Origin of the sequence: Candidatus Halocynthiibacter alkanivorans, assembly GCF_003333265.1 — a bacterium.
In the GTDB taxonomy this organism is placed as follows: domain Bacteria; phylum Pseudomonadota; class Alphaproteobacteria; order Rhodobacterales; family Rhodobacteraceae; genus Halocyntiibacter_A; species Halocyntiibacter_A alkanivorans.
Genome location: NZ_QOLB01000056.1, coordinates 1 through 44,828, shown reverse-complemented (window position 1 = coordinate 44,828; position 44,828 = coordinate 1). Strand labels below are relative to the sequence as shown.

Annotated in this window: 36 protein-coding genes; 27 read left to right on the top strand and 9 right to left on the bottom strand. The window is 57.0% G+C overall.

The features are described 5' to 3' along the window. Positions 1-544: 544 nt before the first annotated feature. The 4 genes from DWA01_RS05040 (at position 545) to thrC (ending at position 4,854) form a co-directional block, all read left to right on the top strand. Entirely contained in the window at positions 545-1,111 is a 567-nt protein-coding gene (locus DWA01_RS05040) for a helix-turn-helix domain-containing protein (RefSeq protein ID WP_114284697.1), read from the top strand. 85 nt (positions 1,112-1,196) lie between these two features. Next, positions 1,197-2,405 carry a glycine C-acetyltransferase gene (locus DWA01_RS05035; protein WP_114284696.1) on the top strand — a complete coding sequence of 403 codons (1,209 nt, stop codon included), beginning with the start codon at positions 1,197-1,199 and terminating at the stop codon, positions 2,403-2,405. Next, positions 2,402-3,469, top strand: coding sequence for an L-threonine 3-dehydrogenase (tdh, locus tag DWA01_RS05030; RefSeq protein ID WP_235008425.1), 1,068 nt, complete (start codon positions 2,402-2,404; stop codon positions 3,467-3,469). Before DWA01_RS05035 ends, tdh begins: the two co-directional genes overlap by 4 nt. Beyond that, positions 3,466-4,854 carry a threonine synthase gene (thrC, locus tag DWA01_RS05025; RefSeq protein ID WP_114284695.1) on the top strand — a complete coding sequence of 463 codons (1,389 nt, stop codon included), beginning with the start codon at positions 3,466-3,468 and terminating at the stop codon, positions 4,852-4,854. Before tdh ends, thrC begins: the two co-directional genes overlap by 4 nt. A gap of 1,061 nt (positions 4,855-5,915) precedes the next feature. Here thrC and DWA01_RS05015 read toward each other — a convergent pair. Next, positions 5,916-6,614, bottom strand: coding sequence for a cyclic nucleotide-binding domain-containing protein (locus DWA01_RS05015; RefSeq protein WP_114284693.1), 699 nt, complete (start codon positions 6,612-6,614; stop codon positions 5,916-5,918). 255 nt (positions 6,615-6,869) lie between these two features. On the opposite strand from DWA01_RS05015, the gene DWA01_RS05010 reads away from it, so the two are divergent. The 10 genes from DWA01_RS05010 to DWA01_RS04965 all read left to right on the top strand — a co-directional run bounded on the left by DWA01_RS05010 (position 6,870) and on the right by DWA01_RS04965 (position 19,871). Beyond that, entirely contained in the window at positions 6,870-8,231 is a 1,362-nt protein-coding gene (locus DWA01_RS05010; RefSeq protein WP_114284692.1) for an MFS transporter, read from the top strand. A gap of 81 nt (positions 8,232-8,312) precedes the next feature. Further along, a complete protein-coding gene (locus tag DWA01_RS05005; protein ID WP_200832505.1) occupies positions 8,313-9,707 on the top strand; it encodes a NarK family nitrate/nitrite MFS transporter in 1,395 nt (464 codons plus the stop codon). 61 nt (positions 9,708-9,768) lie between these two features. Further along, positions 9,769-13,506 carry a nitrate reductase subunit alpha gene (locus DWA01_RS05000; protein ID WP_114284691.1) on the top strand — a complete coding sequence of 1,246 codons (3,738 nt, stop codon included), beginning with the start codon at positions 9,769-9,771 and terminating at the stop codon, positions 13,504-13,506. Continuing rightward, positions 13,503-15,032: a nitrate reductase subunit beta gene (narH, locus tag DWA01_RS04995; protein ID WP_114284690.1), complete on the top strand. Its 1,530-nt coding sequence runs from the start codon at positions 13,503-13,505 to the stop codon at positions 15,030-15,032. Before DWA01_RS05000 ends, narH begins: the two co-directional genes overlap by 4 nt. After that, positions 15,032-15,742: a nitrate reductase molybdenum cofactor assembly chaperone gene (narJ, locus tag DWA01_RS04990; protein WP_114284689.1), complete on the top strand. Its 711-nt coding sequence runs from the start codon at positions 15,032-15,034 to the stop codon at positions 15,740-15,742. Before narH ends, narJ begins: the two co-directional genes overlap by 1 nt. Positions 15,743-15,753: 11 nt before the next feature. After that, complete coding sequence (gene narI, locus DWA01_RS04985) at positions 15,754-16,524, top strand: respiratory nitrate reductase subunit gamma (protein ID WP_114284688.1); 771 nt, start codon at positions 15,754-15,756, stop codon at positions 16,522-16,524. Between the two features lie 5 nt (positions 16,525-16,529). Continuing rightward, a complete protein-coding gene (locus DWA01_RS04980) occupies positions 16,530-17,336 on the top strand; it encodes a peptidylprolyl isomerase (RefSeq protein ID WP_114284687.1) in 807 nt (268 codons plus the stop codon). Between the two features lie 14 nt (positions 17,337-17,350). Continuing rightward, positions 17,351-18,049: a carbonic anhydrase gene (locus DWA01_RS04975; RefSeq protein WP_235008423.1), complete on the top strand. Its 699-nt coding sequence runs from the start codon at positions 17,351-17,353 to the stop codon at positions 18,047-18,049. Continuing rightward, on the top strand, positions 18,046-19,326 hold the full coding sequence (locus DWA01_RS04970; RefSeq protein ID WP_160115961.1) for a molybdopterin molybdotransferase MoeA: 1,281 nt from the start codon (positions 18,046-18,048) through the stop codon (positions 19,324-19,326). The genes DWA01_RS04975 and DWA01_RS04970 overlap by 4 nt, the downstream gene beginning before the upstream one ends. Before the next feature lie 23 nt (positions 19,327-19,349). Continuing rightward, positions 19,350-19,871, top strand: coding sequence for a DUF2478 domain-containing protein (locus DWA01_RS04965; protein WP_114284684.1), 522 nt, complete (start codon positions 19,350-19,352; stop codon positions 19,869-19,871). Between the two features lie 316 nt (positions 19,872-20,187). Here DWA01_RS04965 and proC read toward each other — a convergent pair whose 3' ends face one another. From proC to DWA01_RS04950, 3 genes are read right to left on the bottom strand one after another with little or no spacing between them, the layout of a single operon-like run. Continuing rightward, positions 20,188-21,006 (bottom strand): pyrroline-5-carboxylate reductase, encoded by an 819-nt coding sequence (gene proC, locus DWA01_RS04960; RefSeq protein ID WP_114284683.1) that lies wholly within the window; start codon positions 21,004-21,006, stop codon positions 20,188-20,190. A gap of 18 nt (positions 21,007-21,024) precedes the next feature. Beyond that, complete coding sequence (locus DWA01_RS04955) at positions 21,025-21,777, bottom strand: aspartate/glutamate racemase family protein (protein ID WP_114284682.1); 753 nt, start codon at positions 21,775-21,777, stop codon at positions 21,025-21,027. 29 nt (positions 21,778-21,806) lie between these two features. Continuing rightward, positions 21,807-22,505, bottom strand: coding sequence for a GntR family transcriptional regulator (locus tag DWA01_RS04950; RefSeq protein WP_114284681.1), 699 nt, complete (start codon positions 22,503-22,505; stop codon positions 21,807-21,809). 177 nt (positions 22,506-22,682) lie between these two features. Here DWA01_RS04950 and DWA01_RS04945 point away from each other — a divergent pair, with 177 nt between their 5' ends. The 6 genes from DWA01_RS04945 to DWA01_RS04915 all read left to right on the top strand — a co-directional run bounded on the left by DWA01_RS04945 (position 22,683) and on the right by DWA01_RS04915 (position 29,744). Next, positions 22,683-24,374, top strand: a complete 1,692-nt coding sequence (locus DWA01_RS04945) for a thiamine pyrophosphate-binding protein (RefSeq protein WP_114284680.1) — start codon at positions 22,683-22,685, stop codon at positions 24,372-24,374. A gap of 222 nt (positions 24,375-24,596) precedes the next feature. Next, entirely contained in the window at positions 24,597-25,847 is a 1,251-nt protein-coding gene (locus tag DWA01_RS04935; RefSeq protein WP_114284678.1) for an NAD(P)/FAD-dependent oxidoreductase, read from the top strand. A 42-nt stretch (positions 25,848-25,889) separates the two neighbouring features. Then, positions 25,890-26,885, top strand: coding sequence for a TRAP transporter substrate-binding protein (locus DWA01_RS04930; protein WP_114284677.1), 996 nt, complete (start codon positions 25,890-25,892; stop codon positions 26,883-26,885). A gap of 74 nt (positions 26,886-26,959) precedes the next feature. Then, entirely contained in the window at positions 26,960-27,493 is a 534-nt protein-coding gene (locus DWA01_RS04925) for a TRAP transporter small permease (protein ID WP_200832504.1), read from the top strand. A 3-nt stretch (positions 27,494-27,496) separates the two neighbouring features. Continuing rightward, on the top strand, positions 27,497-28,810 hold the full coding sequence (locus tag DWA01_RS04920) for a TRAP transporter large permease (RefSeq protein ID WP_114284676.1): 1,314 nt from the start codon (positions 27,497-27,499) through the stop codon (positions 28,808-28,810). A gap of 67 nt (positions 28,811-28,877) precedes the next feature. Continuing rightward, positions 28,878-29,744 (top strand): hypothetical protein, encoded by an 867-nt coding sequence (locus tag DWA01_RS04915; protein WP_235008422.1) that lies wholly within the window; start codon positions 28,878-28,880, stop codon positions 29,742-29,744. Between the two features lie 513 nt (positions 29,745-30,257). On the opposite strand, the gene DWA01_RS04910 is transcribed toward DWA01_RS04915, so the two are convergent. Continuing rightward, on the bottom strand, positions 30,258-30,464 hold the full coding sequence (locus DWA01_RS04910; RefSeq protein WP_114284674.1) for a hypothetical protein: 207 nt from the start codon (positions 30,462-30,464) through the stop codon (positions 30,258-30,260). A 109-nt stretch (positions 30,465-30,573) separates the two neighbouring features. On the opposite strand from DWA01_RS04910, the gene DWA01_RS04905 reads away from it, so the two are divergent. The 4 genes from DWA01_RS04905 (at position 30,574) to DWA01_RS04890 (ending at position 34,047) form a co-directional block, all read left to right on the top strand. Continuing rightward, positions 30,574-31,818: an alpha/beta hydrolase gene (locus DWA01_RS04905; protein WP_136057671.1), complete on the top strand. Its 1,245-nt coding sequence runs from the start codon at positions 30,574-30,576 to the stop codon at positions 31,816-31,818. A gap of 192 nt (positions 31,819-32,010) precedes the next feature. Continuing rightward, positions 32,011-32,769, top strand: coding sequence for an ABC transporter ATP-binding protein (locus DWA01_RS04900; RefSeq protein WP_114284671.1), 759 nt, complete (start codon positions 32,011-32,013; stop codon positions 32,767-32,769). A gap of 118 nt (positions 32,770-32,887) precedes the next feature. After that, positions 32,888-33,592, top strand: a complete 705-nt coding sequence (locus tag DWA01_RS04895) for a hypothetical protein (RefSeq protein WP_136057670.1) — start codon at positions 32,888-32,890, stop codon at positions 33,590-33,592. A gap of 167 nt (positions 33,593-33,759) precedes the next feature. Next, positions 33,760-34,047: a hypothetical protein gene (locus tag DWA01_RS04890; RefSeq protein WP_114284668.1), complete on the top strand. Its 288-nt coding sequence runs from the start codon at positions 33,760-33,762 to the stop codon at positions 34,045-34,047. Positions 34,048-34,080: 33 nt separating this feature from the next. Here DWA01_RS04890 and DWA01_RS04885 read toward each other — a convergent pair whose 3' ends face one another. Beyond that, positions 34,081-35,088: a glutathione S-transferase family protein gene (locus tag DWA01_RS04885; RefSeq protein ID WP_114284667.1), complete on the bottom strand. Its 1,008-nt coding sequence runs from the start codon at positions 35,086-35,088 to the stop codon at positions 34,081-34,083. A gap of 320 nt (positions 35,089-35,408) precedes the next feature. Here DWA01_RS04885 and DWA01_RS04880 point away from each other — a divergent pair, with 320 nt between their 5' ends. After that, positions 35,409-36,926, top strand: coding sequence for a BUD32 family EKC/KEOPS complex subunit (locus tag DWA01_RS04880; RefSeq protein WP_114284666.1), 1,518 nt, complete (start codon positions 35,409-35,411; stop codon positions 36,924-36,926). After that, positions 36,919-37,992 (top strand): Hint domain-containing protein, encoded by a 1,074-nt coding sequence (locus DWA01_RS04875; RefSeq protein WP_114284665.1) that lies wholly within the window; start codon positions 36,919-36,921, stop codon positions 37,990-37,992. The genes DWA01_RS04880 and DWA01_RS04875 overlap by 8 nt, the downstream gene beginning before the upstream one ends. Before the next feature lie 510 nt (positions 37,993-38,502). Here DWA01_RS04875 and DWA01_RS04870 read toward each other — a convergent pair. From DWA01_RS04870 to DWA01_RS04860, 3 genes are all read right to left on the bottom strand, one after another. After that, a complete protein-coding gene (locus DWA01_RS04870; protein ID WP_114284664.1) occupies positions 38,503-39,858 on the bottom strand; it encodes an MmgE/PrpD family protein in 1,356 nt (451 codons plus the stop codon). 352 nt (positions 39,859-40,210) lie between these two features. Continuing rightward, complete coding sequence (locus DWA01_RS04865; protein ID WP_114284663.1) at positions 40,211-42,442, bottom strand: TRAP transporter permease; 2,232 nt, start codon at positions 42,440-42,442, stop codon at positions 40,211-40,213. Between the two features lie 180 nt (positions 42,443-42,622). Continuing rightward, entirely contained in the window at positions 42,623-43,636 is a 1,014-nt protein-coding gene (locus DWA01_RS04860) for a TAXI family TRAP transporter solute-binding subunit (protein ID WP_114284662.1), read from the bottom strand. A gap of 98 nt (positions 43,637-43,734) precedes the next feature. On the opposite strand from DWA01_RS04860, the gene DWA01_RS04855 reads away from it, so the two are divergent. After that, positions 43,735-44,748 carry a LysR family transcriptional regulator gene (locus DWA01_RS04855; protein ID WP_336469996.1) on the top strand — a complete coding sequence of 338 codons (1,014 nt, stop codon included), beginning with the start codon at positions 43,735-43,737 and terminating at the stop codon, positions 44,746-44,748. Positions 44,749-44,828: the final 80 nt, after the last annotated feature.

Below are 44,828 nucleotides of genomic sequence, written 5' to 3'. Positions count from 1 at the left end.
TTCCGGTACATCAATGGGTTCTATAACCCTCGACGGCGGCATTCATCGCTTGGTGGAAAAAGCCCCTTGGCCTTCGAACGAAAGGCCGCCTAACATGAGATGAGAGACCGGAACTTTTGCGCGGCAAGTCCATTGCCCACCAATACCAAATTGGTGCCGCTCCTGCCATTGCCGGCGACGGCAGCGCTTCGAAACCGGTGAACGGCTGGTTCGAGCCAAGACCGGCGTTCAACACTCCCGTACAAAATAGCCGGGAGGCCCCGGACAACCGCTTGGGGTATCCGCAGCCCTGCGTAAATTGCCTCCGACACACTTTCCTGGCACGGGATGTAGACGAAAAATGGTTTTGCGATAATCGAAACGAGCAAGGGCTCAGCCCACGAGCTTTGCGGCTTGCATCGAAGCGGGCGCTCATCTGATCAACCCTAAGCGAAAACTCCGAGGCGGAGAGACTGCTGACTGGTTTGAATTTGTGGCAATTCCGGTGAGGCATGTGTGGACCGGGGACCATTGACATAACTCTGTTCATTCCGCAATTTATGGTATGGAAGCAGATTACAGTATCACCGACCGCCTGGCCACGCGCCTGAAGGAAACCCGTAAAAGCAAAGGGTTGAGCCTGGAAGCGATGGCGAAACTGTCAGGGGTTTCGCGCTCAATGCTCTCACAAATCGAACGCGGACAATCCAGCCCGACGGTGGCGACGCTCTGGAGCCTGACCCAGGCGCTGCAGGTCGATTTTGCCGGGCTTCTGGACGATGACAGTGGCGCTGGCACGATCCGGGAAATCATGCGCGCGAACCGGACACCGACCATCGACAGCCAGGGCGAGGGCTGCCGGATACGTATCCTCAGTCCGCCCGGTCAGGCCGGACAGCTGGAAGTGTATGACATCCGGTTTACCAGCGGCGCTTCGCTGATCAGCGAGCCGCACCGGCAAGGCTGCCATGAAGATCTGACGGTGCTGGAGGGCGCGCTTGAAGTCACATCCGGCGATGAGTCCGCGCAGCTCGCGGAGGGCGATACCCTGCGCTATGCGGCGGATTGCACCCATGCGATTCGGGCCGTCGGGGCGCCTGCCAGAGCGCTTCTGATCGTACATAATTCATAAAAATCCATTATATTGGAGGGATAACGCAATATATTGACAAATTTTGCAAAACTGGAATGCTGGTGGGGAAACAAGGAGCGGTTCAATGGAAAACGCCTTTCTCGACCATATCAGCGCGACCCTGTCGGAGATCAAATCGGCGGGTCTGTATAAGACAGAACGCCAGATTGTCTCGGCGCAGGGCGGCCGGATTGATGTGCAGCACCAGGGCAAACGCCACACACGTGTAGTGAACCTTTGCGCCAATAACTACCTTGGCCTGGCCGATCATCCGCGTCTGATTGGTGCGGCTAAAGAGTCCTTTGACACCCATGGCTTTGGGATGGCCAGTGTACGCTTCATTTGCGGTACCCAGGATCAGCACCGTGTGCTGGAACAGCGTCTGGCCGGATTTCTGGCAAAAGACGACGCCATCCTGTTTGCCGCGTGTTTTGACGCCAATGGCGGTCTGTTTGAACCGCTGTTGACGGCAGAGGACGCGATCATCTCCGATGCGCTGAACCATGCTTCGATCATCGACGGCATCCGGCTGTGCAAGGCCCGGCGCTATCGTTACGCAAATTCCAATATGACGGATCTTGAAGCGCAGCTGGTCGACGCCCGTAACGGCGGCGCGCGCTTTATCATGATCGCCACGGATGGTGTGTTTTCGATGGACGGGCATCTGGCAAAACTGCCGGAAATCACCGCATTGGCGCAAAAATACCAGGCCATGGTGATGGTCGATGATTGCCATGCGACGGGGTTCATGGGGCCAGGCGGGCGTGGCACGCCAGCGCATTTTGACGTGGCGGACGGGGTGGATATTCTCACCGGAACACTTGGCAAGGCGCTTGGCGGTTCCATCGGCGGTTATATTGCTGGTCCCCAGACCGTGATTGATCTGTTGCGGCAGCGGGCGCGCCCCTACCTGTTCTCGAACTCTCTGCCGCCGGCGATCGTGGCGGCCGGTCTTGAGGCCATTGATCTTGTTGAAAACAGTGACGATCTGCGCGCCAGACTGTTTGAAAACACGGTGTTCTGGCGCGCCGGGCTGGAAAGGCTGGGGTTTGACCTTCTTCCCGGCGAACATCCGATTGTGCCGGTCATGCTGGGCGAGGCCACGCTGGCGCAGGACATGGCGTCGCAGCTGTTTGAGGAAGGCGTGTTCGTGGCCGGGTTTTTCTTTCCGGTGGTGCCAAAGGGGGCGGCGCGTATCCGCACTCAGATGAACGCTGCCCTGACCCGCGACGATCTTGAATTTTCGCTGGCGGCGTTTGAAAAAGCGGGCAAATCCGTGGGGGCAATCAAATGAGTGACAAGCCGAACGGAATGAAAGCGCTGGTTAAGGCGAAAGCCGAAGAAGGCCTGTGGATGCAACGCGAGCCGGTGCCAGAAATTGGCGCTGATGATGTTCTGATCAAGATCAACAAAACCGGTATTTGTGGCACCGATATCCACATCTGGAACTGGGATGAATGGTCGCGCAAAACCGTGCCTGTGCCATTGATCACCGGTCATGAATTTGCCGGCGAGATTGTTGAGATGGGTAAAAATGTCACCGACCTGTTCATTGGGCAGCGGGTGTCAGGTGAGGGGCATCTGATCGGCATGAAAAGCCGTGCCAGCCGTGCCGGGCGGTTTCACCTGGATCCCGAGACCCGTGGCATAGGGGTCAATGAACCGGGTGCCTTTGCCGAATTTCTGCGCCTGCCTGCCTTCAATGTGGTGCCGTTGCCCGATGACATCAGCGACGATATTGGCGCCATTCTGGACCCGCTGGGCAACGCGGTTCATACTGCGCTTTCCTTCGATCTGATTGGCGAGGATGTGCTGATCACCGGCGCCGGGCCGATCGGAATTATGGCGGCCGCCGTCGCCAAGCATATCGGCGCGCGCCATGTGGTGATCACCGACATCAATCAGGAGCGGCTGGATCTGGCGAAACGCGTCGCCGATGTCACGGCCGTCAACGTTGCCACCACCGACCTGAAACAGGTCTCGACCAGTCTGGGGCTGGTTGAAGGGTTTGATATCGGTCTGGAAATGAGCGGATCGCAGTTGGCGCTGGACCAGATGATTGACGCTATGGTGATGGGCGGGCAAATCGCAATGCTGGGCATACCGCCGGGAAAATCAGCGGTGGACTGGTCGAAAATTGTGCTTAAATCGATCACCATCAAAGGGGTCTATGGCCGCGAGATATTCGAGACCTGGTATAAAATGCTGGCCATGCTGCAAAACGGTCTGGACGTCAGCGCCGTCATTACGCACCGCTTCAGCGTTGATGAGTTTGAAACCGGGTTCGCAGCAATGAAATCCGGGTCCAGCGGCAAAGTCGTGCTGGACTGGACCGGCAATACAGGGGCGGCACAATGAAATATATAAGCACGCGCGGCGCGGCACCGGAGCTGACATTCAAACAGGCGCTTCTGGTTGGTCTTGCCGCGGATGGTGGCCTCTATGTGCCGCAAACCTGGCCCGAATTTTCAGCCAGCGATATCGCGTCTTTCCGCGGCAAACCTTATAGCCATGTCGCTTTTGAGGTCATGCGCCGCTTTGTGGACGGTGAAATCCCTGATGCGGCGCTGAAGGCGATGATTGAGGACGCCTATGACACGTTTCACCACCCTGCGGTGACGCCTCTGGTCCAGACCGGGGCCAATGAATGGCTGCTGGAGCTGTTTCACGGCCCCACCATGGCGTTCAAAGATGTGGCGATGCAAATCCTGGCCCGGCTGATGGATTACGTTTTGCAGGAAAACAACGAGACTCTGACGATTGTCGGCGCGACGTCGGGGGACACCGGCGGCGCGGCTCTGACGGCTTTTTCCGGGCGCAGTAATATCGACATATTCTTTATGTTTCCGCGTGGCCGGGTCTCACCCGTTCAGCAGCGCCAGATGACCACGCTGCGCGCTGACAATACTTATGCCATTGCGATTGAAGGCAGCTTTGACGATTGCCAGAACATGGTGAAAGCCATGTTTGCCAACCATGGGTTTCGCGACAAGGTGCGTCTGTCCGCAGTGAATTCGATAAACTGGGGCCGGATCATGGCGCAGACGGTGTATTATTTCACCGCCGCCGCAAGTTTGGGAGCGCCGGATCGTGCGGTTTCATTTACCGTCCCTACTGGTAACTTTGGCGATGTCTATGCCGGGCATGTGGCGCGTCAGATGGGCTTGCCGATCGAACGGCTTGTCATTGCAACAAATGAGAATGACATTCTGAACCGCGCGCTCAGCGCTGGCCGGTATGAAATGCAAGAGGTCACGCCGACCATCACGCCGTCGATGGATATACAGATTTCGTCGAATTTCGAGAGGTTGTTATTTGAAGCATCCGGGCGGGACACACAGGCGGTAAAGGCTATGATGGATCAGTTGCGCCAGTCCGGGGCCTATGATCTGCCTGAAAATATCCGGTCCTCGGTTACGTCCGGATTTGATGTTGGTACAGCAACAGAAGCTGAAACCATCGCGATGATGAAATCCATGCACAGCGACTGCGCCTATCTTCTTGATCCGCACACGGCGGTTGCATTGCATGTTGCGCGCCAACATTGCTCTGACCAGGCTCCGATGATCACGCTGTCCACGGCAGATCCGGCCAAATTTCCTGCAACGGTTGAAAAAGCCACTGGCGTTCACCCGGCGCTGCCCGTGTGGACGGGCCGCCTGATGGACGATGCCGAGGAATTTACGGTTTTGGAGAACGAGCAGGCCGCAGTCGAAACCTGGATCATGTCGCAAAAATCATAAGGGCGCCGTGCTCAGGGCAGCGATAGCGTGGTAATGGTGGCGGTGCCCGCAGTTTCGCCAGGGTCTGGCGCTGCCACTGGCGAACAGAAAAGGCGTGCAAACCAGCAAACTGCAATTCTGACGACCTTGGCCGCGTACATGCACTTTCGAATTTCAATCTTGCAGCACGCGCTACCTGTCCACTCTGGGATCCGTCGGTGCGGCAGGACTGCCTGTCCGCGCAAGGGGAGGCGGGATCGAACATGTTGCCGGCGATGCCACGTCATGGAAACAAGCCGGTCTGAACGTCAGGATCGACATAACAGTGCTGGGCCCAGCCGTCTGCTGAAGCTTAATTCCGGTTGAAGGCCGACAGGCCGTTTGATGCAATTTTACTGCGATCAGGAATCATACATTCCATGAAAACTGGCGGCAGTGCGCCAGGGCGTCAAAAAACACGGAGGAAGTCTAGTACAACCAGCCGTTTTCTATGGCAGCTAAGAAAGTCGGCCCTCACGGGCTTGCAGATGCCACTATCTTATTGTCTTCGCACGTGATCGACCTGGTGAAAGACCCTGAATGCCGTGAAATATTCCTGGCGGAACGGTGGGCCCGGATTGAGCTGAGGCTGAAAATTGGAACAAGATGTTTTCAAAGCCATCTGTTGTATTGGGCAGCGCAGAAAAACCGTTTTCAGATGCTGCTCTCAACGGGAATTTCCACAACCTGACACAGAAATTTATGCCGCTAAGCCGTTCGGAAGGGAGCCGGAATCAGGTTCGGGCATTGGATGAAATGGACGATGCCGGTGCGTTTCTGGATGGGAGTTCCCAGTCCTTAAGGAAAAAGGGGCGCGTTATTTTCACACAATATTTGGAACTCATCCTGCCTGAAATCACCAGGGGAACTGGCAGCGCTGTGCGGTTGAGTAAAACGCGATGTTACGTAACCCGAAATAGGAGCGCCTGCCGTGCCCGTAAAAAAGCGACAGGCTGACATGCAGGTTTTCAGGCAACCGGGGCGGTATGCCCTGTTCCGGCTCTTCCGGGGCACGGTTCAGAGCGGCTTCCAGAATTCACCTGTCAGTAGTCGGCCTGGTCAATAAGCGGGGTCGGGTCGGCGAAGCGTTCCAGAGCGGCGACATCTGTGAGGTGCACTTTCGAGCCACTGATCTCCACCCCATGCGCTTTCAGCGCCTTAATCGCCCGTGACAGGTTTTCCGGTGTCATGCCCATTGTTGAGGCCAGCTTTTTCTTTTCAACCAGCAGATCAAATTCAGGCGTGTTTCCCGCGCGCCGGTGACAGCGCAGCAGGTAGTTCGCCAGACGTTCGACGGAACTGCGTAGCTTGAGGTTCTTGGTATTCTTGATCACTGCCCGGTAACACTGCGCCATCTCCTGAAGCAGCACATTCGAAAAAGTACCGTCCTGTTTTAACACGTCGCGTACGTTTGAGGAGGGAAGCAGGACAACACTGCTTTTTGACACCGTTCTTGCCGACATCAGATAGGGCGCGTCCCGGATGGTTGCTGCAAGGATAAAAGTGGCAACGGGCTGCAGCGTCACCATCACGGTTTCATGCCCGCTCCAGCCGGCAAAAAGTTCAACACTCCCCTCAATCAGGATGTGCAGAAAATCGGAATTCTCGCCTTCGGTGATCAGATCGCTGCCGGCGGGAAAGCTCATCAGGAACGCACCGTGGATCAGGATCTCAAAACTCTCGTCTGACATGTCCCGGAAAAGATCGAGGGACCGCACTTTTGAAATATCTGATTGCCGCACGACTCACCTGCCTGGTTGAAATTCTTGATGTTTATCAAGCAGGCGGTGAGACCTGGTCAAGGCGCGCGCGGAATAAAGCGCTCCATAGACTGGAATGTTATGGCGTGTCGATCGGACATTTTTCAATAACACATTAATTTAACTGGAAAATTTGCCTTCTTTGATCTCGATCATACCGCAAGGTCGCTGATTTATGCACTTTGTCCCCGAGTTCAATAACTGCCCGATGGGGCACTTGATTTGGAGGCGCACTACATGAATACGCTCGATGGGGTCGGCAAAACAGACCAGTATCGTGCGCTCGGGCTGAGCACTTTTGCCTTTACCGTCTGTTTCGCGGTCTGGACGATCTTCTCAATCATTGGCGTTAAAATCAAAGGCGAGCTGGGGCTTTCTGACACCCAGTTCGGGCTGCTTGTCGCGACACCTGTGTTGACGGGATCAATCAGCCGGATTTTTCTGGGCGTCTGGACTGAACAGTTCGGCGGTCGCATCATCTTCCCGCTGCAGATGCTGATCACCTCCGTGGCGGTCTGGCTGCTGACTTCGGTTCAGACTTATGAGGTGTTCTTGCTGGCGGCGCTCGGGCTCGGGCTGGCCGGTGGTTCTTTCATCGTCGGCGTGTCCTATACGTCCCGCTGGTTTGAAAAAGAACACCAGGGCACTGCTCTCGGCATTTTTGGCGCTGGCAACGTGGGCGCCGCGGTTACCAACTTTGCAGCGCCGTTTCTGGTGGTTGCTGTGGGTTGGGAAGGCACCGCGCGAATCTATGCAATCGTGCTGGCAGTCACTGCAGTGCTGTTTTATGTCTTTGCGAAGACTGACCCGGTGCATGTGGCACGCAAACGCTCCGGCGCGCGTCCGGTCTCGGCCAAACAACAGCTTGAGCCCTTGAAGGATCTTCGGGTCTGGCGCTTTGCGACCTATTACTTCTTTGTTTTTGGCGCCTTTGTCGCCCTGGCCTCTTTCCTGCCGCGCTACTATGTCGGTGCTTACGGGCTGGAGCTGACCACAGCCGGCGTTTTTGCCGGGCTCTATTCCCTGCCGGGCTCGGTGTTTCGTGCCCTTGGTGGCTGGATGTCGGACCGGATGGGCGCGCGCCGGGTCATGTATCTGACCTTCGTCATCTCGCTCGTGATCCTGTTCCTGATGAGCTATCCGCAAACCAGTTATTCGGTCGCCGGCATCAAAGGCCCGATTACCTTTAATTTCGGTCTCTCGGTTGGTGCTTTTGTCAGCCTGACAGTTGTTCTGGGCTTTGTCATGAGCCTGGGCAAAGCTGCGGTCTACAAACACATACCAGTCTACTACCCGCATCACGTCGGCTCAGTCGGCGGTCTGGTGGGCATGATCGGGGGGCTGGGTGGTTTCTTCCTGCCGATCTCCTTTGGCATGCTGCTGGATTACACCGGCGTCTGGACCGCACCGTTCATGCTTTTGTTCGTGCTGGTCGCGGTCTCCACGATCTGGATGCATCTCGCAATCCGCCGGATGGAGCGCGCACGTCACCCTGCACTGATCGACGAAAAGTATCTCTCAGATGTGCCGGATGCACCGCTTGGCAAACCAACACCTGAAACGTCACCGGCCCGGGCCACCTCCCAGCCGGCGCAATAAATCCGTCCTTCTGCCGGCCCGTCGCAGACGGGCCGGCCCCCGAAACACTTTGATAGCAAATCCGTCCAAAAGGAGGATCCCATGGCGATCACTGATATGAACAATGGTCAGTCCGGCCACGTATTAACAGGCTGGCGGCCCGAAGACCCGGCGTTCTGGGACAGCAAAGGCAAAGCCATTGCCCGGCGCAATCTCTGGATCTCGATCCCCAACCTGTTGCTGGCCTTTTCGGTCTGGATGGTGTGGTCGGTAGTGGTCGCCAAGCTGCCAGCCATCGGCTTTGATTTCACCGTCGCCGAGCGCTTCTGGCTGGCGTCACTGCCAGGCCTTTCGGGCGCGACGCTGCGCATTTTCTACAGCTTCATGGTGCCGGTCTTTGGCGGGCGCAAATGGACCGCGCTTGCGACCGCGTCTTTGCTTTTGCCAGCGCTTGGTATTGGCTTTGCGGTGCAGGATCCGGACACATCATACACCACATTCCTGGTCCTGGCCCTGATGTGCGGGTTTGGCGGCGGTAACTTTGCCAGTTCCATGGCCAATATCGCCTATTTCTACCCCAAAGCGAGCAAAGGCAATGCGTTGGCGATGAATGCCGGACTTGGCAATCTGGGCGTATCGGTGATGCAGTTCCTGGTCCCGATTGTAATCACCATGGGCGTGTTTGGTGCGCTTGGCGGCGAACCTCAGCAGTTGAGTGATGGCGGCCAGCTCTTTATTCAGAACGCCGGATTTATCTGGGTGCCTTTCCTGATCATCAGTGCGCTTGCCGCCTGGTTTGGCATGAATGACATTGCGGATGCCAAGGCGTCGTTCCGCGACCAGGCGATCATTTTCAGCCGCAAACACAACTGGATCATGTGCATTCTTTACACCGGCACCTTTGGCAGCTTCATTGGCTATGCCGCTGGTTTCCCACTGTTGATGAAAATTCAGTTCCCCGAAGTGAACGTGCTGTCCTACGCCTTTCTTGGTCCTCTTGTCGGCGCACTGAGCCGCGCCGGCACCGGCTGGATTTCTGACAAATGGGGCGGCGGCCGGGTCACCTTCTGGACTTTTATCGGCATGATCTTTGCTGTCATCGGCGTGCTGCAGTTCCTGCCTCTGGGCGGCAGTGAAGGCAACTTCTGGGGTTTCTTTGCCAGCTTTATGGCGCTGTTCTTCCTCACTGGGGTTGGCAATGCGTCTACATTCCAGATGATCCCTGCGATCATGGCGCAACAGGTGCCGGTTCTGATGCCCGCGCTGGCGGGTGATGCTCTGCGCAAGCAGGTTGAGCGCGAAAGCGCCGCCATCATCGCTTTCACCAGTGCGATCGCGGCCTATGGCGCGTTCTTCATCCCCAAATCTTACGGCACATCCATCGCAATGACCGGCGGGCCAGCTGCGGCGCTGTGGGCCTTTGCCGGGTTCTACGCGCTCTGCGTGCTGATCACCTGGATCTTCTACAGCCGCAAGAACGCACCGGTACCGTGCTGATCAAAAAAGTTTCGCGCGGCGACACCGTTTGCCGCGCCACCGCATTCAAGGAGCGAACACTATGAGCCACTTGCTGGACAGATTGAATTTCCTGCAGTCCAAAGAGCTGGAACAGTTCTCGGACGGGCATGGACAGGTCACCCGTGAAAACCGCGACTGGGAAGATACCTACCGCAACCGCTGGCGCCACGACAAGATTGTGCGCTCGACCCATGGTGTAAACTGCACCGGTTCCTGCAGCTGGAAGATTTACGTCAAATCAGGCATCGTCACCTGGGAAACACAACAGACCGATTACCCGCGTACGCGTCCGGATCTGCCCAACCATGAGCCACGTGGCTGTGCCCGCGGCGCCAGCTACAGCTGGTATCTCTATTCCGCCAACCGGGTGAAAAACCCGTTGATCCGTGGCCGGTTGCTGAAGGCCTGGCGCAAGATGCGCAAGACTATGACGCCGATCGAAGCGTGGACCAGCCTGCAACAGGATCCGATCCTGCGCGCCTCCTATGTGGAGATCCGCGGCAAAGGCGGGTTTGTGCGCGCCAGCTGGGATGAATCCACCGAAATCATCGCCGCCGCCAACGCATATACCGCCAAAACATACGGGCCCGACCGGGTCTTTGGTTTCTCGCCCATTCCCGCAATGTCGATGGTCAGCTATGCCGCCGGGTCGCGCTACCTCAGCCTGCTGGGCGGGGTCTGCATGTCGTTCTATGACTGGTATTGCGACCTGCCACCGGCGTCTCCCCAGACCTGGGGCGAGCAGACCGACGTTCCCGAGAGTGCCGACTGGTACAATGCCGGCTTCCTGCTGCTCTGGGGCTCAAACGTGCCACAGACCCGCACACCAGACGCGCATTTTTATACCGAAGCGCGCTATCGTGGTGCCAAGTCTGCCGTCATTTGTCCGGATTATTCCGAGGCGGCAAAATTTGGTGACATCTGGCTGGCGCCCAAACAAGGTACTGACAGCGCACTGGCAATGGCCATGGGCCATGTGATCCTGCGCGAATTTCACCTGGACCGTCAGGCGGAATATTTCGAGGACTACTGCCGTAAATATTCCGACATGCCGATGCTGGTGCGTCTCGATGAAAAAGACGGAAAACTGGTGCCGGGACGCTTCCTGCGCGCCGATGAGTTCAGCGACGACCTGGGGGAATCCAACAACCCCGACTGGAAGGTCACCGCGATCAATTCCAACACAGGTGACATAGTTGCACCCAACGGATCAGTCGGTTTCCGCTGGGGCGAGGGCGGTGGATGGAACCTGGAAGAGCGGGCAGGGGACGATGCCACCAGCCTGCAGATGACGCTGATCGATGAGGCGGACCGCGACGAGGTTGTGGCTGTCGATTTTCCCTATTTCGGTGGTCAGGCCACTGAACACTTCGTCAAATGCGAACACCCCGACGTTCTGACCAAAAACGTGCCGGTGAAAACGCTGCAACTTCCGGAAGGCGAAGTCCGCGTTGCAACCGTGTTTGATCTGTTCTGCGCCAACTACGGTCTGGACCGTGGTCTGGGCGGCGACTGGGTTACCAGCGACTATGACGAGGACATTCCCTACAGCCCGGCCTGGGCGGAAAAGATCACTGGCGTTAAACGCGATGCAATCATCACTGTTGCGCGTGAATTCGCGCTGAATGCCGAAAAGACCAAAGGCAAATCGATGGTGATCCTGGGGGCCGGCCTCAACCACTGGTACCACATGGATATGAACTACCGCGGCATCATCAATATGCTGGTGATGTGCGGCTGTATCGGTCAGTCCGGCGGTGGCTGGAGCCACTATGTGGGCCAGGAGAAACTGCGCCCCCAAACCGGTTGGCAGCCGTTGGCCTTCGCGCTGGACTGGAGCAAACCGCCGCGCCATATGAACGCGACGTCTGCCTGGTATGCCCACACCGATCAGTGGCGCTATGAAACCCTGCGCGCTGATGAAATCCTGTCACCCACCGCGCCCGAGGGCGATTGGGACGCCAGCATGATCGACTTTAACATCCGCGCTGAACGCATGGGCTGGTTGCCATCGGCACCGCAGCTGAAAACCAACCCGTTTGAGGTTGCCAAAGCGGCAAAAGCGGCAGGGCAGGACATCCCGGCCTATGTCGCCGGGCAGCTTAAATCCGGTGATTTGGAAATGTCCTGCGAAGATCCGGATGCACCCGAAAACTGGCCGCGCAACCTGTTCATCTGGCGCTCCAACCTGCTGGGCTCTTCCGGCAAGGGCCACGAATACTTCCTCAAACACCTGCTGGGCACCGACCACGGTGTGCTGGGACGTGATCTTGGCGAAGAAGGCGGCACCATGCCCAAAGAAGCCAAGTGGCACAAGGACGCGCCACGCGGCAAACTGGACCTGCTGGTGACCATCGATTTCCGCATGTCCACCACCTGCGTTTATTCTGATATCGTGCTGCCAACCGCCAGCTGGTATGAAAAGAACGACCTGAACACCAGTGACATGCATCCGTTCATCCACCCGCTTCAGGCGGCGGTGGACCCGGCCTATGAAAGCAAATCCGACTGGGAAATTTTCAAATCCATTGCGAAGAAATTCCAGGAAGTGGCGCCGGAAATCCTTGGCAAGGAAACCGATATCGTTGCGCTGCCGATCCTGCATGACACCCCTGCAGAAATCGCGCAGGACCAGGTGCGGGACTGGAAGAAAGGCGAATGTGATCTGATTCCGGGCAAAACCGCGCCAAACTTCATCGAAGTGGAACGCGATTACACCGCACTGTACGACCGGTTTGTTGCACTCGGGCCGCTGCTGGAGAAGGCCGGAAATGGCGGCAAAGGCATTGCCTGGGACACCAAACACGAAGTGCAGCTCCTGCGTGAACTGAACGGCACCTGGGACGAAGGCGCGGCGGAAGGCTGTGCAAAAATTGACACCGACATCGACGCGACTGAGGTCATTCTGATGCTTGCACCGGAAACCAATGGTGAGGTTGCTGTGAAGGCCTGGAATGCGCTCAGCGAAATCACCGGGCGCGAGCATGCCCATCTGGCGCTGTCAAAAGCCGATGAAAAGATCCGTTTCCGTGACATTGCTGCCCAGCCGCGCAAAATCATCTCCTCACCAACCTGGTCGGGCATTGAAAGCGAGGAGGTCTGTTACAACGCTGGTTATACCAACGTGCATGAATTGATCCCGTGGCGCACCCTGACCGGTCGTCAGCAGCTTTATCAGGATCACCTGTGGATGCGCGCCTTTGGCGAAGGGTTCTGCGTCTACCGCCCTCCGGTAGATCTGAAGACCATCACCAGGGATGTGAACACAGATGCGCGTGACGGTAATCCGCACCTGGTGCTGAACTTCATCACCCCGCATCAGAAATGGGGCATCCATTCGACCTATTCCGACAACTTGCTGATGCTGACGCTGAACCGCGGCGGCCCGGTGGTCTGGCTGTCTGAAATCGACGCTGCCAAAGCCGGGATTGTCGATAATGACTGGGTCGAAGCCTATAACGTCAACGGGGCACTGACCGCCCGTGCCGTGGTGTCACAGCGCATGAAAGAAGGCACGATCTTCATGTATCACGCGCAGGAAAAAATCGTGAACACACCGGGATCGGAAAAAACCGGCCTGCGTGGCGGTATCCACAACTCGGTCACCCGGACCACGCTGAAACCCACCCATATGATCGGTGGTTATGCCCAGCTGTCTTACGGGTTCAACTACTACGGAACCGTCGGCAGCAACCGCGACGAATTCGTCATTGTCAGAAAAATGCGCAAGGTCGACTGGCTCGATCAACCGGCAGATACACAGGAGACAGCAGAATGAGAATTCGTGCGCAAATCGGAATGGTACTCAACCTCGACAAATGTATCGGGTGCCACACCTGTTCCGTGACCTGTAAAAACGTCTGGACCAGCCGGGAAGGTGTTGAATACGCCTGGTTCAACAATGTCGAAACCAAACCCGGTGTTGGTTATCCGAAAAACTGGGAAGACCAGAGCCAGTGGAATGGCGGCTGGGAACGCACCAAATCGGGTAAGTTGCAGCCCAAACAGGGCGCGAAATGGCGCATTCTGGCGAATATCTTTGGCAATCCGGACCTGCCCGAGATTGACGATTATTACGAACCCTTCACCTTTGATTACGACCATCTGAAATCGGCGCCGGAAATGAAGGCGTTTCCGACGGCGCGGCCGCGTTCGCTGATCACCGGCGAGCGGATGGAGAAAATCGAAACGGGTCCGAACTGGGAAGAAATTCTCGGCGGTGAATTCTCCAAACGCTCAAAGGATTACAACTTTGAGGGCATTCAGAAGGAGATCTACGGCGAGTACGAAAACACTTTCATGATGTACCTGCCGCGGCTCTGTGAACATTGTCTCAACCCGACGTGTGCTGCCGCCTGTCCGTCGGGTGCGATCTACAAACGCGAAGAAGACGGCATCGTGCTGATCGACCAGGAAAAATGCCGTGGCTGGCGCATGTGTGTCTCCGGCTGCCCCTATAAAAAGGTCTATTACAACTGGGACACCGGCAAATCCGAGAAATGCACTTTCTGTTATCCGCGTATTGAAAGTGGCAACCCCACCGTGTGTTCGGAAACCTGTGTCGGCCGCATCCGTTATCTGGGTGTGATGCTCTATGACGCCGACAAGATCGAAGCGGCGGCCAATGCACCGGATGAGAAAGACCTCTATCAGGCACAGCTTGACCTGTTCCTCGATCCCAATGATCCCGAAGTTCAGGCCGCTGCCCGCGCCGATGGCATTCCGGACGACTGGGTTGAAGCGGCGAAAAATTCGCCGGTGTGGAAAATGGCGATGGACTGGAAAATCGCCTTCCCGCTGCACCCGGAATACCGGACGCTGCCAATGGTGTGGTACGTGCCACCGCTGTCGCCGATCCAGAACGCGGCGGAGGCTGGTCACATTGGTCATGACGGTGAAATGCCCGATGTGCGCTCGCTGCGCATTCCGGTCAAATACCTCGCCAATATGCTGACAGCAGGGGACGAAGAACCCGTAGTGAGCGCGCTGGAACGTATGCTGGCGATGCGCGCCTATATGCGGTCCAAAACCATCGACGGCGTCATTGACGAAGGCATCGCCGCACGCGTTGGACTGTCAGGGCGCACCATCGAGGACATGTATAAAATCATGGCGCTGGCCGATTACGAAGATCGGTTTGTGATCCCCACAACCCATCGTGAAACGGTTGAAGAAGCCTATGACCTGCGCGGCGGCTGCGGCTTTACCGACGGCAACGGCTGTTCCCCGGGCATCAGCGAAGGTTCGATGTTTGGCGGCAAGAAGAAAAAGAAAACCCTCATCCTGCCTTCGGAGGCGTTCTGATGTTGATGACACTCAAATGCATTTCAGCCCTGCTGAGCTACCCGTCTGAAGATCTGCAGGCCGCCATCAGCGACATCCGCTCGGCACTGCGTTCCGAGGGCTTGCTGGACCAAACGGCGCAAAGCAACCTCGAGCCACTTCTTGAGTGGCTCGGGAGCACAGATCTTTATGAGCAGCAGGAAAGCTTTGTTCATCTCTTTGACCGCTCCCGCACCCTGTCGCTGAACCTGTTTGAACACGTGCATGGCGAAAGCCGTGACCGGGGTGGCGCAATGGTCGATCTGGTCGAAACCTACCGTGATGGGGGATTTGAGCCCGCCACAAGCGAATTGCCGGATCACCTGCCGGTGTTGCTGGAGTTTCTCGCCACCCGACCGCTTGCGGAGGCCAAAGAGACCCTGGCGGATGCAGCGCATATTTTTGAGGTGCTTCAAACCCGGCTTGAGCGGCGCAAAAGCAAGTATGCGGCCGTGTTCGCGGGCCTGCTGTTGTTGTCCGGGCTCTCTGACAATGACGAAGTGATCACCAGGATGTTGAGTGAAGAGGATGACAATCCGGACGATCTTGATGCATTGGACGCGGTCTGGGAAGAAGCCCAGGTTGCCTTTGGTCCGGACCCGGACGCTGGCTGCCCTCAGGTTCGCGACATGCTGGCCAGTATGGACACCCCCGTTAACCCCGCGCCGGTCTCGCCGGCCCGGGCTTTGTGAAGGAGTTTCAGATGAACAACTTTCTTTTCGGGATTTATCCCTACATCGCAATCAGCGTGATGATAATTGGCTCAATCGCGCGCTATGAGCGGGATCCGTTCACGTGGAAATCCTCTTCAAGTCAGCTTTTGCGTCGCAAACAGCTGATTTTGGGCTCTGTCCTGTTTCATGTCGGCGTGCTGGTGATTTTTTTCGGCCACCTGATAGGTCTGCTGACCCCGATCAGCCTGTTTCACTTTCTTGGCGTCAGCAATGAGTTCAAACAAACGCTCGCTGTGATTGCCGGAGGGATCGCCGGGGTGATGGCGCTGACCGGTGGCGGCATATTGTTTCACCGCCGCTGGACTGATCCGCGGATCCGCAAGACTTCGAGCTTTGCAGATATTGCCATCCTGGCTCTGCTGCTGGCGCAGTTGGTGCTGGGTGTCGGCACGATCTTTATCTCGGTTCAGCATCTGGACGGCGGTGAAATGGTCAAGTTTATGGCCTGGGCGCAGGGGATCCTTACGTTCCAGAGCGGGGCTGCTGATCAGGTCGCGGAAGTGGCGCTGATTTTCAAATTGCACCTGGTTCTGGGGCTGACGATCTTCCTGGTGTTCCCCTTCACACGCCTGGTTCACATGCTGTCGGTGCCGCTGCGCTATCTGACTCGGCCTGGCTATCAGGTGGTGCGCTCGCGCCGGCAGACAGCTTTGCCCAAACGCGGCAATACAATCGCGCCGGCCACCAAGAAAGCGGTCCGGACCCGGCCCGTTAAACCAACCACAAAACCCGCGGAGTGACAGAGATGAACAAACCGCTTTTCCCCGATATTGTCGTCAATGGTGAACCGATAACCCAGGTTGCCATTGCTTCTGAGGCGCAGAACCATGCTGCGCCAAAAGGCAAACCTGGCCTTGCCTGGCGTAAAGCAGCGCGGGCGCTGGTTATGCGCAGCCTGCTGTTGCAGGAAGCAAAGCGCGTGAACCAGCAGGCCGAGCCAAAGGAACTCTCACCCGGCAAGGTCGAAACCCCGGAGGAGGCAGTAATACGCGCGCTGCTGGAGGCCCGCGTGGAGGTTGAACCGCCCCGGGAGCAGGCCGTGCGCAAAGCCTATGACGCCGCACCAAACCGCTTCCGGGCGCCTTCGCTTTATGAACCGGCGCATATTCTGTTTGCTGCCGACCCCGCAGATGCAGCCGCACGCTCAGACGCTTTGAAACGGGCGCAGGCTGTGCTTGAAGTGCTGAAGACGCAACCGGATCGCTTTGCGTCTCTCGCGCGCAACGAAAGCGACTGCCCGTCGCGGGATGCGGGCGGGCAATTGGGGCAGATATCTCCGGGCGACACCGTGCCTGAATTTGAAGCCGCACTTGAAAAGCTGAACCCAGGCGAACTTGCGCTTGAGCCGGTCGAAAGCCGCTATGGTATTCACATCCTGCGTCTGGACGCCAAGGCAACTGGGGAATTGCTGCCCTTTGAGGCGGTGCAGGGTCAGATTGTTGAAATGCTTGAAAAAGTCGCCTGGGCGCGTGGCGCCCGTCACTTTGGCGACGAACTTGTCGCGCGGGCTGAAATCAGCGGAATTGACATGGGAAAGTTTCCTGCATCCTGACCCTGGAATACTGAATGCTGCATACGCCCAAATCAATAATCTCACGTCCGGCGCGTCCGGGCGTTACCCTGAGCCTCACGCCGGAGAAAACTTTCATGTTGTCTGATCTGCTTGCCAGAAACGCTGCCTGGTCTGAAGAGCGCACCCGCGCGGCACCTGAGTATTTCGCCCGTCTTGCCACCCGGCAGTCACCGGAATATTTCTGGATCGGCTGCTCTGACAGCCGGGTGCCGGCCAATGTCGTGGCGGGTCTTGATCCGGGAGAAGTCTTTGTCCACCGCAACGTGGCAAATGTGATCCATTCGTCTGACATGAACCTGCTCAGCGCGCTTGAATTTGCTGTCGACGCGTTGGCAGTGCGGGAAATTGTCGTCTGTGGCCATTACGGCTGCGGCGGCATCAAAGCGGCGACGGAAAACCTGCCACACGGGCTGGCCGATCACTGGCTCGAACCCATCCGCAGGCTGGAACGCCAATATGCAATCGATCTCAGCCAATGCGCCGATACCGAATCCCATCGCGATAAACTAGCGGAGTTTAATGTGGTTGAAGGCGTACGCCGGGTTTGCGAGACGCCCATTCTGCAACGGGCATGGGCAAACGGGCGCAGCATTGCGGTGCATGGGCTGATTTACGGGCTGAAAGATGGCTTGTTGCGCAACCTTGAATGCACCGTGACGGGTGGGCATTCCGGTGTGGGAGACATGAAATGACAATTTCCCAACCGATTTCAACATCTCAATGCGGATGTGACCGTGCAGACGTCAAAGCAGGGCTGTGGCCGGTTGACGCGGCTCTTGCCCATGGAATTTCGCTTGTTGTGCCGGTCTCGGAAACAGAGGTCGTGAAACTCCGTGACGCGCCCGGCAGGATCCTGGCCGGGGATCTCTGCGCCACTGATCTTGCGCCACGGTTTGACAATTCCGCCATGGATGGTTTTGCCGTCCGGACTGCTCTGCTTGCAGAAACCGGCCCGTGGATTGTGGCCCTCGGTGGCCGCATTGCCGCAGGGGATCCGGACGCTGATATTGATCCGCAGGCTGCCGCTGTTCAGATCTTCACTGGCGCTCGTATTCCCGGGGGGTTTGACGCTGTCATCATGCAGGAGGAAGTGGTGCGCAGGGGGGCAGAGATATCCTTTTCAAAGCCGGTTCAACCTTGGCTGAACATCCGCAGGGCGGGCGAGGAATACGCCAGGGGTGAAACGCTGATCCGTGCCGGTACCACGCTTGGTCCAGTGCAGATCGCCTGTGCCGCTGCCGCCGGTGCCGGCAGTCTTTCGGTGCGCCGCAGGGTGAAAGTGGTGTTGCTTGTCTCCGGAAAAGAGTTGAAAACCGCGGGTGGGCCGCTCACCGGGTCCGAGATATCAGATGTGAACACACCGATGATGGAGGCGGCGCTGCGCGATCCTTCTGTCGAGCTGATTGCCCGCCTGCGGATATCTGACGATTGCGCAGAAATGGCGGCGACGCTCCGGCGGTTTGCAGCGACTGCGGATATCATTGTCGCCACCGGCGGTGCTTCGGTCGGGGAAGAGGACCATCTTAAGGCCGCCATCAAAGTCGCGGGCGGGCAGGTGGCCCTGTCGGGCGTCGCGATCAAACCCGGCAAACCTTTTACCCTGGCGACCATTGACCGGGCCGTGCTGATTGGACTTCCTGGCAACCCGGTTTCCGCATTTGTCACCTGGAATGTACTGGGCGGTCCCATGCTGGACCATCTGACTGCCAGAACACCCAAGGCACGCGCGGGCCGCCACGTCAAAGCGGATCATGCTTTGCAGCACCGGCCGGGCCGCTGCGAATATCGCCCGGCAAAGATTGTTGGCTATGACGCTGGTGGCACCGAGCGTGTGTCCGTGGCACAGGCCAGCCATTCCGCGCGGATTACGTCAGTTTTGAATGCTGACGGGTTGATCCGCATACCGTCCTTTGTGGACCAGATCGCCGCCGGGGATCTGCTAGAATTCATTCCCTTTCAGGGCAAATAAACAACCAATAACGTGAGGATCCAATGGATATCGCATATATCACCACAACAGAGCAGGGCAAAACAGACACGGTTCTTGCTGAGGTTGCCGGCTTGCTTGCTCTGCGGGGGCTGCAGTTGGCCGGCGTCGTGCAGACCAATTCTGACAGCCCGGATTGCCGCGGTTGCGACATGGATGTACGGGTTTTGCCAGACGGTCCTACCATCCGAATTTCGCAATCTCTGGGCAAAGAGGCGCGCGGCTGCAAGCTGGATCCCTCAGCGCTGGAAGAGGCGGTGGTTGAAGTGCAGTCCCGTCTCAATGCGGACAGCGCGCTGCTAATCCTTAATAAATTCGGCAAACACGAAGCCGACGGGCGTGGATTTCGCGATCTGATTGCCGAGGCTTTGTCATTGGGATTGCCGGTTGTCACCGCCGTCAACCAAATGAACGAGGCCGCGTTTCTGGAGTTCTCCGGAGGGCTGGCGATAAAATTGCCAACCAGCGCGGCTGCGATTGTCGACTGGGCCACAGATAAAATTGCCGGACGATCCACAGCCGCATAAGCGCAGGCAAGCCCAGTACCGTCTGCCTGCCATGCCGCCATTGGCAGGCAGAGTTGAGATTGGCGCAGGTTTATCCCTGCCGGACGGTGGTTTTGCGCCTGACCGGGGAAGTGTGCAAAGCTAAGGGGGCGTTCAAATCGGGTAAACAGACGGCGCGGCACTGAGCGGCTTATCTCACATAGCTGAGATCCCGGCCTGGACCTGTGGTGAACGCGTCAGGAGCCTGTTCGCGCGAACCGGCTGCCAACTGAACATTTGGCAGCCAGACCACGGGCAGCGCGTAGGCATATTAACCCTGAGAGCTTTTCAGCTCAGATCAGCCAAGCTGCTGGCTGCGCGCTTTGGCGGCTGCGACAGCGCGCTCCAGCAGGTTGTTGAAGCCGTGGCGCTCGTCCATCAGCACTTCCAGCGCAGCGGCGGTGGTGCCATTGGGCGAGGTCACGTTCTGGCGCAACTGACCAGGGGTTTCGTCGCTTTGCAGCGCCATGGCACCGGCACCTGAAACTGTGGCCTGGGCGAGCTCAAGCGCGATATCCGCGGCAAGCCCGTGTTTTTCGCCTGCCGCCGCCAGTGCTTCGACAAGATGAAAAACATAGGCCGGGCCGGAGCCGGACACCGCAGTGACCGCGTCCATCTGGGACTCCTCCTGCAAGATCACGACGCGCCCGACGGCCTGCATCAACTGCTTTGACAAAGCCAGGTCCCGGCTGGACACATGTTCATTGGCCACAAGCGCGGTGATACCCTGTCCGATTGCGGCCGGGGTGTTTGGCATCGCCCGCACCACCGGTGTGAGCCCACCAAGGCAGGTCTGCAGAGTGGCCAGGCTGGTGCCCGCCGCCACCGAAAGGAATACAGTGCGCCCGTTGCCCAGGTCTGCAATCTGAGGTGCCGCATCGACCACGATCTGCGGTTTTACCGCCAGAACACAGATCGCTGTGTCAGGTCGCATGTCCTGATTGAGCCTGAGCCCGGAGGCCTGTAACCCCGCCAACCAGTCAGAGGGGCGCGGATCAATCACTGTGATGGCGGTCGGGGACAGCCCGGCGGCGAGCCAGCCGCGCAGCAGAGCGGAGCCCATATTACCACAGCCCACCAGGCCAAGCCCATTTTCATTTACGCTCTGAAAGTCCATTTGCTTCTCTCTGTCTGATCAGGTGCCGGGCAACAGGCGCGGGTCATCCAGTTCAAGCGGATAACGGCGCGGCACCAACCCGGCCTGGAACCAGGTCACCAGCGTTTCAATCGAATAGACCGGCACGCCCGTCAGCCGGCGGATATCTGCGGCATAGGGCACCATATTGGTGCATTCCAGCACGATGGCGCCGATATTGTCATAGCTCGTCACCAGGTCATTCGCGGCGTCGAGCAGGTCGAGCCGGCAGTCAGCGAAATTTATCTCGGGCCGATCCCCCAGTACGTCGCGGGTAAAACACCGCCCGCTATCGGTGCCGACAACAGGGACATCGTCCGTCACACCTGCGGCGCGAAGGTGTTCCGCTGTCAGTGTTTCTTTGGATATGGTGATGACACCTACTTGTTTGCCAGAAGGCAGCATTGCCTGCACAAACGGGATCTGCATCAGCGATGAGGTGGCCACCGGCACGCCCAGCGCATCTTTGATCTGGTCCTGTATCAGGGCAAGAAAGCCGCAATTGGTGGTGATGCCATCACAGCCCATGCTGACCAGATCGCGCCCGGCTTTGATGAAATCCTCCACCAGCTTGCGGGGGTCATCGCGCACGACATTGTCAGGCGTGGCACCGCGCACCACCCGGTAATGTACTGGAAACGGCCAGGTTGTTGCATTGCCAATGTCGCCTGGAATGCGCGGGAACTGTGTTTCCAGCATCAGGATGCCGACGGAGGCGCCAAAGACGGTTTTGCCGCCGCTAAATTGTGTCATGAGCTGGCCTTTCGGGGTTCAGGGGTTAGTCAGTCGCTAGGCACATAAAGCTGGGAATAGGCGATGCGCACCGCGTCGGTGGCTTCTTCGCGCCTTCGCTCAATATGGCTGCGCATTGCGGCAACTGCTGCGTCACCGTCGCGCCGTTCAACGGCTGCCAGAATGATCCGGTGCGCCGACAATTGTGCGGCTTCGCTGGCGACAATAGGCGCGCTGCTGCGCAGGCTTTTCAAATCCACCAGCCGCACATAACGAATTCGGTCGTTCAGATTGTTCAACATCAGGACAAGTTCAGAATTTTGCGACAGACGGGCGAGATCCATATGGAATTTTTCATCCATGCCCAAAAGTTCCATCGGGTCGTCGCAGGTCTGGTAATGGGGCTCAGACGCGTCGAGATAGGAGACCAGTAGCGCAATCTCGTCGTCAGTAGCACGTTCTACACAACGGCGCAGGGCCTCACATTCAATCGCCACACGCGCTTCATACAGGTCCATGATCCGGTTGGGGCTGAGCGAGCGGCAGAAAAAACCCCGCCCGTTCTGAAACGTCAGGAACCCTTCGGCAACCAGGCGGTTAAGCGCTTCGCGAACCGGGGTGCGGCTGGCTTCCAACTTTGTGGCCAGGCTGCTTTCGTTGATGCGCTCATCCGGCTTGAACTCGAAATTGGCCGCCATCTGACGGCACGCGTTATAGATGCGGTCAACGTTGCTTTCCTGTTTCGCCATTGTGTTCTCTCCGCCAGGGGTCAGTGTTTCGCCCCTGCTACCATGCTGCAAGGGTAAATATAAATGGCTGTTGACATGAATGCAAGACTGAATAATAAGCTGTATACAGTTTGGTGCACGACTGGAAATTCCAGGTGTACCGTCCAAATCGACTGAAACCCATGGAGGGGCGATCAGGTGGCGAACGAAATGAATGGCGCAGAAGCTATGGTGCGGATGCTGGAAGCACACGGTGTTCAGCATATATTTGGCTTGTGTGGCGACACCACGCTTCCGTTTTATGATGCGATGCTGCAACTGGATCACAAGATGACCCATGTGCTGACACGGGATGAGCGCAGTGCAACCTATATGGCAGATGCGTATTCCCGGGTGACCGGGCGGGTCGGGGTTGCCGAGGGCCCTTCTGGTGGCGGCGCGACTTATCTGCTGCCCGGGCTGATTGAAGCGTCTGAAAGCTCCTATGCGGTTCTGGGCATCACCACCGATATTTCGGTGTCTTCCTATGGCAAATATCCCCTGACCGAAGTGGATCAGGAAGCCCTGATGCGGCCGCTGACCAAATGGAACACGGTGATCAAACAAGCTGAGCATATCCCGCGCATGGTCCGCACAGCCTTCCGGGCGATGACCACTGGCCGATCCGGCGCAGCGCATCTTGGTCTGCCTTATGACATTCAATACGACTCGGTTGATCCGTCTGACGTCTGGGCGGATGACGCGCATTCCAGCTATCCGGCCTATCCCGTGGCGCCTCAGCCCGGCGCGGCAGAGGCCGCTGTCGATGCAATTCTCTCCGCCAAAAACCCACTGATCGTCTGTGGCGGTGGTGTGGTGATTGCCTGTGCGATGGAGGAGTTGGACCGGCTGGCCACGCGGCTGGATATACCTGTTGCGACGTCGATATCGGGGCAGGGCTCGCTGGCGGAAACCCATCCCAACTGTCTTGGCGTTGTTGGCTCAAACGGCGGCACCGATCAGACCTGGGAAATGATGGAAGCGGCCGATCTGGTGATCTTTATGGGCGCGCGTGCGGGCTCTACCACCACATCCCGCTGGGAAGCGCCGGCCCCGGGAACCCGGATCGTGCATTTTGACTGTGACCCGATGGTGATTGGCGCGAACTACCGCACCGAAGTCGGCGTTGTCGGTGATCTGCGTCTGTCGCTTGCTGCGGTGAATGCTGTCCTGGACGCGCGCGACCAGGGCGCTGACAGTTTTGGTGGCGCAGCGGCGATCGCTGACATCAAGAAGCGCAAATTTGAGATCTTCAACAAACTGGCCCAGAGTAACGAAGCACCGATCCGCCCCGAGCGGATAATTGACGCGATGATGAAAGTCTTGCCGTTGGATGCGACCATTGTGTCCGATCCGGGCACCAGTTGCCCTTATTATTCGGCCTACTACCAGCAGTCACAACCGGGGCGCTACTTCATCACCAACCGCGCTCACGGCGCTTTGGGTTATTCCATGTCTGCCGCGCTTGGTGCCTGGTATGGCCGCCCTTCCAGTAAAGTTGTGGCGATGATGGGCGACGGGTCTTTCGGATTTACAGTCGGAGAGCTGGAAACCGTCTGCCGTGCGCGGGCGCCGATCACCTATATCGTGTTCTCAAACGCGACCTTTGGCTGGATCAAAGCCAGCCAGTACGCGGACAAAGGCGCGCGCTATTATAACGTTGATTTTACAGCGACCGACCAGGCCAGAATTGCCGCCGCCTATGGGGTGAAATCGTGGCGGGTCGAAAACCCGGAAGATCTCGAACGGGTGCTGAAAGAGGCCATCGAACATGACGGTCCGACACTGGTGGATGTGGTGTGCCAGGCCCTTGAAGAAAGCAATGCCCCCGTCCGGCGCTGGATGGGATAAGAAAATGGCGCTGCAGATAAACATCACTGATCCGGATATCCGGCCTCTGCGGTTTCCGCAGATCGCCGGGTGCCGGCACAGGTCCGGAACAGCGGCGCAATGGGTTGAAATCCTGGCGCGTGCCGCACAAGGGGAAATTTTGCCCAGGCCCGGGCTTGGCATGTGCGCGGAATTCGGCAAACCTGACTCTAATACAATACCGAATAGTAACGGGGTATATCGATGACCACGTCGCATACGATTGTAATCGGGGCCGGAATTGTCGGTGTCTCAACCGCCATCTGGCTCAGGCGCGGGGGGCAGGACGTGACGCTGATAGATCGCGGGATACCTGGCATGGGAACGTCCTTTGGCAATGCGGGTGTGCTGGCGGCGTGTTCGGTTGCGCCGGTGACAGCGCCAGGGCTGGTACTCAAGGGGCCAGGTCTGTTGCTTGACCCTAATTTTCCACTGTTCCTGCGCTGGTCTTATCTGCCAAGGCTTGCGCCCTGGCTGTTCCGGTATCTTTCCCATGCCAATGACCGCGATACCCGGCGGATTGCAAAGGGGCTGACCACAATAGTGGCAGACTCTGTGGAACAGCACAGGGCCCTGACAGAGGGTACAGATGCCGCCAGATGGGTCCGCAAATGTAATTACGCCTTCGCTTACAAAGACCGCGCTGCGTTTGACGCCGATGCCTACACCTGGGGTCTGCGCCGGGAGGCTGGTTTTGTCCCCGAGCTGGTGGAAGGGCGTGACGTGCAGGATATGGAACCCGCTCTGGGACCTGTCAGTCAGCTTCTGGCGGTGATGAAGGACCATGGTTTTGTGCTGAACCCGGCCGACTATGTTGCGGAACTCGCGGCTGTGTTCACCGGAATGGGCGGGCGGGTTGTCCAGGCCACGGTCAAAGACTTCGATCTTTCGGGCGGCACAATCCGCGCTGTTGACACCGATCAGGGCCGTTTTGACTGTGACACCGCTGTGCTTGCGGCAGGCGTCTGGTCCAAACCACTGCTGGCCAAACTAGGCCTGAACGTGCCGATGGAAACCGAACGCGGTTATCACATCGACTATGCGCAGCCAACCGAGCGGCCAGCGTTTCCGGTCATGGTTGCAGCCGGGAAATTTGTCGCATCGCCCGTGGGCGAGGGGCTGCGCTGCGCCGGTGTGGTGGAGTTTGGCGGCCTGGACGCCGGGCTCTCAAAAGCACCGCTGGCACTGCTGCGCAAGAAAGTGCGCGAGACATTTCCAAAGATGCGGGCCGAAAGCGAAACAGAATGGATGGGGCATCGTCCGGCGCCTTCTGACAGCCTGCCGCTTATCGGTGAGGTCGGAACCAGCGGCGTCTACACCGCCTTCGGCCACCACCATATTGGCCTGACTTCGGGGCCAAAAACCGGGCGGATGGTTGCGGATCTGATCTGCGGCCGGCCGCCAAATTACGACCTGAGCCCTTATGAGCCCAAACGGTTCGCCAAAGGGATCTGAGAACGACCAGAAAGTGCAACAAATCCACTGGGAGGATACAAAATGAAAGCACCGTTTTATAAACTGACGACCGCGCTGACTGCTGCGGCCTTTACCCTGGGCGCGAGCTCGGTCGCGGCTGTGGCGCAGGAGCAATGGGATCTGCCGATGGCCTATTCCGCGACCAACTTTCACTCGGTCACCGGTACCGAATTTGCCAAATGCGTGACCACCGGCACTGGCGGCGACATTACGATCACCACCCATCCGGGCGGCTCTCTGTTTAAAGGTGGCGACATCAAACGGGCGGTTCAGACCGGCCAGGTGCCGATCGGAGAACGTCTGCTGTCGGGTCACCAGAATGAAAACCCGCTGTTTGGTGTGGATTCGATCCCTTTCCTGGCGACCTCCTTTGACGATGCGGACGCGTTGTGGAAAGCTGCCAGACCAGCGCTGGAAACAGTTTTGGCAGATCAGAACCTGACACTGCTCTATTCCGTGCCATGGCCGCCCCAGGGCCTGTACTTCAAAAACGAAGTCAATTCCGTGGCGGATATGCAGGGCGTGAAGTTCCGCTCCTATAACGCCGCGACGGCACGGATGGCGGAGATGACCGGCATGTTGCCGGTGTCGATTGAGGCTGCTGAAATCAGCCAGGCTTTTGCTACCGGTGTTGCCGACGCTATGGTGTCCTCTGGCGCCACCGGTTACGACCGCAAAGTCTGGGAAAGTCTCAATTATTTCTATGAGGTGGATGCCTGGCTGCCGCGCAACTACATGCTGGTGAATTCGGATGTGTGGTCCGGCGTGAGTGACAGCAACAAGAATGTCGTCAACGCCTGCGCTGAACTTGCGGAATATGCCGGCACCTGGCGTTCCAAAGAATACACCGGTTTCACCCTTCAGGGGCTGCGCGACGGTGGCATGACTGTCGGCCCGGCGAATGAGGCGATGACGGCGGAACTGAAAGCAATCGGCGACACGATGACCGCCGAATGGCTGGAGGCCGCGGGCGCCGAAGGGCAGGCCATAATCGACGCGTTCAAAGCAATGAAATAAACAATTGCGTCCGGGGCGGCACTTCTTGCGTCGCCCCGGACGCGGCAACTTTGCGTGTCGGGGAGGGCTGGCAAATGGTCATGTTGAGAGGGCTGCGGTCCGTTTTAGATGGGATATACTGGCTGTCGGGAGTGGCCGCGGCGATGTGCCTGATCGCCATTTTGGGACTGATTGTGGTGCAGATGATGGCACGGTGGACCGGCGAAGTGTTTCCCGGCGCGCCTGAATATGCCGGCTACGCCATGGCGGCGGCCAGTTTCCTGGCTTTTGGCTCTGCGCTGAACAAAGGCTCCCATATCCGGGTGTCGATCCTGTTGAATATGGTGGGGCCCAAAATGCGCCGTCTGATCGACATCTGGTGTTTCAGCGTAGGCACTGCGATCGCCTGGTATTTTGTCTTTTACGCGCAACGGTTTGTGTATTGGTCTTATAAATTCAACGAAATCAGCCAGGGCCAGGACAGAACGGCGCTGTGGATACCGCAGTCACTGATGTTACTGGGCGCTGTAATCCTGGCGATTGCGTTAAGCGACCACCTTCTGCACCTGATTTTCACCGGCAGTCACCGGATCAAGCGTGATCTTGTAGATCAGAGCTTTGGAGAATAACCCATGGAAGATCTCTCGATCATCATTCTGTTTCTGTTCGTACTGTTCCTGCTGCTGGGCAGCGGTGTCTGGGTCGGTCTGGCGCTTATGGGCGTGGCCTGGGTCGGCATGGAGCTGTTCACAGCCCGCCCGGTCGGCGACGTTATGCTGACCACCATCTGGTCGGCCTCCTCCAGCTGGACCCTGACCGCATTACCGCTGTTCATATGGATGGGGGAAATCCTGTTCCGAACGCGACTGTCTGAGGACATGTTCCGCGGGCTGGCGCCCTGGCTTGCACGTCTGCCTGGCGGGTTGGTGCATACCAATATCGTCGGCTGTACTGTTTTTGCCGCCGTGTCCGGATCCTCGGCAGCGACCCTGACAACGGTCGGAAAAATGTCGATCCCGGAGCTGCGCAAACGTGGCTATCCGGAAAACATGATCATTGGCACGCTTGCCGGTGCAGCGACACTGGGCCTGATGATCCCGCCGTCTCTGACACTGATCGTCTACGGGGTCACCATCAACGAAAGCATCTCGAAACTGTTTTTTGCCGGGGTGATGCCGGGCATTTTTCTGGCCGGGATGTTTATGACATATGTGGCCATCATTTCGCGGGTGTCGCCGAGCTGGAACCCCAACCAGGAAGCGCCGATGAGTTTCGCGCAGAAGATCGCCAATTCGCGGTTCTTGCTGCCGGTCATGTTGCTGATCTCTGTGGTTATCGGCTCGATGTACCTGGGCTTTGCCACCGCAACTGAGGCAGCTGCTTTCGGGGTGATTGGCGGGCTGATCCTGGCGGCATCACAAGGCTCTCTCAGCTGGAAAACCTTTGTCGAAAGCCTGATGGGGGCGACCCGTACGTCTGCGATGATCGCGCTGATCCTGGCCGGGGCGGCGTTTCTGTCGCTGGCGATGGGGTTCACCGGCCTGCCACGTGGTCTTGCAGATCTGATCGCACAAATGGAGCTGACCCGGTTTGAGCTGTTGATGGTGCTGCTGGTGTTTTACATCGTGCTTGGCATGTTCCTCGACGGCATTTCCTCTGTGGTGCTGACGATGGCGGTGGTGGAACCGATGATCCGCCAGGCCGGTATTGATCTGATCTGGTTTGGGATCTTTATCGTGGTGGTTGTCGAAATGGCCCAGATCACGCCGCCAATCGGTTTCAACCTGTTTGTATTGCAGGCGATGACGGATCACGAAATGGGCTTTATCGCCCGCGCTGCCTTTCCCATGTTCCTGATCATGGTGTTTATGGTGTTCGTGCTGATCTGGTTCCCGGAACTTGCCACCTGGCTGCCGGACAACATCCGCAGCCGACCGGGGGGGTAGGGCGCTGATCCGGCGCCTGTTGATCAGACCGCTTTCCCAGGCTGCAAGACATGGGAAAGCGGTGCTGGTGCTGGGTCTTTTCGCGGGGTTGCTGCTGCCGTCCCTTGCGACAGCGTTGCGCCCGTGGATTGCGGAACTGGTGATGTTGATGCTGACACTCACGGCGTTCAGGATCGGACCACGTTCAACTTTTGGCGGCTTCGCTGATCTTCGCACCACCCTGAGCGTGGCGCTGGTATTGCAGTTTCTGTTGCCGGTCAGCGCGTATTTTATCTTTTATCTTCTGGGATATGACAGCGCGCCAATTGCGCTTGTGGTTGTGCTGATGTTGTCGGCGCCTTCGCTCACCGGCAGTCCCAACTTCACCCTGATGCTGGGGCACGATCCTGCGCCGGCGCTAAGGCTGTTGTTGACCGGCACAGCCCTGCTGCCGCTGACGGCGCTGCCGGCGCTGGCGCTGCTGCCCCTGGGCGGTGACCTTGTATCGGTTGTGCTGGCGGCATTACGGCTTTTTGGCGCGATCTGCGTTGCGGTCGCGATCGGGTTTACCCTGAGATCAACCCTGTTCCGGGCTTTGTCTGCTGAGAGCACACAGGTTCTGGACGGGCTGACAACGATTACACTGGCAGTGACGGTAATCGGTCTGATGTCAGCGCTGGGGCCTGCTCTTCTGAGTGATCCGCTTCTTGTGGCCGGGTGGATGGCGGTGGCGATTGTCCTGTGTCTCGGACTGCAGGTTCTCAGTTATATTGTGCTGCTCAAAACTCCGTTGCGCCACCAGGCCGTGCCGTTTTCGATAATTGCCGGAAATCGCAATGTGGCGCTGTTTTTGCTCGCATTGCCGGCGGCGACGACCGATCCGCTGCTGATCTTTTTGGCCTGTTATCAGTTTCCGATGTATCTGACGCCGGTTGTGATGCGGAGGGTTTTCTAATAGCCAGTCCGGCTGCCCTGAAAAGCTTTTTCCCGGCCATGCGAGCGGACTGCTTGATACAGGCGTGTCGCTGCGGCTGTGCATCAACCAGTCTTGTTGACGCCTGCGCCCCACAGACAGCCGCCCACTACCTACCCAGCGCAGCAATTGGTTCATCTCGCGAAAGGCGGCTTGTTCTTGCGGGGCCCAAGGCGGGCGTTCATTTGTATGCTGCGTTACCCCGCCAAGCAGGTCTTACACGGCAAATATTGGTTTATCTGATTACTCGGGCACTAAAGGTGAGATCTAAACCCACGCCTGTCCAGCTTTTGCATCAGTCAATCAGCGACAGGAAACGCGCGACAGCGGTGCTTCACTGCGCTTTCACCCGCAAGTGGCATTCGGGCAGCACAGTCATTTGAGCGCTACAAATTTGGCCGCGAGGACCGCAGAAATAACCGCTAGCAGGCATTTTTCGGTTCTCGCGACCCAGAGCGTCGTTGTTTGACTGGTGCTCTGGCGAACAGTCGCCTCTCAGACACCCCGTTCGTGCGTGTGATCTGATTGCATGAAAATGGCCCACCAACGGGTCAGGCGCTTGCCGGCATTCGGCGACGCCAGTTTTTTCATCATTCTGTGTGCCTGCTCACTGCGTTTCCGGCGACCAATCTGCATATAGTAGCCAGTGTCAATTGAACCGTCTGGGCGAAGCTGAATGTGGTCGGGGGTTTCTGCGGGCATGGGATCATTCCTTCTGATCTGATATCCCATTGAACCAGTTCACGGCGTGCCCGGCTTGAAGACGCGCTTTAGAACAGCTTGTGTTTCTGCTGTGATTTGCTCCGGATCCGTGAATTTTCTTGAGAACTTTGCAGCAAAGCGCCTTATTGAATGCATGGTTTACCTGTTTGCTGATGGCGCGCTGGATCCGGACCGTCATGAACTGACCCGGGAAGGGGACACTATCCATGTCGAGCCTCAGGTTTTTGACATCCTGGTGTTGCTTGCCCAAAATTCAGGGGACCTGGTGTCCCGTGATGATCTGATTGCCGGGGTCTGGAAGGGGCTGATCATTTCCGAGTCAACAATCAGCGCCCGCATCAATGCGGCCCGGTCCGCTGTTGGAGACAATGGCAAAGAACAACGCATAATCAAGACTGTCCCCAGAAGGGGTTTCAAAATGATTGCGCCCGTCGAAATGACGACGTCGGGTACTGCGCCTGGCCCTGTGCAGGCCGCCAGCACCCGGCAAGACGTTCGTTTTGCAACTTCCGCTGACGGTATGAAAATTGCCTTTGCGCGATCTGGAAATGGTCCGCCCCTTGTCAGGGTCGGGCACTGGCTGTCGCATCTTGAACTGGACTGGCACAGCCCGGTGTGGCGGCCTTTGCTGGACGCTCTGGGGCGCCGACACAGTGTCTACCGGTACGATCAGCGCGGCACCGGGCTCTCCGGCCGGGACTTTGTTGATGAGGGCATTGATGGTTTTGTCGATGACCTGAGGGCAGTCGCCGATACAAGTGGCCTTGACCGTTTCCCAATATTTGCCGCGTCGCAGGCGGTGCCTGTTGCGGTGAAATTTGCTGTGGAATCCCCCGAGCGGGTCAGCAAACTGATCTTATATGGCGGTTACGCCGAAGGCCGGGCCTTGCGCCCCCGCTTGCCAAATGATGTCGATGAAGAAACCGTTCTGGCGCTTATTCGTGCTGGGTGGGGTGTGAACGGGAGCACGTTCGTGAAAGCGTTCTCGGCCCTCTTCATGCCGGATGCCACACAAGACCAAATAGACAGTTTTGTCAGAATCCAACTTGAATCTATATCCCCCGCCGGAGCCGCACGGCTGCGCCAGATCGTTGACAGGTTTTCTGTGCAAGAGCTGCTGCCAAAAGTCCAGTGCCCGACGCTGGTCATTCACGCACGATCCGACGTCATACATCCGTTGGAGCAAGGGCAGTGCCTCGCAAGTGAAATACCGGATGCTCGGTTTCTGGTGCTGGACAGCCCGAACCATGTGCTGTTGCCGCAGGACAAGTGCTGGGCAGATATGATGTCAGAAATTGAAGCCTTTTTACAATCACCACACGATGAAGTTTGACAATACACACTAGAAACAGAGCTCAATATCTCAGAGGTCTGTCAACGTCCGCTTCGGGCCCGGAGCGGTCTTGCGCTGCGGTCCAGTCCAATGTCGGCGCCGGGCCGTGGACGATATAGCACTCTGCCAGCATGTTGATTTCATTTGTTGTTTGCAATATTCCTTAACACATTCATTGGAAAATTATTTTTGATGCAGAACCACAATGTGATATTCAAATTTCCCTCCGGTACCCGGCAGGTCGCGGCGCAGCTCGCCTTGACCGCAGGCAGCTGCACGGTACTGGCGGGTAAGAACGGCAGCGGCAAGACCACTGTTCTGCGTGCTCTGGCTGGGGCGCTTGCGCCGGAGGGCGGCGATTTATCGCTTGTCAGACCAGTGTTGGCTTTCACGGATATCGAGCGGCAAATGCACCTCCGAATGACTGCGGTCGAAAACCTGCAGTATCTGAGCGCGCTCTTTGGCCAGCCTGTGCGCCGTCGCGAGGCCCGGGACGCGTTGCTCCGGGTCAGCCTGGATGACCAGGCTGACTTGCTTGCCGCCCGGTTGTCCAAGGGGCAGAAAAAACGCTTGGTAATGGCGATGATCTGTGTGGCGCCTTGGGGTACCGTGCTGCTGGATGAACCTACCAACGGCCTGGACCGCGAAGGGATCGACCAGTTCCTGGTCATCGCACGTGAAGCGATGTCCCGGCACACAACTGTTGTTCTGACCTCCCACGAGCCGCGCGTTCTGCGCGAACTGGCTGATAACGTGCTAATTCACCACAACAACGGTGCATTTATTTCAGCTGATGTCGCGGCGTTGAAGATGACCGAGCTCTTTGTGATTACGTTCAGGGACGGCAGCGTCACTGAAACCTCCGGAGATCAGATTGTGCAGACGATTACCGCACACGGATCAGACATCACACGCCTGGAGACACGGGGGATGAAAATTGAGCCTGTCTGAGTCAGAGAAAATCACCATGTCCGAAACTGACACCACGGCCGCTGTCTACATAAGGAGGGCCGGTGTCTTGCGCGCGCTGTTGGGTGTTTTTGCTGCCGAATGCGCCAGGACCGGTCGCATGCTTGTGCGGTATCCAATCGGGACACTGGCCAATGTGGCGATCCTGTCGCTTATTTTTGTCGGTGTCTTCGAAACCGCGCGCGGCATGTTCGACGACGCTCCGTCTGATGACGCACCACTTTCAGGCTTGGTGCAGACCTTCGTATTGTGGAGTGCGCTCATCACCGGGTTTTCCAGTATTACGGGATCGATCCGCGATGATACGCGCTCCGGACTGATCGAGATCTTGTGGATGGGCCGGTTTCCTGCCGCAGTTGTGCTTGTAATGCGCGCCGTGATTTCAAGCGTTGTTGTAACCGTGATCAGCATAGTGATCGCGCTGTTCCTGTCGCTTGTCTATCAACTGGGTGATGTGGTGACGCCTGCTCTGTTCAAAGCGCTTGGCCTTGTCGTGCCTGCAGCGCTTGGTTTGGGGCTGATCTTCGGCGCTTTTGTTATCGTTTTCAAAGATATTGGTCCCAGCGTAAATTTGGTGCAGTTTCTGTTGTTGCCGGTTTTCATGGCCTACGACAGTTCGTCCGCCATTTGGGTCTGGCTTCTGCCCGGGCTGTCAGGACTGGACGCGCTGGCCTGTGCGAGCTGCGATACACCACGCTGGTTGATGCTTTCCTTGCCCTCGGCGATTTGGCTTCTGGCGGGCCTGATGGCGTGTGCCGTGGCTGTGCGACTCTCGAAAAAGCGGGGGCTGGTCTATGAATATTAGGGCCACGTCAGAGCACATTCGGGCGGAGGTGGTGCATACTGCGGCCCGTCAAATGAGCCAGATGCACCCGTCGTTCCGGCTGCGCCCGGACCCAAAACTCAACTGACGAAGAGCGCTTTGGCCAGGGGAGCAATGCGATCGGACCGGTCCACCGGGAAAATGGCACTTTGGCGCCAGGCCGCCTGAGAAATTTCAAAGGCGCGCATCCCATCGTTTTCAAAAGCACCGGCGATGATGTCATGGCGCGTTCGGGCAGAGAAAAACAAGACACCAGTTCTGGTCAGGTCGTTGCCCCGGATGCGGCCATGGAAGAAGATCATTTCCTCGGTGAAACAGCCTGGGAACCGCGCTTGCTGGCGGCGTTTGCGTTCCGGCGCATCTTCGGCCCAGAGCGCGGCCCGGTGACCACAGAATGGTTCCCGCTGCTGTCTGTGCCAGAGTCTGGCGAAGTTTGATTTACGCCACAGCCCGTCGCGCAACAGATAAATTCATTGCTGACCGTAGTGATCTGACACGTATTCTGTGCTCGGTATGCCCGGCCAGTTGATCACGGCAGCGCAAAATTCCGGGCGTTCAAAAAGCCTTTCTCCATAGCCAGCAACGGCCGGTCTGACTGCTCTGTTCAACGTATGTCCGCCCGCCCAGGCAAAAGACATTCCGAGCCATTTTAGCCGGAAAAGAGAAACTGCCCAAAAGACGTCCGCAAGAGTGAACTGCTCGCCGCAAATCCAGGTTCTGCCGTCGTCAAGGCGCCGGTCCAGGTCGCGGACGATGGTTAGGATCTCGTTCACTGAGGCGCGCATGCGTCCGGCGCTCATCACATGCAACTTGCCGGCCTCCTCCTTGGCAATCTTGGCGTCGTAGGCCGCTGCAAGCCTTTGATCGCTCGCGACCAACTCACGGGCCGCTCTGATTTTTGCGAGTTTCCGGTCATGTACACCGGGCATCCCCCTGCGTATCCGTTCCGGCCGGAAGTCCAGATCCGGATGTGCCCCGTAAAAAACCGCGACATGCGGTGTGTCATCCACGATCGCGATTTCGGCCGCGATTTCTGTAGCGAGTTCAGGCGGGGTGAGCGATCCGTCCGGATCTGCTACGGCGTCGATGTACCGGCAGATTTCTACACTGTCCACGACCACCCGGCCTGCTGCATGGTCCACCAGAGTCGGTACCACTGCGGGATCGAAACCCTCGGTTGCGACGCTCGAACGCCCTGTGTAAGCGGACGCAAAGCCGACCCCCGGATCCGCCTCGAGGCGGAGTTGCACATAGGCCGGGTCATAATTCCCGAGCAGGGGTATCTGAAGATTGATGTCGTGCGCCAGGTAGGTCACACCTTTCTCCGCCAGGCAGACCCGCACTTTCTGGGAGCAAAGTGACAACGCAAAATGGTAAAGCTCAAACCGGGGCGATCCATCGCCCACGGTCCGGTTCATCTCTGGGTTGGTCAGCGGCGCGTTTGCTTTCGCGACAAGAGACTCCAATAGTTCGGACATCAGGTCCCTCCTGTAAACAGATCGGTCAAATATCGTGTTCGTTTCGAGTTTCGATGACTTTGAGGGTAATAAAGGCTGGATGTGCTTTCAACGTTGCGAAGTAAATTTTAAGTGACGTTACTTGCCAGCAGTTACTCAACCGGTGGTTTGCAGACCTGGCCGGCGCTGCTTTGACATCACCATCTCCTGTGTTCTGACCCGGATTCAAAATATATTAACCCTCTTTTGCCACAAATACTCCCTTGTACGTGCAATTTGCAGCTGGTTTCGCAATTTGCAGGCAGTTCTGACCAAGGCCGGGTTGTCACCAGGAGCGAAGTATGAATGTGCATATCAGTCAAGAACAGAATGCAGTTGTTGCGGTGGTCAGCAAGTTTGGAGCTGGCATTGCAAAGCAGATCTCCGGGCTGGAAACCAAGCCCTCCGAACTGAATGTCAGGATTCTGAAAACATCTGAAAGCGCGATTGTTCTGGCTGCTTCGACGGGACATACACATCAGCTGGTAAAAATTTATCTGACGGAAAACAAGGCTGGGGTGACGGGGTTCGATCGCGAAACCGGTGCCCTTATTGTCGCGCGGGAGAGTGGCCTTACACCTCATCTGTTGTCCTACTCGCTTGCCCGGAAAATTCTGATTATGGAATTCATCCAGGGACAATCCCTGGCTGAGATGCTTACGGCCGGTAATTGTCAGGCATTATGTTTCAAGCTTGGGCGCTGGCTTGCCAGATTTGGCAAACTGACCAAAGCCCCGGTCCAGCCGCAGTCCTGGCATGACTATCTGATACAATGTGGCACTGGACCGGACTCTGAAGTTATCAATCAGTCGCGCGCATTCCTGCAGGATTTTTTGATTGAGGACTATGCGCTTGCAAAGAACGACAGCGCTCCGGGAAACTGGGTGGTTACGCCACAAGGTGAGTTTAAAGGTATCGATTTCGAGTTTGCTGCACACAAACCTTATGGCTGGGATCTTCTGTTAACAGCACGATCCATGGTGCGCCTCTTTCCGCAATTCGCAAATGAGTTATGCGAAGCGCTTTGCAAAGGGTTCTGCCAAAGCGGTGCCGGACGTTACGATCAGTTCCTCGCGCTCTCCAAAATATTTGTCGCACACACGCTCTCCGGTCCCGAACGCAATCCGACACGCCTGGACACCGTGCTGAGAGCTTTCAATGAAGCGAGCGGTCGTCAGCTGTCGCTGGTTGTGAATGCCCCCTATCTTGACGATTGTACCGAACGCCCGGATGCGTCGCTGGTACAGCAGTTTGAACACCACCTGGCCTCGGTTGCAGATCAGGCCTGGGACGACGTCGATAAGGAGACCGGAGGTTCCGCAGCCCGGTCAGAAGAACCTGCGTCCGAGCCCAATACATTGCACCAGGCGATTTGTACCTCCTGCAAAGGTTGGTGCTGCAGCAGTGGGCGCGAAAAACATGCTTATATTGACCGGGCCACGATAGGCCGGCTGCGGACGCAGCGGCCGGACCTCAATAAGAATGACGCGGTCTCCTATTATCTGGAAAGGCTTCCGGATCAGAGCGTCACTGGCTCCTGTCTTTTCCATGGAAAGAATGGGTGTGGTCTGCCGTTCGAGACACGCTCGGACCGTTGCCGGTCGTTCTCATGCAATTCCGCGAAACAGCTGCTTCAGCGCTCAGCGCGCCATGGGTTTGCGGACGCATTGATTATTGCGACGGAAAATGGCCAACAGATGCGGGCGACCCTGCTGGAAAACGGAAAGATTACAACCGCCACAACAACGCCATCGTCACCTGCCCGCCGTGCGCCTGCACGCGCGGCGACTTTAGCTGAGAAGGGGTCGTCAAATGGCTGAGTTCCTGACCATCAACATCGATGACAGTGTTTTGTCTGAATCAAAAGGTGCGCTTCAAATTGATGTGGACGCCTATTCTACTGACGTAAGCACCGCGCAGGACATCACCTTTACCGACGGCGGTGATTTTCTTTCCGGAGGCGCGACCGGCATCAAGATTACAAAAGTTGGAAAAGACGATGATCAACCGGACGTGTACCGGTTTGATCTTAGTACATTTGATGATGACTTTGACATTTCGATCAAGAGTGAAGGCGATGAGGATACTTTTGTTTTCCAGGACGTAGAAAGTTATGCCGTACAAGGAGGTGTTTATACCATCGACTACACTGGTTCGGATGGTATCACCCACACCATTACGCTTGATCCAGGCACCGCTGCGGTCACCATGTTGTGTCTGACCCGCGGGACCCAAATCAGTACGCCCTGCGGCACCCGGCGTGTTGAAACGATCAAGGCGGGGGATCTGGTCAACACCTGGGATCACGGGCCGAGGGAAGTTGTCTGGACCAGCCACAGAAGCCCGGTCTTCGGGGGGAAAGATGATCGCAGACGTCCCATACATCTTCCTGCAGGGTGTCTTGGATCCGGAAAACCGGAGCGCGACCTGGTTGTTTCGCCGCATCACCGGATCCTGATGGGCGGCGCAGTTGTCCGCCAGATGCACAGTGTAAATGAAGTTATCGTACCTGCCAAAGGCCTCACTGGCCTGAACGGCATACGCCCGCTGCGTGGCGTGCGCACAGTTGACTACATCAATCTTCTTTTCAAGAACCATGAATTGCTGCTCGCCGAGGGCTGCCTGGTGGAAAGCCTTTTGTTCGGGGCGCAGATGCAGGAAACGCTTAGCGCCGACATGGTTGAATTGTTCGACCAGGCGCGCAGTGAAGGGGTTTTGTCTGCAACACCTGTCGCGCCAGTGCGTAAAATACTGACAGTCGGTGAAACAAGAGAATTGATTGAGCTGGGTAAGACTGCAGACCTCTGCCTGGGCCAGCTGGAGACTTTGCCTGACAGCAATTTTCGGGCTGTGTCTGAAAACGCCTCTGCGGCTGTTTTGCAATAACCAGTGCTGGTGTTCCGGATTTATCGGAGCAAAGCCCGACCTGCAGGCAAAGCGACGCTGCAATGTAGCCGGGCCTCTGTCTGAGACATCCGGTTTGAAACGGGGAAGGCGGTTTCACAGGTTGACCTGTGGCGCAACCAGCCCGTCAGCGTGATCGGAACCGGCAAACGTCACACACTGGCGGGTCAGAGACGGGACCCAGAGCATTGGCACCGGGCCCTTTCCATGAACCGGAGGAAACCTGCGTCTCAGGGCCGTTGCCATCACCGGTGCCAACATTAATACCCGCAGCATCAACAACCGATGTGGCTTTAGAACCCGCCACACAGGACTCAAAACCTGTTTGGCCTCAGCGCCATTTATTGCTCCAGCTTTCTAATAACGGGTGGATCTGCGTCCTGTCAGCGTAATATGCGTCAATATTCCCCGTTCAGGCCCGCTGGGAACGGGCACTGAACATAACAATTCCGAACCGGATTCAGGACGGATTATGGCGAAGGGATGCAGGCTCTAGCAAATCAGTGCGTCATGCAATCGGGCCATTTTTCCGAGCCTCAATCCCTGCACGGCGTCGATAATTCCGGACATCTGGTCCCCGGACAATCTGCCTCTGGCCAGGGTGCGGAACTTGCCAAGCAGATCCGCGCGGTCCGGAGATCTTTCCGGTTCACCCCAGGGGGACGTTACAAATTCTTCAAACACCTCGTTTGCTGTTGAAACGATGACCCTTGAGGGGTTCTGGTGCGGGAACAGCGGGTCCAGATCTTTGTCCCGCGTAACTGTCATCTTGCGCGCCAGTTTCACCGCAGCCGGGTTGTGAAGGCTGTCGACGGACATCGGCGTCAGAGCATCTTCCCCCAGCACCGCCGCAACGGCCATGCAATAAGGCACGCTGTACTGGGCGCTTTCCAGCGTAGGCGGATCGGCAAGGTTGTTGAGGTTTGCTGATTGCCGGAATGTATCCACCTGAACATTCAGTATGTCTTCGACAGCAAGATTATGGCGACGCATTATTGTAAGCAGAGCCTCGATGGCACTGTGACACCAGCGACAACAGGCATAGCGTTTGAAATAGGTGCGCATGATGACATGGGATTCACGCCCGCCGTTTACGCCGGTCGGGAAGTAGCCTTCCGCGAGCCCCTCAAGGGCAATGCCAGCGGTAAAACGTTCGTCGATATCCAACGCATCGCGACAACCTGTGAACCCGTTTTCGGCCAGATTTGAAGCAGACATTCCAGCAACGACCGACCAGGGAATCGACTCTTTTACATTGGCCCCCATGTCCTGGCTGAGCGTCAGATCAGCCACCCGGGGCGCGTGATAGGTGGTAATTGCAAGAGCATGCATAAGCTGTTCCGCATTCAACCGGTTTGCCCGTGCCACCGCAACGGCTGCCCCATATCCGGTATAGTTTCCTGTGTGATAGGCCCGGCGGTTTTCCGACATGCCGGCACGGATGCAGACTTCATAAGCGGCAACGACCGCAGTCAGGACATCAATCCCGTTGGCGTCAGGCCCGAATGCCGCGAGAACCGCCGGTACAACCGCGGCCCCCGGGTGACCGTTTGCCCGCCTGTGGCCGTCGTCGATATCCAGCATGGAGGCCGAGGCCGCGTTGGCAAACGCAGCACCGGTCGGGTGTATCTTTTCGCCGCTGAACCATACGTTCGCATCGCCGGGGCCATAGCTGCTGGTGGCAACGGATTTTACCCGCTGCGCGCCATCCGACTGGCTGCCGGGAATGGCACTGGCAATCGCGTCAAGAATACAATCCTCAGCTTTGGCAAGCACGTCATCAGACAAGTCTTGCGGGCGCAGATTTACGGCCCATTCTGAGAGCTTTGCAGCCACCCATTCAGTCATATTTTGTACCTTTGTTCTGTTGCACAACCAGCTTTGAACAGGTTGCGTGGTGTAGGATCCGACCTGCAGTTGCCGGCAGAATGTTGTTTGATTTCGGTCTGCGGCCGCAACGGCTTTCCGGTTTTCTGAGACCTGTTCAGCAGCGGTCCTCCCGTTTTCACGGGAAGAACCTGCAGCATGTGCGGCGAGGGCTGGCAACGATGTTCAACAGATGCACATTTGAACCACTGGGTTCGGCAAATTCTGGTGAAATTTGAAGCCGTTCGCCATTATTAGCGGGGTGTCCGGATCCATGTCGCGGGGGGCTTGTCAGACATCGCAGAGCCTTGTCTCTGTGTTTTTTGTCCGCCGCTCAATTTACTTTGATCCATACGGGGTTCGGGTTTGTTTTGCGGATATTAAGTTGCGACATGAGCACTGGTGCGAGAACGAACAGCGCAACGATATTGCTGCTCATGCTTGGCGCAACCATCAACAGACCGGCAATCGCCATGACCCACCGCCAGACCCCGTTCAGATGCTCCAGGAAGTAGCCAGAAACTGCCGTTGCGATCATGAAGATGCCGAGCGCGCTGGTAAGAGAGACATGAAGGAAGGACCAGATGGTGAAATATTCCGGCAGAACAATCAGCATGGTCGGCGCATAGACAAACACCATCGGCACCATCAGCTTACCAATCCCCAGGGTAAAGGCCGAGACCCCGGTTTTGAAAGGGTCCGCTCCGGCAATACCTGCAGCCGCATAAGCCGACGCACAAACCGGTGGCGTTATTTCCGATATGACGCCGTAATACAGTACAAACATATGGGTGGCCAAAACCGGCACCCCAAGCTGCGCCAGCGCCGGTTGGGCAACCGAAACCAGCATAATGTAAAGCGCGGTTGTTGGCAGGCCGGCCCCCATCAGGATACAGGCGATGGCGATCAGAACCAGCGAGATGAACTGCTGCATCGCTGCTTGCTGGAAGATCTCAAGAGGGATCCAGCCGATGATCGCATACAGGAACTCTGCCATGTCGCGCGCGCCGGTGGTGACCATAAAACCAAGGCGGAAGGCAACGCCGGTGGTGTTGATGACGCCAACGACAATCCCGACGGCAGCACAGGCTGCCCCCACCGCAAGCGCGTAACCAACACCGACGTGGAAACTGTCAAACAGATCCTTGAAACTATAGCGCTTTGCCCGGTGCAGCATGCTCATAATCAGCAGACCTGCCATCACCCCACCCAGGGTGGACGAGAAACTACCGTTGGATACTTTCCACAGAATGAACGTCATCATCCCTGCAGGAACAACCAGCGTCAGGGGTTTCCGGAACGAGGTGAAACCAACGACGATACAGAACATCAGGCCCATAAACGCGGCCATATTTGGCGAATAGCCACTGAACAAGGTGATCAGCAAAGCGGCCAGAGGCATAACCGTGTACCAGCCATTTTTCCAGATTTGGACAAAATTGGGCAGCTGATCTTTGGTGTAGCCTTTCAGGCCAAGCCGTTTTGCAGTGAAATGCACAATCGACATGACGCCGATATAGTGCATCAGTGCCGGCACCAGTGCCGCAATAACGATGGTTGTGTAAGGAACTTCAAGAAATTCGGCCATCAGAAAAGAGGCCGCGCCCATGATAGGGGGCGTGATCTGCCCGCCCGCGCTGGACGCCGCTTCAACCCCGCCGGCAAAATGTGCCGGATAGCCCATTTTCTTCATATTGGGGATAGTCAGCGAACCGGTGGACACCGTGTTGGCAATCGATGAGCCTGAGATGGTGCCGAAAAAGGCCGAAGAAACGACGCTGACTTTGGCCGGACCGCCGGTGTACTTGCCCGCAAGGACCATCGCATTGTCGATAAAGAACTGACCCAGACCCATGCGTTGGGCGACAACGCCGAACAACACAAAGTGGAAAACAACCGTCGAGACGACCCAGAGGGTAACCCCAAAGATCCCCTCGGAGGGAAAGTACATATTGTTGACGAACTGCCTCCAGTCGACGCCCGGATGTTTGAGAATCTGGAGCGGCATCACTGGCCCTAAAAGCGCGTAGGCGATAAACACACAAATAATCATTGGCAGGATATAACCCAGCGCCCGCCGCGTGATTTCCAGCACCAGCAAAACCAGCGCGGTGCCAAAAACGATATCAACCCAATGCGGGTCGCCCTGACGCAGGGCCTGTTCGGAAATATCCAGCCCAAACCAGTTCAACCCGTTCCAGGACAGGGTGAGATAGAGCGAGGACATCACTCCGACTGCGGCCAGTACCCAGTCATAAACGGGCACATTGCCCCAGCGCCACCAGGTGTTTTCTTTGTACTCCAGTGCGCTCTGGCTGCGCATAAACGGGAATGCTGCAAAGATCATGACAAACAGACCTGACAGGTGGATTCCCATGTGAACATGTTCGACAGGCGTGCCAAAGCCGGCGGTGTAAATGTGATAAAAGGCAAATGCGACCGCAAACCAGTAGAGAAACTTGGCGATTACGGGGCTGTTTTCACGGGTGACAAGCGAGGAGTCGAACTTTTTTTCAAGCTCATCTATTTCTGCCTGTGTCAGGTCGGGTTTGTATTCTTCCGCCATGGGGACGTCCCTTCTTCCTCCTTATTGCTTCAGAGCCCTGAAGACGCCCCGGTTGAGGAATAAGGAGTGGTATTGCAGGTAATGCGCTCGGTTGAGCGTCCTTTAGCTGGCGGGGCAATGACGGTTTCCCGCCAGAGCCCCGCCGGCGCAGAGGCAATTGGTGTGGTTGACGTCAGGAAGTTACGGCAACATGCCAATTTCTTTGTAAAATCTCTCGGCGCCAGGATGCAGGGGCACGTCAAGATTCAGAATACCATCAAGCGCGGTTTCCAGAGTGATTGCTTTTCCTTTGGCGTGGCCAGCGTCCAGCAACTGGCGGGCCTGATCGCCCCAGAGCGCTTTGGTAATCTCGTAAACCAACTCGTCGTCCTGATCGACGCTGGTGACAAGAATGCCATTCACCGCAAGCGTATTCACGTCGTACTGGATGCCCTCATAGGTGCCCGCAGGAATTGTGGATCTGACATAGAAAGGCACGGCTTTATTTGAGGCTTCGATCTCTGCATCAGAGAAATCGTAAAGCTCCATGCCTTTGGTGTTGTCGAGCTGGATCATCGCTGCCACGGGGGTGCCGGCGACATAGAAATATGCGTCAAGCTGACCATCGGCGATGCGCTCGGCGCTTTGTGTATTGTTCAGCTCAGCTTCCTGCATGTTGTCGCGGGTAATGCCCTGCGCAGCGAGCATCAATTCGACGCCAATCTGTGTGCCAGATCCGGCCTGTGCAATGCCAACTCGTTGGCCTTCAAGGTTTTTCAGTGAATCCAGGGATTGATCCTTTTGCATGACCAGATGCAGATCTTCAGGGTACAGGTTCGCAATTATGCGCAGTTTGGGCTTGGCTTTGCCTTCAAACTTCTCCAGCCCGTGATAGGCAAAATACAGTGTTGCTGCGCCGGTCAGCCCGGCTTCCATCTGCCCGGCATTGATCGCATTGACGTTGTGCGCGGAGGCATTGGTTGACTGAGCAATTGCAACCAGTCCCGGAACGCCGCAAGACCCACCCTGGTCGCAAGGGCGTGAACCGGGCGGGTTGGAGATGGCATTGGCAATCAGCCCGCCAATTGGAAAATACGTTCCGCCTGCGCTGCCGGTTCCGATCCGAAAGAATCTCATCTCCTGCGCTTGTGCTGTCGCGCCGACAAGCATGGTGCATGCAATCAGCGCAGCGCTGAGTTTGGCTACCATTTTCATTTTTTTCTCCCTAAATCTTATTAACCGCCCATGTTTTTCTGTGTTCCAGTGTTCTGGGTCGGTGTTCCAAACATAGGGACGGCAAATAGAAATAAAAAATTTATAATATTGCTACAGGCATAGATTTTTTTTATACCCTTGCGGTAGACAAAATTTCGGATGGGGTAAGTACAATCAATTTCAGACAACTCAGGGCGTTCAGAGAAGTTATGATAGCCGGCTCGATCAGCGAGGCGGCGCGCATCTTGTATCGCACGCAGCCGGCCATCAGTTCACTTATCGCGGATCTGGAAAAAGACCTTGGAGTCAAACTGTTCGTCAGGCAGGGCGCCCGAATTCACCCAAACCCCGAGGCCCATTTTCTGTTTGACGAGGCTGATGCAATCCTGAACCGTCTGGAGACGGTTAAGGCGACGATGAAGAGTATTTCTGAGCTGGAACGGGGGGAGATCCGCGTCGTTTCCATGCCCGGTCCGGCGGCGTTTTTTCTACCGGATCTGATCGCGCGGTTTGTTGATGGCAAGGCAAACATCCATGCAACGCTGAACAGCAGGACGTCCCGTCAGGTGCAACGGCTGATCGCCACCCAACAGTTTGACGTCGGCCTGGCTGATTTTGGTTTCGGAGTGGCTGATGATTCCCGGCTCATACATCATGAGCACGTAAAGTTTTATGGTCTGTGTGCGGTCCTTGCCAACGATCCGTTGGCCAACAAAGACGTGATTACGGCCACGGATCTGAATGACAGACCGCTGGCCGTGGCAGACCGGAGTCATCCGATTCATACACACATTCAATCTGCTTTCGACAAAGTCGGTGCCAAAACCAATTTCCGCTTTGAATCCCAGTATTTTCTGTCTTCATTTACATATGTCGAACGCGGTTTGGCCTGCGCCATTGTCGATCCGTTCAGCGCCCAGAGTTACAAGTTATATTCAGGCGACGCCAATCAGATCGTCTTCCGGCCGTTTGAGCCTGCTGTTGAAATCAACATCACGATCATGTCTCCGGCGCATCGGCCGCTTTCGAATGTTGCCCAGGCGTCTGTTGCGCTGCTCACCGCTGAGGCCGTAAAGTTGCGGGACAAGTGGCCTGGGGCTGACCACACCTGATTGCCCTTGCACGGGGCCCATGCTTACGGAATTCCTGAACCGCGACCTTCGTGCATTTCGGCGACGTGGCAGTTCTACAT

What these genes read in the sequence shown, in the direction of transcription:
- DWA01_RS04925 (WP_200832504.1), top strand. Translation starts at nt 26,960, where the DNA reads ATGGTCATGTTGAGAGGGCTGCGGTCCGTTTTAGATGGGATATACTGG.
- DWA01_RS04935 (WP_114284678.1), top strand. Translation starts at nt 24,597, where the DNA reads ATGACCACGTCGCATACGATTGTAATCGGGGCCGGAATTGTCGGTGTC.
- DWA01_RS04860 (WP_114284662.1), bottom strand. Translation starts at nt 43,636, where the DNA reads ATGAAAATGGTAGCCAAACTCAGCGCTGCGCTGATTGCATGCACCATG.
- DWA01_RS04930 (WP_114284677.1), top strand. Translation starts at nt 25,890, where the DNA reads ATGAAAGCACCGTTTTATAAACTGACGACCGCGCTGACTGCTGCGGCC.
- DWA01_RS04900 (WP_114284671.1), top strand. Translation starts at nt 32,011, where the DNA reads ATGCAGAACCACAATGTGATATTCAAATTTCCCTCCGGTACCCGGCAG.
- narH (WP_114284690.1), top strand. Translation starts at nt 13,503, where the DNA reads ATGAGAATTCGTGCGCAAATCGGAATGGTACTCAACCTCGACAAATGT.
- DWA01_RS04885 (WP_114284667.1), bottom strand. Translation starts at nt 35,088, where the DNA reads ATGTCCGAACTATTGGAGTCTCTTGTCGCGAAAGCAAACGCGCCGCTG.
- DWA01_RS04980 (WP_114284687.1), top strand. Translation starts at nt 16,530, where the DNA reads ATGAACAAACCGCTTTTCCCCGATATTGTCGTCAATGGTGAACCGATA.
- DWA01_RS05010 (WP_114284692.1), top strand. Translation starts at nt 6,870, where the DNA reads ATGAATACGCTCGATGGGGTCGGCAAAACAGACCAGTATCGTGCGCTC.
- DWA01_RS05035 (WP_114284696.1), top strand. Translation starts at nt 1,197, where the DNA reads ATGGAAAACGCCTTTCTCGACCATATCAGCGCGACCCTGTCGGAGATC.
- DWA01_RS04910 (WP_114284674.1), bottom strand. Translation starts at nt 30,464, where the DNA reads ATGCCCGCAGAAACCCCCGACCACATTCAGCTTCGCCCAGACGGTTCA.
- DWA01_RS04975 (WP_235008423.1), top strand. Translation starts at nt 17,351, where the DNA reads ATGCTGCATACGCCCAAATCAATAATCTCACGTCCGGCGCGTCCGGGC.
- DWA01_RS05000 (WP_114284691.1), top strand. Translation starts at nt 9,769, where the DNA reads ATGAGCCACTTGCTGGACAGATTGAATTTCCTGCAGTCCAAAGAGCTG.
- narI (WP_114284688.1), top strand. Translation starts at nt 15,754, where the DNA reads ATGAACAACTTTCTTTTCGGGATTTATCCCTACATCGCAATCAGCGTG.
- DWA01_RS04865 (WP_114284663.1), bottom strand. Translation starts at nt 42,442, where the DNA reads ATGGCGGAAGAATACAAACCCGACCTGACACAGGCAGAAATAGATGAG.
- DWA01_RS04870 (WP_114284664.1), bottom strand. Translation starts at nt 39,858, where the DNA reads ATGACTGAATGGGTGGCTGCAAAGCTCTCAGAATGGGCCGTAAATCTG.
- DWA01_RS04880 (WP_114284666.1), top strand. Translation starts at nt 35,409, where the DNA reads ATGAATGTGCATATCAGTCAAGAACAGAATGCAGTTGTTGCGGTGGTC.
- DWA01_RS04895 (WP_136057670.1), top strand. Translation starts at nt 32,888, where the DNA reads ATGCTTGTGCGGTATCCAATCGGGACACTGGCCAATGTGGCGATCCTG.
- DWA01_RS04955 (WP_114284682.1), bottom strand. Translation starts at nt 21,777, where the DNA reads ATGACACAATTTAGCGGCGGCAAAACCGTCTTTGGCGCCTCCGTCGGC.
- DWA01_RS04950 (WP_114284681.1), bottom strand. Translation starts at nt 22,505, where the DNA reads ATGGCGAAACAGGAAAGCAACGTTGACCGCATCTATAACGCGTGCCGT.
- DWA01_RS05005 (WP_200832505.1), top strand. Translation starts at nt 8,313, where the DNA reads ATGGCGATCACTGATATGAACAATGGTCAGTCCGGCCACGTATTAACA.
- DWA01_RS05040 (WP_114284697.1), top strand. Translation starts at nt 545, where the DNA reads ATGGAAGCAGATTACAGTATCACCGACCGCCTGGCCACGCGCCTGAAG.
- DWA01_RS04970 (WP_160115961.1), top strand. Translation starts at nt 18,046, where the DNA reads ATGACAATTTCCCAACCGATTTCAACATCTCAATGCGGATGTGACCGT.
- thrC (WP_114284695.1), top strand. Translation starts at nt 3,466, where the DNA reads ATGAAATATATAAGCACGCGCGGCGCGGCACCGGAGCTGACATTCAAA.
- proC (WP_114284683.1), bottom strand. Translation starts at nt 21,006, where the DNA reads ATGGACTTTCAGAGCGTAAATGAAAATGGGCTTGGCCTGGTGGGCTGT.
- DWA01_RS04920 (WP_114284676.1), top strand. Translation starts at nt 27,497, where the DNA reads ATGGAAGATCTCTCGATCATCATTCTGTTTCTGTTCGTACTGTTCCTG.
- tdh (WP_235008425.1), top strand. Translation starts at nt 2,402, where the DNA reads ATGAGTGACAAGCCGAACGGAATGAAAGCGCTGGTTAAGGCGAAAGCC.
- DWA01_RS04875 (WP_114284665.1), top strand. Translation starts at nt 36,919, where the DNA reads ATGGCTGAGTTCCTGACCATCAACATCGATGACAGTGTTTTGTCTGAA.
- narJ (WP_114284689.1), top strand. Translation starts at nt 15,032, where the DNA reads ATGTTGATGACACTCAAATGCATTTCAGCCCTGCTGAGCTACCCGTCT.
- DWA01_RS04965 (WP_114284684.1), top strand. Translation starts at nt 19,350, where the DNA reads ATGGATATCGCATATATCACCACAACAGAGCAGGGCAAAACAGACACG.